We start from the raw sequence: 57,671 nt of genomic DNA, 5'->3' as shown, positions 1-57,671 counted from the left end.
TCATGGAATGTTATGCGCTGTCTGGAACGTTCGACTACATGCTGAAGATCAGGGCAAGCGATGTCGAAGCCTATGAAGCCTTCATGACTCGCCATCTGATGCGCAATCCGCATGTGCGCAACGTGGTTTCCAGCTTCGTCCTGCGCGAACTGAAGTCGACGACCGAACTGCCGATCTGAAGAGATGTCAAAAGCCCCAAATGAAAAAAAGGCGGAACCGAAGCCCCGCCTTTTGAAAGTGCAAGATCCAGAGACGATTAGCGCTTGGAGAACTGGAAGGAACGGCGAGCCTTGGCTTTGCCGTACTTCTTACGCTCGACAACGCGGCTATCGCGGGTCAGGAAGCCACCCTTCTTGAGAACCGAACGCAGGCCCGGCTCGAAATAGGTGAGAGCCTTGGAAAGGCCGTGGCGCACAGCGCCAGCCTGACCGGAGAGGCCGCCGCCGGTGACGGTCGCAATGATGTCGAACTGGCCGGTGCGGGCAGCTGCAACGATCGGCTGCTGCAGGATCATCTGCAGGACCGGACGGGCAAAATAAGCCGAGAAGTCCTTGCCGTTGACGATGATCTTGCCGGAACCAGCCTTGACCCAAACGCGGGCGACTGCGTTCTTGCGCTTGCCGGTCGCGTAGGAACGGCCAAGATTATCGACCTTGCGGACGTGAACCGGAGCCTGGCTTTCGGCCGCCGGAGCGAGATCCTTCAGAGAGGAGAGATCGGCCATGATCAGGCGCTCCTTACATTCTTCTTGTTCAGCGAGGCCACATCGAGAGCGACCGGCTGCTGGGCTTCGTGGGGATGGTTGGAACCGGCGTAAACGCGCAGGTTCTTCATCTGGCGACGACCGAGGGGGCCGCGGGGAATCATGCGCTCAACGGCCTTTTCGATGACGCGCTCCGGGAAGCGGCCTTCGATGATCTGGCGCGCAGTGCGCTCCTTGATGCCACCCGGGTAACCGGTGTGCCAGTAATAGGTCTTGTCGGAATATTTCTTGCCGGTGAGGGCAACCTTTTCCGCATTGATGACGATGACGTTGTCGCCGTCATCGACGTGAGGGGTGTAAGTGGCCTTGTGCTTGCCGCGCAGGCGGTTTGCTACGATGGTGGCGAGGCGACCGACTACGAGGCCTTCGGCGTCGATGATCACCCACTTCTTCTCCACCTCGGCGGGCTTCTGAACGAAGGTTGACATGGTTTTCTCTTTCGTCTGGACCCGTGACATCCGATATCGGATACAGGGCGTTTCTTGTTGCTTGGTTCGACGGCAGAACCGCCAAAAAGAATGCGGGCCACAGGGGTCCGCAATCTGTGGCGGCTTATACCGGTGAGATAAGGATGCGTCAAGGCAGCCGATCTTGACTTAGAAAAAATAATTATAACCATTTCAATGGTTTATCGGTAGGGTATCTATTTACCACACTCAATCTTCGCATGCAGGCCTCGTTGCGGCAGATGGTATAGGAACTGCTTTTGCAGGCTGCTTTAGGTCGGATGTGGGTTTTTGCTGAGAGATGCCGTTGCGGCAACGGAACATCTGCGGCTGGAACGAAGAACCTTCGGCTTGATGCTGCATACAACCTGTGGGCACAGATCGTCGAGGCGCCGCGGAAACCGATAGCAGGCTATCGGCAAAAGAGGTGAACATCGCATTTTCTGTCAACGCCTTGTGAATAAGTATTATTTTTGCGCATCAAGAAAATGTCGGCCAAAAAAGCAATGACTATGATTTTTCACGGGTGATGAATAGTAGGTGCGCCTAATTCAACTATAAGATGCTTCTAATATGCTTCGTACGGAAGCGGAAAATTGCGAGAACATCTATTGAACACGGCCTGTCTGCCATCCTCCGGTCAGAACCGGGTGCATCCCGGCTGCAGCGGAAAACAGTCTTCGGGACCGGGGCGCCTTTTGCAGGCGCGCACGGGGCAGCGAGGAGTGTCCATCGTCGGGACGGTGACGCGATCTGCAAATTCGTGGCCATCGCAGAAGCCGCTGTCTGCAACATAGCGGTCGTAAAGGGTCATCCCGCGTACGTTTCGGGAAGGATAACGCAGGATGACCGCGCCCTCCCGGTCGATCGCACGTTGCACTGCGGCGCAGGACATGCCTGCCGAATTATAGCGCGAGATAGAAAAGGCGGGTTCGGCCGACGCAACGGCGACGGCGCAGGCGATCGCAAGGCTTGTGAGAATTTTTTTCATGACCTGCATCCCATTTACAGAGATAGAGCCATACATAGACGGAAGCGACCGCGCCGCCAGAGGCGTTTCATCACCGGAGCTGCCGTCATGAACCACGACCATTATGATAACGGATATATTGCCGAAATCCTCAAGCACACCAGGACGATCGCTCTTCTGGGGGCTTCGCCAAATCCGGACCGGCCAAGCAATCGTGTTATGGGGTTCCTGCTCGGCAAGGGATACACGGTATATCCGGTCAATCCAGGTCAGGCAGGCAAGCAAATCCTCGGTCAGACGGTGTACAAGACCCTTGGCGACGTGCCGCAACCGGTCGACCTCGTCGACGTCTTCCGCGCCGCCGAGTATTTGGATGGCGTCGTCGACGAGGCCATCGCCCTTGAAACGAAGCCCAAGGTCATCTGGGGCCAGCTCAGCGTACGGGACGACAGGGCGGCGGCAAAGGCGGAAGCGGCCGGCATCAAGGTCGTAATGGACCGATGCCCGGCGATCGAATATCCACGGCTTATCGCCTGACGGTATCAGTCCGCCAACAGTTCCGGCCGGGCGCGCATCTCGTTGAGATGGTCGGCATTGCCGCAAAAGCTCGCGAAATCGATGGCGGCAGTTCCGTCGGCCAGTTCCCTGCGACAGCGGCTCTTTTCTCCGCAGTTCGAGCAGTTGATGTGCATTTCCCGGAGTTCCAGGGGTTCCAGGAGCCTTACCTCTTCCGGATCGATATTCAGAACCCGCATGAGGGTTAGCATTTCGTCTGCCGCATGGGGTCCGCGACGGATCAGAGAAACAAATTCGTCCTTCGACAGTGCGTTGTCACGCGCGAGCATTTCGACCATCTCGTTATCAAGGCTTGCGAGGATCTTTGCCTCCTCGACCGTGTCCCACGCCGAGGAGCACCAGCGGGCAATTCTGGAAGCGAGGCTTTCATGGCGGATAGGGGCTTGATCGGTCATGGTATTCTCCTCTCTATTGTCGAGAGGATAGGCCCACAAGAACAGCAGTCGTTGACCAAGATCAACCAGTTTGGTTTTTGGGAAGCCTGACAACAGGGCTTGGAAAAGATACGAGAGACATTGAGGGAGAGAGACTATGCCGACAAGCAATCCGGGCTTTTCAACTCTGGCAGTTCACGCGGGCGCACAGCCTGATCCGACGACGGGCGCGCGGGCGACGCCCATCTACCAGACCACATCTTTCGTGTTCAACGATGCCGATCACGCCGCGGCATTGTTTGGCCTGCAGCAGTTCGGCAATATCTATACCCGCATCATGAACCCGACCCAGTCGGTGCTGGAGGAACGGGTGGCGGCACTCGAGGGGGGCACTGCGGCGCTCGCGGTCGCGTCTGGTCATGCGGCGCAGATGCTGACTTTCCACACCATCATGCAGCCGGGCGACAATTTCGTCGCTGCGCGAAAACTTTACGGCGGGTCAATCAACCAGTTCGGCCATGCGTTCAGGAATTTCGACTGGCATGTACGCTGGGCCGATCCGGAAGATCCGGCAAGCTTCGACAGCCAGATCGACGCCCGCACCCGCGCAATCTTCATCGAGAGTCTCGCCAATCCCGCCGGCACATTCGTGGATATCGCGGCAATCGCCGAGGTGGCGCAGCGGCGCGGCATTCCGCTGATCGTCGACAACACGATGGCGACGCCCTATCTGGTCCGGCCGCTCGAACACGGCGCCGATATCGTCGTCCATTCGCTGACCAAGTTCATGGGTGGCCATGGCAACTCCATGGGCGGCGTGATCGTCGACGGAGGCACGTTCAACTGGTCGAAATCGGGCAACTATCCGATGCTTTCGGAGCCGCGGCCGGAATATGCCGGTGTCGTGCTGCATCAGACGTTCGGCAATATCGGCTTTGCCATCGCCTGCCGCGTGCTGGGCCTGCGCGATATCGGCCCCGCGATCTCGCCTTTCAACGCCTTCATGATCCTGACCGGCATCGAAACCTTGCCTTTGCGCATGCAGAAGCATTGCGACAATGCAGTCGCCGCCGCCAAATGGCTGAAGGGGCATCCGAAGGTTGCCTGGGTTCGCTATGCCGGTATGGAGGACGATCCGAACCACACCCTGCAGACGCGGTATTCGCCGAAAGGCGCCGGTTCGGTCTTCACCTTCGGCATCACAGGCGGCTACGAGGCGGGCAAGACCTTTGTCGAAAGCCTGCAGCTTTTCTCCCATCTGGCCAATATCGGCGACACCCGTTCGCTGGTCATCCACCCGGCTTCCACGACCCACCGACAACTGACCGAAGAACAGCAGATCGCCGCCGGCGCCGGTCCGGACGTGGTGAGGCTGTCGATCGGCATCGAGGATGCTGCCGACATTATCGCCGATCTCGAACAGGCTTTGTCGAAGATCTGAGGAAAAAATGGCATTCTGGCTGACTTTCGACGCTGCTGCGATCGAGGCGGAGGAGGGCGCTCCGGAGCCCGACCGGGTCATTTCCGGCAGCCCCACCCTTCGCACATGGAATCTCGAAGAGGCCGATGGCGGCCTCTATGCCGGCATATGGGAGGCAACGCCCGGCAAGTGGCGGATCTCTTACGACGAATGGGAATATTTCCACATTCGCTCAGGTCATTCGATCGTGACGGAGGATGGCGGCGAGGCCGTCCAGTTGAAAGCGGGCGACAGCATGGTACTGAGACCCGGCTTCAACGGAACCTGGGAAGTGATTGAAACGACTCGCAAGGACTATGTGATCAGGGTCTAGGAGGCGGATTTCCTTCTTTGTTGAAAGCCTTAGCGAATTCTGGCGAGGAGATGAAGGCAAGGCTGCGCCGGAACTCCTCGGACCTCTCCTTGCCAAAAGCTTCGTCAAAGTGATCCTGGGCAACCTGCCAACGGGCGGTTAGGTCCCGCTGCTTTGCTGCGCCGGCGGTCGTCAGCCGCACCCGCTTCACCCTACGGTCCTTCTGGTCGGGTGCAAGTTCGACAAACCCGTCGCGGATAAGCGGTTTCAGCGTATGTCCAAGCGCGGAAAGGTCCATGACCATGGTTTCCGCGAGGCCTTTCAGAGTTGGCTCGCCGGAGCGGGCGATCTGCGATATGAGTGAGAATTGGGTGCCCTTAAGGCCGGAATCCCCCATGGCATCTTCATAGAGTTGGCCAAGTTGTCTGGCGGCGCGGCGTACTGCGCTGTTGCTGCAGTGAAGCCAGATACCGTCCTGGAGCTGATCTTTTTTCGTCATGGGATATCTGTTTCGTCGCCGCGGATAGTGCCCGATTTTCCCGGCCTCTGCTACCGCCAATAAAAAGTCTTGGTGCCTCTTGCACAGCCGTCTGGTCGTTTTCATCTATTTAGTGGCATATGCCAGTAAAATCCATATCAGGAGATGAGCAAATGACTGAAACCTTGAAACTCGGAACCGCCTTGGTGACCGGCGCATCCTCCGGCATCGGCGCGACTTATGCCGAGCGGCTGGCCCGCCGCGGCTACGACCTCGTCCTTGTTGCCCGCGACGAAGATCGTCTGAACACTGCCGCCGCGCGTCTGTCACGCGAGACCGGTGTGAAGGCAGACGTGCTTCGCGCCGATTTGACGCAGCGCGGGGATGTCGCGGCGGTCGAGACGCGCATGCGGCGGGACGATTCGATCACACTTTTCGTCAACAATGCCGGCATCGGCCCTAAAGGCCCGCTGCTCAAGACCGAGCTCGACTATCTCGATCAGATGGTCAATCTCAATGTCACGGCGGCAAATCGGCTTGCGGTTGCCGCAGCACAGGCATTTGTCGGTCGCGGCAGGGGTGCCATCGTCATTACGGCCTCGGTGGTTGCGCTATGGCCTCAGGTCTTCAGCGGCACCTATACGGCAAGCAAGGCCTTTGTTCTGAGCCTGACGGAATCGCTGGCCACCGAGCTGGCGGGGACCGGTGTGCGTGTCCAGGCGGTTCTACCGGGGCTCACCCGGACGGAAATATTCGATCGTGTCGGCGGATCGTTCGACAACATGGATCCGAACATGGTGATGAATGTCGGCGATCTGGTCGATGCCGCGCTGGCCGGTTTTGATCAGGGCGAACTGGTCACCATCCCGTCGCTTTCGGACAAGACACTCTATGACAGCTTTGAAAAGGCCCGAGGCGAATTGCAACCGCATCTGTCACTCAGCAAGCCGGCTTCTCGTTACGGGGTCGGAGCGGAGACGGCCGCGGCCTGATCAAGGTCCCCACGAAATATCAAGTCTTTCCAACCCGTGGAAGTGGTAGACATCCTTGACCGACGGCGGCTTGGCGATATTGAGCCCCGGCAGCCGCCGGAAGAGGATCGGCAGTACGGTATTCAACTCCAGCCTTGCCAATGGCGCGCCGATGCAGAAATGGATGCCGGCGCCGAACGAAAGGTTCGGCGCCTCCTGCCGGTCTGGTTTGAAGGCCAGCGGATTTGGGAACTTTGCCGGATCGAGATTGGCGGCGGCGAGGATGAGGCTTACCTTGTCGCCACGTTTGAATGTGACGCCGTCGATTTCGACGTCCTCCAAAGCCCAACGCTGAAAGATATGCACCGGCGCGCAGATGCGCAGCGTCTCTTCGACCGTCCGTTCCGTTGCCGTCTCGTCGCGGAAGAGATCGGTCGCCGGCAGCCCGCTTTCCAGGATTACGCGAACCGAGTTGCCGATCTGGTGGACCGTCGCCTCGTGCCCGGCGTTCAGGAGCACGATGGTCGTCGATACCAGTTCGTCATCGGTGAGGTACTGGCCCTTGTGCTCGGTGTGGATCATGTGAGTCAGAAGGTCTTCTCGCGGCTGACGGCGCCGTTCGGCGATCAGTCGCCTGACGTAATCGGCGAATTCCTTAGCGGCACGGTCTGCGGCGTATTCGTCCTCGCGGCTGCGCTTGAACATGTACATGCCCACATAGGCATGCGACCACTTGAGAAGTTGCGGCCCCATCTCGTCCGGAATCCCGATCATTCGGGCGATCATGGTAACCGGAATGATGTCGGCAAAGGAGGACAGGAGTTCCGTCTCGCCCTCCTTCTCGAACCCTTCGATCAGCCGCTCCGCAAGGTCCGCGATTTCCGGCCGGAGCTTTTCGATGTGTCGGGAAACGAAGGCGCGATTGACGAGCGTGCGCAGCCGCGTGTGCTCCGGCGGTTCAAGCTCCAGCAGGGAATGACGCTCGGCCAGATCGAAATTTTTCAGATGCAGCTCTGGCTCCGGTAAGCCAAGCTCCTGGCGGCCGGCGATATGTAGGATCTGGCGACCGAATCGCCGGTCACGTAGAAGCGCGTTCACGTGGTCGTAACCGGTGAAGAACCATTGCTTCTGCTCCATCCAATAGAAGGTCGGGCAGTGGTCGTGGAGAGCCGCATAGACGCGGTTGGGATTACTGTAAAATGCCGGGTTGCGGCCGTCGAGAAAGACGCGGCGGACTTTCAGGTCGATGCGGAGGAAATCGGGCAGTGCTGTCATGCCCGATGCCTATCGCAATCTCTTCTGCCGCGAAAGCCGCTAGTGGCCGACCGCGGCTCCCTCGCGGCGAGGATCGGCACTGCCGGCCAGTCCATTTGCGGTGATCTCGATCGCATGCAGGCCGGAATTCATCTCGCCGGCCTTTACCTCGTATCCAAGCGCCTTCAGCGGCTCGGCAAGCTTCTCGGCGTCGGTCCCGGCTTCGATGTCGTAGGTGCCGAACCGGTTGATGAGATGCGGCTGCGCGACGATCTGCTCCACCGGCATGCCCCAGTCGATATAGGCAATGAGCGCTTGCGCGACGTAGCCGATGATCTGGCTGCCGCCCGGCGAGCCGATGGCGAGCAGCGGCTTGCCCTCCTTCATGACGATCGTCGGCGACATGGACGAACGAGGCCGTTTGCCGGGCTCGACGCGGTTGGCGACCGGCAGGCTGCCGTCATGGGTCTTGAAGGAGAAGTCGGTGAGTTCGTTATTGAGCAGAAAGCCGTTCGTCATCAGCCGCGAACCGAAGCCGCTTTCGATGGTCGTGGTCATGGAGACGACATTGCCTTCCTTGTCCACGATCACGAAATGGCTTGTGGAGGGCAGTTCGATCGCCCCGTCGCGGCCGAAGAGCAGGGCATGGTCCCATTCCGGCTCGCCGGCCTTCACCGCATCGGCGGCAAGCGGCTTGCCGCCGTCGAGCAGGTTGGCGCGCTTGCCGAGATAATCCTTCTTGAGGAGGCCCTTGATTGGCAGAGGTGTGAAATCGGCGTCGGCGAGATAGCGCTCCCGATCAGCGAAGGCCAGGCGTTGGGCATCGCCGATGATCCGCCAGCTTTCCACATTCTGCGGCCCGAGCGCCTTTACGTCGAAATTTTCGATGACGCCGAGCATCTGCCCGATGGCAACCGCACCGGAGGAGGGAGGCCCCATTCCGCAGACATCCAGCGCGCGATAGTTGAAGCAGACGGCCTCTCGTTCCTTGATCCGGTAATTGGCGAGATCGGTAAGCGACAGCACGCCCGGATTGCCCGTGGCCTCGCGAACGGTCTTCACGATGGCCTCTGCAATTGGCCCCTTATAGAAGGCATCGGCGCCGCCCGATGCAATCGCCTTCAGCGTATCGGCATAGTCCGGGTTCTTCAGCGTCATTCCGGCTTTTAACGGCGCTCCGGCGGCATCGTAGAAATAACCCCGGGGCCCGTCGTATTTCTTCAGTCGCTCGCCTTCGGCCGCAAGGAGTGAGGCAAGGCGGGGAGAAACGGAAAAGCCCTCCGCCGCAAGCTTTTCTGCCGGTCGGAAAAGACTGGCCCACTCCGCTTTCCCATAACGTTTGTGCACGTCTTCGAGCAGGCGCACTGTGCCGGGCGTGCCGACCGAACGCCCACCGACCACGGCGTCCATGAATTTCAGCGGCTGGCCCTGCGCATCGAGGAAGAGTTTTGGTGTCGCCTCCATCGGCGCGGTCTCGCGGCCGTCGAACGTGGTCAGCTTAGCGGATCCCGCATCGTAATAGACGAGGAAGGAGCCGCCGCCGAGGCCGGAGCTCTGCGGTTCCACGAGCCCCAGCACCGTCTGGACGGCGACCATGGCATCAATCGCATTGCCGCCGTTGGCGATGATCTCGCGGCCTGCCTCTGCGGCGAGCGGATTGGCCGCTGCGACCATGAAGCCCCTTGTTTCTACGCGTTTTGCAGCGGTGAAGCCCGTCGCCCGTTCCGGCGCCACGGTGTCGGATGCTTGCTGGGCCGGCAGCGGCGCAGCCCAAAGCACCAAGGAAAATACAACTCCACTGAAAAGTCCCGTCCGCATGATGCATCCTCCGCAACGCTTTGCCCATCACCGGAATGTGGGCGTCCGGAGGCGAAGGGCAAGAGGTCAGCGCTGGCCGAGGGCGGCCAGTTGTTTGAGCGCTACCACTTGGCGGTCGGCGCGCAGGTCGGTCGGGGATTCGACTTCGCCCTGCCGATCGACGGCGGGAACGATGAAGGCTTCTATGCCGGTATCGATCGCGGTGCGGTCGCGGCCGCACTCCTTTGCGGTATAGAGAGCCCGGTCGGCCGCGGTGAACAGGAGATCGAGATCGGCATTGTCGGCCACTGCAAGGGCGATCCCGACACTCACCGTGACCTTGATCTGGTGGTCGCCGGCGTTGATCGTCTGTCGCTTTAGCGTGAGCCGGATTGCTTCCGCGATGCTGGCTGCCTCCACCATATCGCCCACCCGCAGGATGGACGCGAATTCCTCGCCGCCCATCCGGCCGAACGAACCGCGGCCTCGCAGCGACGTCTGGCCGACCATCGAGAAAGCGACCAAAACGGCGTCGCCCGCCTGATGGCCGCAGCGGTCGTTTATCTGTTTGAAGCAGTCAAGATCGAACTGCAGCATGGCGATCAGTGGCCTGTCACTCCTCTGAACGCCGCAGAGCCCGTGGAATTCGTCGATCAGGCCGCGCCGGTTGAGCGCGCCCGTCAGCGGGTCGGTGAGCGCCAATGCCTTCAGCTTTTCCTCCGAGCGTTCCGTCAGCAGCCTTGCAGTGCCGGCGACGAAGGCGATGAAGCAGAAGGCGGCGGGAAAAAAGAGGAGCGCGGCATTCGGGGCGGACGCGAAGGACACCGGGGGACGCATGATCGCCAATACGGCGCTGATCCCGTTTGCGAGAAGCTGGATGCCGATCAAGAACGCCAGGAAGCGGCGGGTCGAGCGGGAGGGGCCGTTGTTTCGCACAAGTATGCCGATCAGGATCGCATAGCCGACTATGGCCGCGCCGTTGTAGAGGACGACGCGGTTAGGGAAGCTCTCGCGCACCGGGTCGAGAAACATGCCAGCGATCCAGATGAGTGCCGGAATGGCGACAAATCCTCCGACTGATTTGCCATCGAACTGCAGAAAACCGGCGATCCAAAAGCCGACGCCCGTGAAGACGACAGTATTGGCGATCTCGATCGATACGAAGTCGGGGATATAGCCGCGCAGGGCCAGCAGCGTCACACCCAGCCCATGGAGCGCAAAACCGCCACCCCAACTCAGGTAAAAGCGTTCTCGCTCATAGAACCAGCGTGACCAGAGAAGCACAGCAAGCGTCATCGCCTCCGCAGCCCAAATCACCAGGCCCGTCAAAATATCCACAACAAACCCCCACGCCCCAGCTTCGGGCACGGCCAGCATGACGGAAAGTCTTTAAAATGACGTTGCCGATCATGCTCGGATCCTGCCGAGGGAATCGAGCAGGGATTTTAAATACGCTCTCGATCTTCATCCCCGCTTTACTCTGATCCCTCAAAAACTTGTGCGGCTTGACAAATCCAGGTTCTGGCCGGCTGCGATCTCGGGAAAATCGCGATAGCGGTCAGTTTCGCACATCCTACGGCGATTAAGGATATCGGATGCTCCGTCTTGAAGTACCGGGCGTTGACACTCTATGTAGGGATGACCCATTCCATTTGATTCCGGAGCGCCTTTCTGCCTTCGGCCCGGGATCAAGAGAAGCTTGACAAAGGACGGACATGAGAAATCCAGTTGATACCGCAATGGCCTTGGTGCCGATGGTCGTCGAACAGACCAATCGCGGTGAGCGCTCCTACGACATCTTTTCGCGGCTTCTCAAGGAGCGCATCATCTTCCTGACCGGTCCGGTGGAAGATCAGATGGCGTCGCTCGTCTGCGCGCAGCTCCTTTTCCTCGAGGCCGAGAATCCAAAAAAGGAAATCGCCCTGTATATCAATTCGCCCGGCGGCGTCGTGACCGCCGGCATGGCGATTTACGATACGATGCAGTTCATCAAGCCTGCCGTTTCGACACTTTGCATCGGCCAGGCGGCTTCGATGGGCTCGCTGCTGCTTTGCGCCGGCGAAAAGGGCATGCGTTTTGCAACCCCGAACGCCCGCATCATGGTGCACCAACCCTCGGGCGGTTTCCAGGGCCAGGCGTCGGATATCGAGCGCCATGCCCGTGACATATTGAAGATGAAAAGACGCCTGAACGAGGTCTATGTGAAGCACACGGGCCGCACCTATGAAGAGGTCGAGAAGACGCTCGACCGCGACCACTTCATGGCGCCTGACGAGGCCCAGGACTGGGGCGTCATCGACAAGATCCTGACCTCGCGTCTGGAACTTGAGGGTGGCGCTGCAGATTGAGTGTGATGGCGGATCCTGTGCGTCTCACCCCGTTGTGAGCAAAAAAGGGTTTCAAGTCGCACGGAAAGCGCTATTAGTACCTATTAATGCTGTGTTGAACTTTTGTGACATAGCATGCGTTTCTTGAGGGTTTCGTTGCCGCCGATCTGCATGGTGTGGCCGGATCGGTAGAGTACCCTTAGGGCAGGCGGTGCGTCAGTCCGTCAGGACGCGTGCCGGCGGGCTGTAGAGTGGACCGCGCCCGTTTGACGTGAGCGCGGAGTGCTGGAAGGAAAGTGATATGAGCAAAGTCAGCGGCAGCAACGGCGGCGACTCGAAAAATACCCTGTATTGCTCTTTCTGCGGAAAGAGCCAGCACGAGGTCCGGAAGCTGATCGCCGGACCGACGGTATTCATCTGCGATGAATGCGTCGAACTGTGCATGGACATCATCCGCGAAGAGAACAAGACCTCGATGGTCAAGTCGCGCGACGGGGTTCCGACGCCGCAGGACATCATCAAGGTCCTCGACGAATATGTCATCGGCCAGAAACAGGCCAAGCGCATCCTGTCGGTTGCGGTGCATAACCATTACAAGCGCCTCGCGCACGCCTCCAAGGGCGGCGATGTCGAGCTCGCGAAGTCGAATATCATGCTGGTCGGCCCGACCGGCTGCGGCAAGACCTACCTTGCCCAGACGCTCGCCCGCATCATCGACGTTCCCTTCACGATGGCGGACGCGACGACCTTGACCGAAGCCGGTTATGTCGGCGAAGACGTCGAAAACATCATCCTGAAGCTCCTGCAGGCTGCGGATTACAACGTCGAACGCGCCCAGCGCGGCATCGTCTATATCGACGAAGTCGACAAGATCTCTCGCAAGTCGGACAATCCTTCGATCACCCGTGATGTGTCGGGCGAGGGCGTCCAGCAGGCGCTTCTGAAGATCATGGAAGGCACGGTTGCCTCGGTTCCGCCGCAGGGCGGCCGCAAGCATCCGCAGCAGGAATTCCTGCAGGTCGATACGACGAACATCCTGTTCATCTGCGGCGGTGCCTTTGCCGGTCTGGACAAGATCATCTCCGCCCGCGGAGAAAAGACCTCGATCGGCTTTGCCGCAACGGTTCGTGCCCAGGACGAGCGCCGCGTCGGCGAAGTGCTGCGCGAACTCGAGCCTGAAGATCTCGTGAAGTTCGGCCTGATTCCGGAATTCATCGGTCGTCTGCCGGTTCTGGCGACGCTCGAAGACCTCGACGAAGACGCACTGATCCAGATCCTTTCCGAACCGAAGAACGCGCTCGTCAAGCAGTACCAGCGCCTGTTCGAGATGGAGGACGTGGAGCTGACTTTCCACGAAGACGCGCTGCGCGAAATCGCCAAGAGAGCGATCGTCCGTAAAACCGGCGCTCGTGGCCTTCGGTCGATCATGGAAAAGATCCTGCTCGACACGATGTTCGAACTGCCGGCTCTGGAAGGCGTCCGTGAAGTGGTGATTTCCGAAGAGGTCGTGCGCGGCACTGCGCGTCCGCTCTACATCTACGCGGATCGCCAGGATGAGAAGGCGAACGTTTCCGCCTGATCCGAGTGACCGGACAATAACCTTGAAGAGGCCCCAATGGGGCCTCTTTGCTAAGCAGCATGACCTCCTGTTTTTTGATTATCCATGATTTTTCCATGGCGAAGAATTGCACGATATTCGCCTTGCATTAGAAGCGGCGCGGGAAGATCATCGTTGTTACGGCTGCTTCGTTTGTTTGCGATTGCAAGTGGGACTGTCGGCGATCATGTCCGTATCCTTGGCGTTCTGCGTAAGCGTTTGAGTTGAAGCACGCTTTGCAATAGCATTGTCACAATCCTCCGAGGCAGCAGGCTTGCAAGGCTTGAAATCGATTTTCAAACACTCCACTTTGAGCGGGAGTGAAATACCTGGGTGATTTGCCCAGAACGTTTCCCGGAAACGGGACGATGGAAAGGAAATGAAATGACGAATTCAACGTCTGCGGCATCTGGCGGCGAAACCTATCCGGTGCTGCCGCTGCGCGACATTGTGGTCTTTCCGCATATGATCGTGCCCCTGTTCGTCGGACGGGAAAAATCAATTCGCGCGCTTGAAGAGGTCATGGGATCCGACAAGCAGATCATGCTCGTCACCCAGATCAATGCCAGCGACGATGATCCCGAACCGTCCGCGATCTACAAGGTTGGCACAGTCGCCAATGTGCTGCAGCTCCTGAAGCTTCCCGATGGTACCGTGAAGGTGCTTGTCGAAGGGCGCGCCCGCGCCAAGATCGAAAGTTATACCGATCGGGAAGAGTTCTACGAAGCAAAGGCCGATGTGCTGGCCGAACCTGACGAAGATGCGGTCGAGGTGGAGGCGTTGTCGCGCTCCGTGGTTTCCGAATTCGAAAACTACGTCAAGCTGAACAAGAAGATCTCCCCTGAAGTGGTGGGTGCTGCAAGCCAGATCGAAGACTATTCGAAGCTTGCCGACACGGTCGCCTCGCATCTGTCGATCAAGATCACCGAAAAGCAGGAAATGCTCGAGACGGTTTCCGTCAAGCTGCGGCTCGAAAAGGCGCTCGGCTTCATGGAAGGCGAGATCTCAGTCCTGCAGGTGGAAAAGCGCATCCGCTCGCGCGTCAAGCGCCAGATGGAAAAGACCCAGCGCGAATACTACCTCAACGAACAGATGAAGGCGATCCAGAAGGAGCTCGGCGACGGCGAGGAAGGCCGCGACGAGATGGCCGAACTGGAAGAGCGCATCTCCAAGACGAAGCTGTCCAAGGAAGCCAAGGAAAAGGCCGATGCCGAGCTGAAGAAGCTCCGGCAGATGAGCCCGATGTCGGCGGAAGCCACCGTCGTGCGCAACTATCTCGACTGGCTGCTCGGCATTCCGTGGGGCAAGAAGTCGAAGATCAAGGCCGACCTCCACAATGCCGAAAAGATCCTCGAGCAGGATCACTTCGGTCTCGACAAGGTCAAGGAGCGCATTATCGAGTATCTCGCGGTGCAGGCCCGTGCCACCAAGATCAAAGGTCCTATCCTGTGCCTGGTCGGTCCTCCGGGTGTCGGCAAGACTTCGCTGGCCCAGTCGATCGCCAAGGCGACTGGCCGCGAATATGTCCGCATGGCGCTCGGTGGCGTTCGTGACGAAGCCGAAATCCGCGGCCATCGCCGTACCTATATCGGCTCGATGCCCGGCAAGGTCATCCAGTCGATGAAGAAGGCGAAGAAATCCAATCCGCTTTTCCTGCTCGACGAAATCGACAAGATGGGCATGGATTTCCGCGGCGACCCGTCGTCGGCCCTGCTCGAAGTGCTTGACCCGGCGCAGAACTCGACGTTCATGGACCACTATCTGGAGGTCGAATACGACCTATCGGATGTGATGTTCATCACCACGGCGAACACGCTGAACATTCCGGCACCGCTGATGGACCGCATGGAAATCATCCGCATCGCCGGTTACACGGAAGACGAAAAGCGCGAAATCGCCAAGCGTCACCTTCTGCCAAAGGCAATCAAGGAACATGCGCTGCAGCCGAACGAGTTCTCGGTCAGCGACGATGCCCTGATGGCGGTGATTCAGCAGTATACCCGTGAAGCGGGTGTCCGTAACTTCGAGCGCGAATTGATGAAGCTCGCCCGCAAGGCGGTCACCGAGATCATCAAGGGCAAGACGAAATCGGTCGAAATCACGGCGGCCAACATTCACGACTATCTCGGCGTGCCCCGCTTCCGCCATGGCGAAGCAGAGCGCGAGGATCAGGTCGGGGTCGTTACCGGCCTTGCCTGGACCGAGGTCGGCGGTGAACTGCTGACCATCGAAGGGGTGATGATGCCGGGCAAGGGCCGTATGACGGTCACCGGCAACCTCAAGGAGGTCATGAAGGAATCGATTTCGGCTGCGGCATCCTATGTCCGTTCGCGCGCCGTCGATTTCGGCATCGAGCCTCCCCGCTTCGACAAGTCCGACATCCACGTTCACGTGCCGGAGGGGGCGACCCCGAAGGACGGTCCGTCCGCAGGTGTCGCCATGGCAACCGCTATCGTGTCGACCATGACCGGGATTCCGGTCAACAAGAATGTGGCGATGACCGGTGAAATCACCCTTCGCGGCCGTGTGCTGCCGATCGGTGGCCTCAAGGAAAAGCTGCTCGCAGCTCTCCGGGGCGGCATCACCAAGGTTCTGATCCCGGAAGAGAATGCCAAGGATCTGGCTGAAATTCCGGACAACGTGAAGAACAGCATGGAGATCATTCCGGTTTCCCGCATGGGAGAAGTAATCCGCCATGCGCTCGTTCGCCAGCCCGAGCCCATCGAATGGGACGGCACGGTGGAAACGCCGGTCATCGCGACAGTCGAGGGCGTCGACGACGTCGGCGCCGCGATCGCGCATTGATCGACAGGGTTCCGTATATGCCAATTTGGCACTGACCACTGAAAAAGCCGGCTTAAAGCCGGCTTTTTTTGTGAAAACTTTCGTAGACCCCTTGTTTTTCAGGCGATTGCGGAGCTTTTGGGTTGCCAAGGCCGGACGGAAAACTATTGTCGGCCTCGAAATACATGAGTCGTTCCAAAACCGTTGAAAGGGGTGGAAACATGAACAAGAACGAGCTGGTATCCGCAGTGGCCGAAAAGGCTGGCCTCTCCAAGGCCGATGCCGCATCCGCTGTTGATGCCGTTTTTGAGACCGTACAGGCTGAACTGAAGAAGGGCGGCGATATCCGTCTTGCCGGTTTCGGCAGCTTCTCCGTTTCCCGTCGCGAGGCGTCCAAGGGTCGTAACCCTTCGAGCGGCGCTGAAGTCGACATTCCGGCACGCAACGTGCCGAAGTTCTCGGCCGGTAAGGGCCTGAAGGACGCAGTCAACAGCTAACGCGCTGCCTTTCAGGCACCCGTACAGTCTCGAACAAGAAAAGGCCCGGTTTCCGGGCCTTTTCCTTTTGGCGGCATTGTCATCCGCCTGTCACGCATCTGGCCCACAAGCCATCTGTTCGTTTCAAGGACAGAGGGGCTTCCCATGACATTTTCACTTCGTGCCGCCATGACCGCTGTGCTTCTGGCGTCGGTCGCAGTGCCGGCCAGCGCCGAGCAGGTGTTCAACCGCATTGCATCTTTCCCCGTTGCCAGCAATCTTCCTGCCGATAAGGACAAGAAGGCAACCACATCGGCAGAGATCATCACCGCCAGCGAAGACGGCAAGACGCTCATCTATTCTGACAGCCCGCTTGGCGCGATCGGTTTCATCGACATCACCGATCCCAAGGCTCCGAAGGCACTCGGCGCCGTGACTTTCAAGGGCGAACCGACGTCGGTTGCCGCGGTCGGCAACAAGGTTCTGGCAGCCGTCAATACCGGCGAAAGCAAGGCCAAGCCAACCGGCATGCTCGCCGTCGTCGACATCGCCACGAAGAAGGTCGATCTGACCTGCGATCTGGGTGGCCAGCCGGATTCGATCGCAATCTCCAGGGACAAGACCTTTGCGGCGATCGCCATTGAGAACGAGCGGGACGAGGATGTGAATGACGGCGCGCTCCCGCAGATGCCGGCCGGCGACCTCGTCATCGTGTCGCTCAAGGACGGCACTGCCGACTGCGCGTCGATCAAGCATGTCGATCTGAAGGGCATTGCCAAAGTCGCGCCGGAAGATCCGGAGCCCGAATTCGTCGCCATCAACGATGCCGGCGAAATCGCCGTGACGCTGCAGGAAAACAACCACATTGCCATTGTCGACGGCAAGACAGCCAAGGTCATCGGTCACTTCTCCGCCGGCAAGACCGACTTGGATGGCATCGACAACAAGACCGACGGCCAACTTGCGTTTACGGGCAAGGCCGAAGGCGTGCTCCGCGAGCCTGACGCCATCAAGTGGCTCGACCACAACCGTCTGGCCGTCGCCAACGAAGGCGACTGGAAGGGCGGTTCGCGCAGCTTCACCATCTTCGACCGGAGCGGCAAGGTTCTCTATGAATCCGGTGCCTCACTGGAGCGCGAGATCGCTCGAATCGGCCATTTTCCGGACAAGCGTGCGAAGTCGAAGGGTGTCGAATTGGAAGGCATGGAGTTCGCTTCCTTCAACGGCCGCAATTTCATTTTCGTTCTCTCCGAACGCGCTTCCGTCGTGGCCGTCTACAAGGATACCGGCGCCGAACCGCAACTTGCCCAGCTTCTGCCCTCGGGCATCTCGCCGGAAGGTGCTGTCGCCATTCCTGGCCGCAACCTGCTCGCCACCGCCAATGAAGCCGATCTCGGCGAAGACGGCGGCGCCCGCTCACATGTGATGATTTATGAGCTTGCCGAAGGCCGGCCTAGCTATCCGACGCTCGTCTCGAAGGATGTCGACGGCAATGTAGTCGGCTGGGGCGCTCTCTCCGGCCTTGTCGGCGACGCTGAAAAGGATGGCATTCTCTATGCGGTCAGCGACAGCGTCTACAACATGCAGCCGTCGATCTTCACCATCGATACGACCAGGAAGCCGGCCGAAATCACCAATGTCCTGCGGGTGACCCGCAACGGACAGCCGGCCCAAAAGCTTGATATCGAGGGCATAGCGCTCGATGGAAAGGGTGGTTTCTGGCTGGCGTCGGAAGGCGATTCGGCCAAGTTGACCGGCCACGGCCTCTACAACGTCAACGCCAAAGGCGAGATCAAGGTTGAAATCGGCCTGCCTGCCGACCTCCTTGCCGGCGAAACCCGCTTCGGTTTTGAGGGTGTGACAACCGTTGGCTCCGGCGACGACCTCACGCTCTGGATGGCAATCCAGCGCGAGTGGAAGGACGATCCGAAGGGCACAGTGAAGCTCCTCTCCTACAAGCCGAAGAGCAAGGAATGGGGCGCCATCCGTTATCCGCTGGAAAAGGCGGATGCCGGCTGGGTCGGCCTGTCGGAAATCACCGCGCACGGTGACCACGTCTATATCGTCGAGCGCGACAACCAGATCGGCGACAATGCCAAGCTGAAGAAGCTCTATCGCGTCGCGATCGCCGACCTGAAGCCGGTGAAGCTCGGCGGCGAACTGCCACTGGTAAAGAAGGAAGAAGTCCACGACTTCATTCCGGATCTAAAGGCGACCAACGGCTATGTCCTCGACAAGCTGGAAGGCTTTACCTTCGACAAGTCCGGCAAGGCCTTTGCCGTCACCGACAACGATGGCATCGACGATTCCTCGGGCGAGACGCTACTCTTCCCAGTCGAGTTGAAGGGAACGAACTGAGCATCACGAAGAGATATGGAAAGGCCGGGCGTTGTCCGGCCTTTTTTATGTTCACTCGCTCCTACCAGCGCTGGTGCACATGCGGAGCGACGAGCCGCGCATAGATCTCTCTTGCAGCGGTCATCACGTCGTCGGAAATCGCGGCAAGCTCGGCGGCTGCCGCGTTGGCCTTGGCCTGGGCAGCGTTGCGGGCGCCGGGGATCACGACAGTAACCGCTTCGTTCATGAGGATCCATTTGAGTGCGAAAGCTGCCATGGATGCGCCGGCTGGCACGAGCTTGCGAACCCCCTCGACGGCTTCCAGGCCCACCTCGAAGGGCACGCCGGCAAAGGTCTCGCCGACATCGAAAGCTTCGCCATGGCGATTGAAATTGCGGTGGTCATCCTTGGCAAAGGCGGTTTCGCGGCTGATCTTGCCGGAGAGCAGCCCGCTTGCGAGCGGCACGCGCACGATGACGGCAACGTTCTTTCGCTTGGCTTCCTTGAAGAACAGATCGGCCGGGCGCTGCCGGAAGATATTGTAGATGATCTGGATGCTGACGACATCCGGATATTCGATGGCTTTCAGCGCTTCCTCGACCTTTTCGACGCTGACCCCGTAGTTTTTGATCTTGCCGGCGTGGCGAAGGTCGTCGAGGGCGCCGAAGACTTCCGGGCGATAAAGGACTTCCGTCGGCGGGCAGTGGAGCTGCACGAGATCGAGGCAGTCGACTTCAAGATTTTTGAGGCTGCGGTCGATGAAGCTTTCGAGATTGGCCTTGGTATAGCCGTCCGCGACATGCGGGCTAAGCCGGCGGCCAGCCTTGGTCGCGACCATCGGACGGGCACCGCCCCGGGATTTAAGTACGTTTGCGATGATCTTCTCGGAGCGGCCGTCGCCATAGACGTCCGCCGTATCGATGAAGGTGACGCCGGCATCGAGCGCAGCTTCAAGTGCCGCCCTGCCGTCCGCCTCGCTGACATCACCCCAGGAACCACCGATCTGCCAAGCGCCGAAGCCGATCTCGCTGACGTTGAAGGCTGTGCGCCCGAACGAATGGTTTCTCATGATAACCTCCAAAATGGCCTATCCACAGGATATGGCGTCTCAAGCTTTCTTCGTGCCCGGCATTTGCCTAAAACACCTGTTCCTGTCGGGCAATCAAAACAAGCGATTCGATGAGTTCTTTCCGTTTCATCCATTCCGCCGACCTTCATCTTGGCAGTCCGTTTCAGGGGCTGGCGGCAAAGGATGCTGCAATTGCCGAACTTTTTATCGAGGCGAGCCGCAAGGCGTTCTCGGCGCTGGTCGACCAGGCGGTCGAGCGGAAGGTGGATTTTTTCATCGTAGCCGGGGACGTTTATGACGGCGACTGGAAGGACAACAAGATCGGGCTGTTCTTCAACCGCGAAGTGGCGCGGCTGGAGCGCGCCGGAATTCCGGTCTTCCTGCTGAAAGGCAATCATGACGCCGAAAGCGTCATCACCAGGACGATCACGCTGCCGAAGAATGTCAGCGAATTTCCGGTCAACAAGCCCGGCACGTTCCGATTGGAGCAGTTGAAGGTGGCTTTGCATGGCCAGGGTTTTGCCGAACGTTCGGCAAGCGAAAACCTCGCACTTGCCTATCCAAAGCCGGAGCCCGGCTGGTTCAACATCGGCGTATTGCATACCTCGCTCACCGGCCGCGAACCGCATGCGCCTTATGCGCCGTGCTCGGTCGAAGACCTGCGTTCGCGCGGTTACGACTATTGGGCGCTTGGCCATGTCCACGATTTCGAGGTCGTTTCGAGCGATCCGCTGGTGATTTTCCCTGGCAATCTGCAGGGCCGCTCCATCCGCGAACAAGGCGCCAAGGGAGCTGTTCTGGTGACAGTAGAGGATGGCCGCGTCACCCACGAGCGGATCATTACCGATAGCGCCCGTTTCGCTGAACTTGCCGTCGGGATAGAACCCGATGCCGATATCCCGGCAATTCTTCGCCGTATTGAAAATGCACTGGACGACGTTGTCGAGCGCATGGAGGGCAGGCCGCTCGCTCTGCGCATCCGGCTGACCGGCATGAGCCGCTTCCGTCACGAAGTCGTGGCGCGTGCCGAGGATTTCCGGGACGAGGTACAGGCGGCCTGCCACCGCTCTCACGAGGATATCTGGCTGGAAAAGCTCGATATGCGGCTTGAACCGGAAACGAATGGAACAAGGATCGCGACCGATATGCTCGGCCTCGAAGGCCTCATCCCCGTGGCCGGCTTTCCCGCGGAACTGCTCGCCGACGCGAATGCTAAGATCGCTGAGATCACCGCGCGCCTTCCCGGCGGCATCGGTGCGGGCGAATTGGCGCTCGGCGATGACGCCGAAGCGCTGCTAGCGGAGGCTCGCGATCTTCTCCTTGCACGGGCGGCGAGGGATTGATGCGTTTCGACCGCCTCGATATTCTGCGTTACGGCGTGCTGACGGACCGGGTGCTGGCGTTCCGGCCCGACGCCGGGCTTCACGTGATCTACGGGCCGAACGAAGCCGGAAAGTCGTCGGCCCTCTCGGCAATATCGGATCTGCTGTTCGGCTTTCCCAACGCGGCGGAATACAGCTTCCTCCATGATCCGGCGTCATTGCGGGTGGGGGCAAAAATAACTGCGCGCGACGGGGAGACGCTTTCTTTCCGCCGCAGGCGAGGCCGCAAGAACACCCTGCTGGCCGCGAGCGAAGGTGAAGACGCCTTGCCCGAGGATATCTTGGCACGCTTCCTCGGCACGCTCTCGCGCGAAGTCTTCGAACGTGCTTTCGGTCTTGATTCCGCTTCTCTGCGAGCTGGCGGAGAAACGATGCTGAAGAGCGGCGGGGAGATCGGCAGCCTGTTATTTTCCGCTGCCTCGGGGCTCACCGGGCTTTCGGATCTGCGCAGGCAGTTCGAGGCAGAAGCGGACGGTATTTACGCGCCGCGAAAGTCGAAGGACAGGCTCTTCTACCAGGTGCTCGACGCCCACGAAGATGCCCGCAAAGCCGAACGCGACAATGAGCTGAAGTCCGCGGACTGGAAGAAGTTGCTGGCCGAGCAGACCGAGATTGAGGCCGATCTGAAAGCGGTTCAAGCGCAACGGGAGGAAACCAAACGAGCTTTGGATCGATTGCGCAAGCTCATGCGCCTGGAGCCGGTATTACGCGAGATCGATCGTGAACGCGCGCTGCTGGCGCAGTACGAGGCGCTCGAAGGCTTGTCGGCCGACTTCGAAGCGCGGCTTGCACACGCACTCGAGGCCACCCGCAAGAATGTCGAGGCCAGGGATATTGCCGAGGCGGAAGTGGCGCGGCTCAATGATGAGATCAGAGCCATCCAAGTCGATGAAGTGTTGATCGCAGCCGCGCCGACAATAGTTGCCATGCATGCTCAAAAGGGAGCGTATCTCAACGCGAAAGAGGATATCGCCAGGGTCCGGCATGAGGTCGACGGTTTTGACATGCGCCTTTCGCAGGCCGCGCGGCGTCTCGGTTTTGCAGGGCTCGACCTTCTGCAACAGGCCCAGCCGGCCGATGCCGACCTTGCCCGCCTCAGGCGGCTTGCGGATGAAGGGATGGAACTCGATCGCAGCCTGAAGCTGCATCGCCGACAGCTCGAAGATGCGCAGGACGTATTGCGCCGGCTGGAAAGCGATGGGCCGAATGGACGGCTGATCGATCCGAAACCTTGGGCGGACCAGCTTGCGGCGCTACGTCCCGAGCTCGGTGAGCTTTCGGGCATGGACTCTTCGAAAGTGCGTGTCGCGCGGGCAGAATCCGATCTTGCAGCAGCCTGCGACCGCCTCGATCCGCCGGTCAGGGACATTGCCCGCCTTCTTTCCGCGCCACTGCCCGATATAGCGACGCTTACCAAACACCGAGGCGTTGTCGAAGCTGCGAGAGCCGAAAGCATGAAGGCAGCGCAAAAGCTTGCGACGCTGCGCGAGGAAGCGAAGTCCGTCGGTGGCCAGCTTTTGATACTGGAAGGTGAGGGGAGGATCGTCTCCCGGGAGGATATCGCCGCTGCCCGGGCGAGGCGCGACGCACTGATCGACACGTCAGGCGGAAAACCTTCCGCGGATATATTGGGCGAGGTAAAGAGCGCAATCAGGGAGGCCGATAGTCTTTCCGATGTCGCACTCTCGGATGCCGAGCGCGTTTCCCGGCACGCCCAGCTTTCCTTGAGGCGGAGAGATCTCGAAGAGGCCATCGCCTCGGCGGAAATTGCAGCAAGGGAGGCGGAAATTGCAGCATCCGACGCCGTTACGGAATTCGAAGACCTCTTTCACGCAGCCCCCGTTTTGCCCTCCAACCCCGATCGAATGATCGAATGGCGCCGTGCCGTGGATCGGATTCTTGTGCTTTCCGAAACGCTGGACGAGGCAAAGGATGAGTTGGAGACGCTGCGGATCAAGGAAGAGGGGATAAAATCCGCCCTTCTCGCGATCGCCGAGGCGATCGAGCCCGCTTCGACCGCTCTGCCGCCGATTGCTCTTGCCCGCGCGCTCGAGCGTCGGATCGGCGAAATCACCGATCGTTGGAACGAAAGCCGCTCGCGCGAGGGCAAGCGTCATTCCGCTCAGGAGGCGCTCGACAAGATGGAGGAACGAGAGGCCGAATTGCGCCGTGATATCCAGCGCTGGCGCGCCGATTTCGCCAACGCCGCCGTTCTCGCGGGGCTTTCCGAGGACGCGACGGTGGATATGGCTTCAGCAGCACTCGAGGTGTGGCGAACGGTCCCCGATCTTTTGTCGGAACGGGAAAACCGCGACCGCCGCGTGCGCGGAATGGCGCGTGATATGGAGAATTTCGAAGCCGAGGTAAGAGCAATTTGCAGTGACGTCGCGCCGGATCTGGCCGGTTTGCCTGCAGATGTCGCAGCCGGTCTGATGAACGAGCGCGCAATGGCCGCCAAGGCGGAGGAGAACCAGCGGCAGACATTGTCGGCGGCGCTGCAGCGTGCCGAACTGGCGTTTGCTCGGCTTTCCGAGGAAATGAGCGATCGTCAGTCGGAACTGGAAGAATTGGCCGCATTGGCATCGAAATCAGTTTCCGATCTCCAGACCGTGCTTGAAGACCTGCGGCAGCGCAGCCGCATCGAAGCGGATCTTCGCCAGTGTCGCGCCCGGTTTTTCGAGCAGGCGGACGGTTCCGACGAGGATGAGGTGCGCGCCGCGCTTGTTGCGTTCGACCGGATAGCGGCGGGGCTCGAAATCGAAAATCTAGACGCGGAGGACAATCGGCAGGTCGATCGCATTTCCGTCCTGCGAACTGCCGAGGCCGACAACATTCGTCGCCGCCGGGAGCTGGAAACAGGCATCGGCGCCGAGCGCGCGGTTTTCCAGAAGCTCGCCGCCGAGCAGGAGGCGAAGGAGCTCGCGCGGCGCTGGGTGGTGCTGAAGCTCGCGTCAAGCCTGCTTGCAAATTCGATGGAAGCCTATCGGGAACGGCAGGCCGATCCGGTGATGAAGCGGGCCGGTCGGATTTTCGCCGATCTGACCGGCGGGCGCTTTTCCCGCCTGGTGCAGGTTTACGATGAGAAAGACGAATTGCAGCTTGCCGTGGAGCGCAGGACGGGCGAGCAGGTGCCGCTTCCGGGGTTGAGCGAAGGGACTGGCGATCAGCTATATCTAGCGTTGCGCCTCGCATTCCTGGAGGACTATTGCGGCCGCAACGAACCGGTACCGCTGATCCTCGATGATATTTTCCAGACATTCGACGACGAGCGCACGGCAGCCGGCATTCGGGTGTTGGCGGAAGGGGGCAAGATCTTCCAGACGGTGCTCTTCACGCATCAGACGAGCCTGGTAGACATTGCCCGACGGGAAATCGGCGATCGACTGGATCTCATTCAGTTGGAAAGGCTCTAGGATGCGGGCAGGGCCTTAGACGGTCCGGTCAAGGCCAGACAACCAATCGGCATTCGATGGATCGGTCTGAACCACTTATCCGGCGAGGGAAGTGCCGGTTCGCCGCAGGCGATTTTCGGCGGCCGCGGCAGAATAAGCAGGTTGTGGCGCCGATCGTCCATCATTTCCCGGGTGAATGTCAGTCGGTAGTTTTCGAGCACCGACGTGAAGTCTTCGCGCCTTGAAATCTTGTCTTCTAGGTAACTTCGCGTTTCCGCCGTCATCGGAATGCCAAAGCGATTGATGGTGGCCATGGCTTCGTCGGCAATAGCGCGTTCCACGAGCGGATCGATCAAGCTGAGCTTCACGCGAAAGCTATGAAGCGTGTCGGGCAAGCTGCCTCTGGCCTGAACAAAAATGGAGGCAGGTTCCGTTGCCGTTCCGAAGCTCTCAAAGAACAGGCACTCCCAATCGTCCTTGGTACTTCTGAATTCGGGAGCGGCATTTCGCTCCTCGCCCAACCGATCGCAGCGCTCCTCGGAGGAAAATGACACGCTGTTTTCGAAGACGGCCTTCCGTTCCAGCCTGGCCCTCAGCAGCCAGGATGGATAGCGGCCGGCAGGCCGAACCTGCCGTTGTCGGTCGACACGCAGATCCCGCGGCGCAGGAAGAAGGTATTCTTCCAATCCGAATTCGCGAACCATGCGCTTGTAGTTTCGTCCATCGTTGACCAGGAGTACCGTTGCCGCGAGTGCCGCCAGAACCACCACCAAGAATACGCCGAAGACAATGGCGGCCGAGCGCTGCTTTCGGCGCTGATCGGCAGGTGTCACGATATTTGCCTCGGCCTCTTTCGGCATCAACCTCATTTCCGACCGATGGATATCCCTTCGATGGTCAAGGCGCATAACACATTGCCGAGCCGCCCGGAACAGTTTCTCCCGGCCCGGTCGAACTTGAGGTCATGAAGCTGTTTCGTACCAAAGATGTCGATCTTAAATGCCGGCTTCACAGGCTCTGCATTAACCAAACCACTTAAAAGGCATTTAACTCAACTTGTTTAGGTTCGAGCTCGGATATTAGGTTGTATGCGACTATGGCCTTAAAAGCGCACAGAAATTTTATTTTGGGTAACCGTTAGGAATCCTTCTTGTTGTTCGGTGCTCGCTGTGCTTTTCAGGGGCAGTCGGATTCATGGAAGATGTGTGGTGCTGAATCGTCGGCAGACGCCATCGGTGCTGACTTGGAGTGTCGGAATTTGGTTCGAGTGACTGCGATCATGATCTGTGCGGTTCTGGCTGGTTGCCAGAGCGTACCTGGCGAGGGTCCTTTGGCTTCCGCAATCAACGCCGATAGCGGCCGGTCAGGACCCGAAATTGGGCGCCCGAACGCAGCCGTGTTCGAGGTTGTTGATGTAGATGGCCGTTCGGCGCGTCTGGTATCCGACTATGTATCGACGGCTTTGAAAAGACGCTTCGGTTTTGGCGGCGGCGGGGCTGGCAGAGCTGTTATCGGCGTCGGCGACCAGCTGAAGGTGACCATCTTCGAAGCCGGCGCGGACGGTCTGTTCTCCACCAGTGAATCGAAGCAGACGAGCCTTGATGTCGTCGTGCAGCCCGATGGAACTGCGGCTATCCCCTATGTCGGTTCCGTACGTTTCGTGGGTAAGACCCTTGAGGAGGCACGCCAGGCAATCTTGGCCGCTTTGGCAAGCAAAGCTGTCGAGCCGGATGTCATCGTATCCAGCCTCAATACGCCGTCGAGAAGTGTAAGCGTATCGGGAGCTGTCGCCAAATCGGCCCAAATTCCCCTCAATCTTACCGGTGAGCAGATCACTGACGTGATCGCCAAGGCGGGCGGTCCGGTCGCCCAGCCCTACGAAAGCTATGTGACGCTCGTACGTGGCAAACGCACCGGCACCGTCTTGCTGAAGTCGGTCATCGACAACCCATCGGAGAATATCTACGTCCAGCCAGGTGACCAGGTTTTTGTCACGCGCGATCCGCGCACATTCACCTTGCTGGGCGCGATCAAGGGCAATGCCCGTGTTGAATTTGGAGCCAATGACCTCAACCTGCTTGAGGCGGTTGCGCTTGGCGGCGGCGGCAACGACAATGCCGTCGACACGGAAGGATACTTCCTTTTCCGTTACGAGGAACCCGACGTGGTCCTCGGCCTGATCGGTCGGCAGCGCTTCGACGAGCTCGTCCGCAAAGGCATGAAGCCGAACAAGGATGGGCGCTATCCGATCGTTTATCGCTTCAATATGAGAAATCCGGATAGCCTCGTCGTTGGGCAAACATTCCCGGTCAAAAGCCGCGACGTGATCTATGCCGCACGGCATATGTCTGTCGACTTCGCCAAATTCCTGGGGATCGTTGGAGCACCATTGGGAGTTGCAGCGCAAGGCGCGGGGGCGGCCTACAATATTCAGCGTATAGGCAACTAAAACCTCTCGCCGCCAGGGCGCTGTACTTGAAATCAAGCTAGATTGTCCGGGTTGGTGCGATGCTGGGCATGCATGCCGCGAAGAAGTTTGCGGCATCTTAGCTCCGTTAGGTGTCGACCGTACCAGATTTTTGAGTGACAACTTTCGATAAGTATGTTGTTAGAGGGATCCGGCGAATAAGGGTGTTAAACGGTTCGCTAGGACTAGACGTAACAAAATTCGAGTGACCATGACGATCGAAATCATCGGCAGGGCCAGTGTTGCCCCAGGCGCAAATTCTGTAGATGACTTGCAGAAGGTTCTGAGCGAAGGGCGCTGCACGATCACTCAGATACCAGCCGATCGATGGGATCGGGCTCGTTTCTGGCATCCGGGACAGGGTGTGCCCGGCAAGACCTACACCTTCGCCGCGGGTGTTCTCGACGACATCTACGCTTTCGATCCGGTAGCTTTCGGCCTGTCGCAGCGCGAAGCGATGCAGATGGACCCGCAGCAGCGTATTCTCCTCAATCTGGTCTGGCAGGCGCTTGAAGACGCCAATCTGCCGGCAAGCAAGCTCACGGACGAGCGCGTCGGCGTCTATATCGGCGCATCGAGCCTTGAAAGCGGAAACCTGCTCTCCGAAGATCCAGCCGCGGGCAGCCCGTATTTCATGACGGGCAATACGCTGTCGATCGTTTCCAATCGCATTTCGCACATCTTCGGCCTGAAGGGGCCGAGTATGACGATCGACACGGCCTGTTCTTCATCGCTGGTCGCGCTGGATCAGGCGGTGGCGGCCTTGGAAAAAGGCGATATCGATACCGCAATCGTCGGCGGCATAAATCTGCTCGTTCATCCGCTGTCGTTCGTGGGTTTTGCCCAGGCGCGCATGCTTTCTCCGGAAGGGCTTTGCCGAGCCTATGACACCAATGGCCACGGCTACGTGCGCTCTGAAGGCGGTGTTGCGATTGTCCTTCGCCGCACAGACAAGGCAAGGCGGGAGCGGGACCGGAGTTACGCTACGCTCCATGCCGTGGCGGTCAATTCCTCCGGTCGCACGAATTTCATCAGTTTGCCTTCGCGCGAAGCCCAGGCGGCGCTTTTGCAATCGATCTACGAAGACAGTGCCATCGATGTGAACCGCATCGCATTTATCGAAGGCCACGGTACGGGCACGCGCGTCGGGGATCCGGCCGAGGTCTGGGCGATTGGAACCGTCATCGGCAAGCGGCGGCGCGCGCCGGTGCCACTCGGTTCGATCAAGACGAACATTGGTCACACCGAGCCGGCTTCCGGTCTGTTCGGTCTGCTGAAGGCGATGATTGCGCTTCAGAACAATTTCCTGCCGGCTTCCCTTCATATCGAAAAGGTCAACGAAGATATCGACTTCGAGGCCTTGAATGTTCGGGTGAATACCTCCGCGGTGAAACTGTTGCCCGCTAAGGAAATCCGCTTTGCGGGCATAAATTCGTTCGGTTTTGGCGGGACGAATGCGCATGTGGTGATCAGCGATCCGGAGCGGCTGGCGCCGCTCGACCCGCCGAAGGGCGAAAGCTCCCTGTTTGTTGCGAGTGCCCACACGACGTCTGCTCTGTCGCAACTTCTTGAGGACTACCGCGAGCGCCTCGCTGCCGCGGCGCCGGATCACGCTCGCTGCGTGATTAGTGCGACGGCGGCCAACCGCGAGACGCTTCGCCATCGCTTTGCCGTGGAGGCCAAGGATACTGACGGCGTGTTGCGGGCAATCGAGGCCCACCTGGCCGGAGAAACCTCCCAGGGAGAACGCGGCGAGGCTCCGTCTCAAGCCGCGAAAATCGCTTTTGTCTTTTCCGGGAACGGCGCTCAATGGGCCGGAATGGGTGTCGAGGCCTATCAGGAAAACCAGCATTTCCGCCAATGTTTCCAGTCGTTCAGCGCCCTCTTCGAATATCATCTCGGCGAAAAGCTCACGGATTTGCTCGTTTCCCCGGACCTGGCTCTTAGGCTCGGTGACACAAAAATTGCCCAGCCCCTGCTTTTTGCAGTGCAAGCAGCACTTTCCGATTGCCTGGTCGCACTAGGCGTCAAACCGGAAGCCGTGTTTGGTCACTCGGTGGGCGAGATCGCGGCGGCCTACGCTGCAAAGGCGCTTACGGCGGCCGAGGCCGTTGCGATCGTGGCGAAGCGGTCGAGGTATCAGGATCTCTTTGCAGGCCAGGGCAAGATGGCGGCTGTCGTCTTGAACGACGAGGCTGCGCTTGCCTTTGCCAGATCGCATGGTCTTGACAATGTCTGTGTCGCTGCGATCAATGCTCCGAATTCGGTGACCATCTCCGGCCCCACGGAGGAAATCCAGGCCTTTCGCGACGCCGCCCGAAAGGCGCAGATCGTCGCGCATGTCCTGGACATCAATTATCCCTTCCATCACCCGATCATCGACAGCGCCAAGGAAGCCTTTCTTGCCGACCTGCCGCAGATCGAACCGGAGACCGGCGTCTACACCTATGTCTCGACGGTGACTGGCACGATTCAGGATGGCCGTGGATTGGATGCCGAATACTGGTGGCACAATGTTCGCGAACCAGTCCTCTTCAAAGCCGCCGTTGAGGCCGCATTGGAGATGGGCTGCAACCTGTTCATCGAGATTTCTCCCAGGTCGATCCTTTCGAATTACGTCAGCGATATCGCAAAGAGCCAATCAGCGCAGGCCGTGGTGACGGCGACACTGCAGCGCGAGACACCGATGCCGGGCAGGGACCCGGTGGCGCAGTCTTTCGCCCGTGCTGTCGCCAACGGCGCATCGCCGCTTCTGTCTCGCCATAGCGGAAAGCGCAACGCCTCCGTCGATTTGCCGACCCTGCCGTTCGAACCGATGGATCTGAGGACGCCAGCGACAAGCGACGAAATCGATCTCTTCGGCCGCAACGCCAGCCAACCCTACACTCTTCTGGGCTGGCGTAGTGATCCCAACGCCTCCCATTGGAAGAACCACATCGATTCCCGGCTCTTTCCCGATCTCGCCGAGCATGTGGTGGATTCGCGTCCGATCCTGCCCGGCAGCGGCTTCATCGAAATCGCGGTGACGGCAGCGCAACGCTATTACGGCACGGATTCAGCCGAGATTTCCAACCTTGAAATTGTTCGGCCGCTGGAATTGCGTCAAGACCGGGTCGTGGAACTGTCGACGTTGCTATCGCCGGAGACCGGCGATATCGAAATCCGGTCCCGCGAGCGGCTCAGCAATGATGACTGGACCGTGCATGCAATTGCCCGTAGCCGTCACTCAATCGGTTTTGAAGCCGACAAGCCGATGAACCGGCCTGCGGGCGAAGAGGGTAAGCTTGTAACATCGGATCTGGCCTACGGGACAGCGGAGCGTTTCGGGCTTCAATATGGTCCTCGGTTCCAGCTTCTTTCCAGCGCAGAGGCGTTTGGGCGCACGTTTATCGAGGTTAATCTGAAACAGGCCGGCAAGCCGGCTCATCCCTTCGTGGAATATAACCTCAACCCCTTTTCGGTGGACGCCGCCTTCCACGGCCTGGTGGCGCTGTTCGACCAGCTTTCGGGCAATGAAGGGGGAGCCCCCTATATCCCCGTCCGCTTCGGCTCGATCCGGGTGACGGGCAAAAAGGCTCCGATCGCCAAGGCATTGATCGAAATCGAACGCTTTAGCGGCTTCTCCATCAAGGTCCGCTTTCAGATGCTGGACGCATCCGGCAATACCGTAGCAAGCTTTGATGACTGCCGCTTCCGCCGTACGTCGCTGCGCCGTCATCATACTTTGGCTTCCGTGGCGTTCCACTATGAAACGGTACCGGCTTCGCTTCCTCTGTCGGTAAGAGAGCTGGGCCCTGGCGTTGCCGCAGCATTTGGCAATTTTCCAGCTGGCACGACCGACAACGCGACACTGCTTCTCGATGCCGCGATCTATAGAGCCTGTCATGAAATCGCGGCGACGCTGGCAGATCACCGAGGCATCGTTTCGGCAAGACGTCTGCCGGCAGATACGCTGCTTCGTTCGTTCCTGACCAACTGCTTGTTCATTCTCGAGGACGCAGGCATTGCGACGGCGGATGAAGGTGAGTGGCACATCCCGAAAGAGTTCACGCTGCCGCCGGTGAGCGAAATCCTGCAGGAGGCATGCCGGGAAAACGCGGGTCGCGTGGCAGAGGCGGTTCTCGTCAATGACGCCTACAGAGCGATAATTGAGCGTCTGTCCGTAACTGCACTGCGCGATGACGCCGAACAGGCCGGATGGATCGATGCCGTCAGTGAAGCGACGCTGGATCACGTCCTCGTTCATTCGCCTCTGGCGGAACGACGGCTCTCGACTATTCTCGAGGCTGTCGAGCGCGTTCTTGTTGCCGGCAAGGGTCGTATTCGTCACGTTCTGGAGGTTGGCACAGCGTCTGTTGCCTTCAGCCGCCGTCTGGCAGCCGTCGTCGCGCAGAACGGCGCCTCGCTGATCATCGCCGAGCCGCGCGAGAGCGTCCGCCGCACGCTGGAAATTGCCTTCGAACAGGATGTCCATATCGTCCTGCCGGAAATTGAGAAACTGGCGGGGCATCCCGTTGTCGACTTGATCGTGTCCGCAGGCACGCAAAGTCAGCCTCTCTTGTCGAGCCACGAAGGGGTGCGGGCGGCGATCCGTGCCGCCTCTGAGCGGGGTGCTGCTCTCGTTTTTGCCGATCGCGCTCCGTCTGCGTTCAACGACTTCGTATTCGGTCAGTCGGAGGGTTGGTTCGCAGGCAGCCAATCTTCGGATTTCCCTGTTGGTCAGCTTGGCACCTCGCGTCAGATAGAGGACATGATCGCCACCTTGGGCTTTGAAAAGCCGCAGGTGGAGGAGCGGACCTATCCGGAAGGGGCGCTGATCCTGGCATCGGCCGAGACGCATGGTACTGCGCAGCAGCCGGTCGCAGGTGGCCATATCGGCTCCATATTGGTGCTCAACGAATCTCTCGACCGAGCCGTTGCTGTTGGCGAGGCGAAGATCGAGGTGCTTGATATCGAGGCCGACGGAGCGGCGCTCGCTGAAGCCTTTGCGCGAGCCGACGGACAACAGCTCCGTCTGCTCTACGCTGCCGAGCGTAAGGGGACGCGTGACGTCTCTGTGCTGGAGCAGGATCGCCTGCGCCGGCTGGGCCTTCTGGCAGAGGCGTTGTCGGTCCATCTTCGGAATGCCGCTGCGACAGCCGAAAAACCACAGCTACTCATCCTGGCTCCTGGCGGATCACCTCTGGCAGCGGAGCGTACCGATGAAGCCAATGCCGGCCTTTGGGCATTCGCCCGCGTCCTGCAGAACGAATACGACACCTTCGACGTCCATCTTCTGGATGCCGAAACCGAGGGCGCCGTCACGTCTTCAGTTCTGAGCCAAGTGTTTTCCGCGTCGACGGCCAATCGCGAGTGGATGCTGGTCGATGACCGCCTCCGTGAAGTTCGCGCCGCAGTCGGTCCGTTCCCGTCTGCCGATGTAATGGTTTCCGATTATTCCGCGGCGACCATCCGACAGCTCGTCAGCGGCCGCGTGGACAGTATCGCCTGGGAAGAGTGCGATCTGCCAAGAGCGGATAAGGATGAGGTTGTGATCGCGGTTGAGGCGACCGGCCTCAACTTCCGCGATGTCATGTGGGCCATGGGCCTTCTGCCTGAGGAAGCGCTGGAGGACGGTTTTGCCGGCGCTACAATCGGCATGGAACTCGCCGGGCGCGTGATCGAAGTGGGGCCCGCTGTAACCGATCTCAAGCCCGGCGACCGGGTCATGGGCATCGCGCCGGCGGCCTTCTCCACGCATGTTCGCGTTCGCCGCGACGGCGTGACAAAATTACCCGAGCGGATGGACTTTGCCGCAGCGGCAACGGTCCCGGTTGCGTTCCTAACGGCCTATTATGCGATGGTGCATCTTGGTCATATCGAAAAGGGCGAGACAATCCTAATCCATGGCGCCGCGGGCGGGGTCGGGCTTGCGGCGCTGCAGATCGCCAAATTGAAGGGCGCAACCGTGATCGCCACTGCCGGTACGGTAGAGAAACGGCGCTTCCTGGAGGCGCTCGGAGCAGATCACATTTTCGATTCGCGGTCGCTGGATTTTGTGACCCATATCCGCAGCATTACCAACGGCGAGGGCGTCGATCTTGTCCTGAATTCGCTCTTCTCCGAGGCCATGGAGCGAAGCATCGAACTGGTGAAGCCATTCGGCCGTTTCCTCGAACTCGGCAAACGCGATTATTATTCCGATCGAAAGATCGGGCTTCGGCCGTTCCGGCGCAATATCAGTTACTTCGGGATCGACGCGGATCAACTTCTCGTCAACCTGCCGGCAGTGACCAAGAAGATCTTTGCTGAAATTGGGCGCCTGTTTGCCGATGGGAAGCTGACGCCGCTTCCCTATCGCGCCTTCGGCCACGACGAGATCGGGACCGCGTTCCGTCTGATGCAGAATGCCGGTCACATCGGCAAGATCGTTGTTCGACCGCCGGTTTCGGGCAAACACAACGTGCTTACCGCTGCAGGGAAGCCCTTACGGTTCTCGGCCGAGGGCATTTTCCTGGTTGCGGGAGGCATCGGTGGGTTCGGCTTGTCGGCGGCAGACTGGCTGGTGGCCAAGGGTGCTCGACGTATCGCGCTCTGCTCGCGCCGCGGCGTGGCGGACGAGGAGACGACGGCGGCGATTGCAGAATGGCAAAAGAAGGGTGTCCACACGACCGTTCATCCCTGCGACATCACGGACGAAGCGGCAACCGCTTCGCTGCTTGAGCTTCTACGCTCCGAAGCGCCGCTGAAGGGCGTTATTCATGCGGCCATGGTGCTGGATGACGCATTGCTCTCGAATCTGACGCCCGAACGGAACAAACCGGTCGTAGACGTGAAGGTCAGGGGTGCCGAAGTCCTGCACCGCTTGACCTCCAAGGATGCTCTGGAACTCTTCCTGCTCTTCTCCTCCGCAACGACGATGATCGGCAATCCCGGTCAGGCAAACTACGTTATTGCCAATGGCTACTTGGAGGGCCTTGCGCGCAAGCGGCGGGCTGCAGGCCTGCCGGCGCTCGCTGTCGGCTTCGGCGCAATCGCGGACACCGGCTTCCTTGCTCGCAACGCTGAAGTCAACGAGATACTTGCCAAGCGCATCGGCAAGACGGCGATGAAGGCGCGTGAGGCGCTGGAGCAGGTCGAGCGTTATATCGTGGCGGATACCGGACGTATCGACGCCGCAGCCGTCATGATCGCGGAACTCGACTGGAATGCAATCCGCATGTTGCCGATTGCTAAGGGTGCGATCTTCGAGACGATTGTCCGCCAGGCAGGCAGCGGCAATGCTGTTGCCGACGGCGATACCGTCGATCTGGAGGAACTGATCCACGGCAAATCTGCGGAAGAGGCGCAGCAGATTCTTCACAAATTCGTTGCCGGTGAGATTGCGGCGATCCTTAGGGTAACCGAAGATACGATCACACCTGACAAGGTGCTCAAGGACATCGGCCTCGACAGCTTGATGGCCATGGAACTCGGCATGGGCTTCCAACAGAAGACCGGATTCGATATTCCCTTGAGCGGCGTTGGGGACGACACGACCGTCGGTGATGTCGTCACGCGCTTGCGTGAACGTGTATCGAAACACAATGACGAGGCGGAAGATGCGGCTGAGCCTCAAAATGAGGTGGTTGACCGGCTGGTGAAGAGCCACTCCACCACCCAGCCGCAGAAAGCAGCGACGCAGTGATGAAAAAAGGTCCGGACGACGAAATCTCCGCCGGCCTCGGCGTGGAGGGAAAGCGCGGCCTGCTGGACAAGATGCGTCAGGCGAGCGAAACGTCCGGCCGCAACCGCGCGGCCCGGCTGAGCCGGCAGCCCGCGCCGCAAGTCCGCCAGGTACTACGCTTTGACGAGCTGCCGGAATATCAGCGCGTGCATGTCCAGCGGATGGCAGGCGAAATGATCGGCGTTGCCAATCCTTTCTACCGTTCGCATGACAAGGCAGCCGGCGCCACCACGGAAATCGGCGGACGCGAATTCATCAATTTCGCATCCTACGACTATCTGGCGACCAATACCGATCCGCAGACGATGGAACGGGCCAAAGCGGCCATCGACCGCTTTGGCATTTCGGCCTCGGCAAGCCGCCTGGTCGCCGGCGAGCGACCGGTGCATACCGACCTGGAGGCCGATCTTGCCTCCGTATACGGCGTTGATGCCGCCGTCTGTTTCGTGAGCGGGTATCTTACCAATGTTGCCGCGATCAGCTGTCTCATGGGGCCGTTGGACCTGGTGATCCACGACGAGTTCATTCACAACAGCGCATTGGCAGGCATCAAGCAATCCGGTGCGACGCGGCGCCTTTTCCGCCATAACGATATGGATAATCTGGAATTTGTGCTCCGGACGCTGTCCGCTGATTTCCGGCGCATCCTGGTTATCGTTGAAGGCGTCTATTCCATGGACGGCGATGTTGCCGATCTGCCGGCACTGATGGAATTGCGGTCCCGTTACGGTTTCTGGCTGATGGTGGACGAGGCCCATGCACTCGGCGTGCTGGGCAAGACAGGGCGGGGTACTTTCGAGCATTTCGGCACCGATCCCCGCGATGTCGATATCTGGATGGGAACGCTCTCCAAGACGACATCGAGCTGTGGCGGATACATTGCCGGCTCGCAGGCACTTGTCGACGTCCTAAAAGCCGAGGCAGGCGGGTTCGTCTACAGCGTCGGGCTGGCGCCCGTTCTTGCCGCGGCAGCCCGCTCTGGTCTGCACATTCTGCGCACCGAGCCGGAACGCACAGAGAGACTGCATCGAAACGGCGCGCTGTTTCTCAAATGCGCCAGGGAGGCGGGCCTCGATACCGGCCTCAGCCTAGGTTACTCCGTCGTGCCCGTCATCGTGGGTGATTCCCTTCGCGCCGTGCAGCTTTCCAATGAACTGCTGGAGCAGGGGATCAACGTGTTGCCGATTATCCATCCCGCGGTGCCGGAGGGTATGGCAAGGCTCCGGTTTTTCATCACCTGCGATCACACCGAAGACCAGATCCGCCATTCGGTGGAGGTTACGGCCCGCAGGCTCAAGGATCTGAAGGATCGCAATTTCGGTCTGGCGTCGCTTGATATGGACAAGGTGATGAAGCTTTCGCCGCTGTTTCAGGCCACTGGTGAAGCTTAGGCCGCGCTGATACTTATCCATACAATAGCGCTGGGTGTCTCGGCGGCGCCGGACGAGAGGGTTCATGCACGTCATCGTTACTGGTGGATCGAGCGGCATCGGGCTCGATGTCGCACGGCTCTATGCAGCCCGCGGCGCACGTCTGACGCTCATCGCCCGAGATCCGGCGAGACTTGAACTGGCCAGGCAGGAGCTGCTTTCAACTAACGAAATGTCGGAGACGGATGTCTACATCGCCACGGCCGATGTAGGCGTCGAGAACGAGGTCTTAAGCGCAATCAGCTCCGCCGAGGCGACGCTAGGCCCGTGCGACGTGTTGGTCGCATCGGCAGGTGTCGTTGAACCAGGACGATTCGAAGCGCTTTCCAGCGCCGCTTTTACCGAACAGGTGACGGTCAATCTCCTGGGCGTTGTCAGCGCAGTCCGTGCCGTTTATCCGGAAATGAAGCGGCGCGGACAGGGGCGCATCATGGTTGTCTCGTCCGGTGCAGCGCTCATCGGTCTTTATGGTTACACGGCCTATTGCGCCTCCAAATCCGCACTGGTTGGTTTTGTCGAAGCCCTTGCATCTGAGGCGGCGGGATCGGGCATCTGCGTCTCGATCTGCTTTCCTCCCGACACGTTCACGCCGCAGTTCGAGCGGGAATTGGCCAAACGCCCCGCCGAGGCGCAACTGCTGATGGGCAAAGCTCTGCCCTGGACCGCAAAGGCCGTTGCGGAGCGTATTGTCGATGGCATCGATCGGCGCAGGTCCAAGGTCTATTTCGGGTTCTCGATCACCGCCCTCGGCTTCTTCGGTTCTCTGATCAAGCCGTTTCTGCTGTGGTGGTATCAGCGCCGGCTGATGTGATGATTTAATCTCTCTATCGCAAGGCTGGGTACGTCTGATTCTAAAGCTGCCCGGATTTGGCTGCAAATCGGCTGCGGACGATGCCGTGGCGCTGGAGCTTATCGTAGAACGTCTTGCGTGGTATGCCGAGTTCCGCGATCGTACGGCGGACGTCGCCTCCATTGGAATCGAGCGCCTCCCGGATGATGTTGGCTTCATAGCGGTCCATCCGTTCGGGCAAGGAAAGCGTCTCGGCCGTTTCTGTCTCCAACAGAGGGAGCTTTGCCGGCAACTGCTCAACGCCAAGGATGAAACGCTCTGCAAAATGTGACAGCTCGCGCACGTTGCCGGGCCAATCATGATCCCGCAAATGGCGATGAACGGCCGACGAGATCGCCGGAACCTCTCGTTTGAAGCGAGTAGCCGCACGCTCGGCAAAATGGCCAAAGAGGAGCGGAATGTCGTCGCGGCGCTCCCTAAGCGGCGGAATGGAGATCGTCACAACGTTGAGCCGGTAATATAGATCCTCGCGAAAATCCCCACGCCGTTGCGGGTCTCCAAGATCCACCTTTGCGGCGGCGACAACGCGAAGGTCAACGGGCCGGACTTCATTGGTTCCGAGGGGCGTCACTTCCCGCATCTCCAGAACGCGCAGCATCTGTATCTGGGTCGATGGCGGCATGCTCTCGATTTCGTCCAGGAAAAGCGTGCCGCCGTTCGCATGCTCGATGCGTCCGACGCGCTTCTTCTGCGCTCCCGTAAAGGCGCCGGCTTCGTGGCCGAAGAGCTCGCTTTCCATGACCGTCTCAGGCAGAGCTCCGCAATTGAGCGCAACAAAGTTGCCGGATGCTCTACGGCTCCATCGATGCAGCAGGCTGGCGACGACTTCTTTGCCGCTGCCGGTTTCGCCCGTAACAAGCACGTCGACCTCGGTGTCGGCGATCTGCCGCAAAGTTCGACGCAGCCGCTCCATGGTCGGCGTCTGCCCGATCAGCGGCAGGTCGTCGCGTGCTTGATCGGCTGCCTGGCGCAAGACCCTGTTTTCCAAAATGAGGCGGCGCTTTTCTACCGCTCTTTTGACTGCTTGGACCAGCCTTTCGGTCGCAAACGGCTTGGTAATGAAGTCATAGGCGCCGTCCTGCATGGCCTTCACGGCCATCGGAATATCGCCGTGGCCGGTGATCAGGATCACCGGCAGGTCCTCATCTTCTTCCTGTACGCGCCTGAAGAGCTGCAACCCGTCGATGTGCGGCATGCGTATGTCGGAAACGACCGCGCCCATGAGATCGCCCTCAAGAGCAGAAAGTGCTTCACTTGCCACCGAAAAGGCCGAAACCTTGAACCCCGCAAGCTCAAGTGTTTGCCGGGTGGCCCGCAGAAGGTCCCTGTCATCATCGATAAGAAAGATTGATAACGGATCGCTCATGCTTTTGCTTTCAAAAGGTGGACGGTAAAACAGCTGCCGTTGTCGTTGCTCGTAACATCGATCCGGCCGCCATAATCGGCAACGATATCCTTCGAAATCACGAGGCCGAGGCCCAAGCCTTTTTCCTTGGATGTATGGAACGGTGTGAATAGTGTGCCGAGAATTGTCGGTGGAATGCCGGGGCCATTGTCGGAAACAGCCACCGCGACAAGTTCGGGCGTTTCTGCAACGGATATCTCCACCTTTGCGTCCGCGCGGTCGTCGAGCGCTTCAAGCGCATTCTGGAGGAGATTGATCAGGACCTGTTCCAGCCGGATCCGATTACCCAGCACCAAAAGGCCTGCCGGCGGCAATCGAACGTCAAGCGCATTTAGCTTTCCGGCAAATCTGCTCTTCAACAAGACGATGGCACCTTCGATGATAGAGCGTAGCTCAACGGGCTCAGCCGCGGTCCTTCCCTTGCGCGCAAAGGCTTTCAATTCCTCGGTGATCGTGCCGATTCTTTCGGTGAGCTCGGCAATGGCGCCAAGGTTTTCATCCGCCGGGCCTGGCTCTTTGCGCTGAAGGAAGACGCGGGCATTGTCTGCATAAGCGCGAATGGTGGCGACCGGCTGGTTGATTTCATGGGCGACGCCAGCTGCTACCTGGCCGAGGATAGCGAGCCGGTTTGCCTGAACGAGTTCTTGTTGCACAATTTGCAGCTTCGTTTCCGTATCACGATGATCGACAATTTCCGCCTGCAGGCGATCACGAGCGCGGCTTAGTTCCTCTGTCCGGGCGACAACCCGCCGTTCCAGTTCTTCGCGCATGGCCTGTTGGCTGGCTATCTTCATTAGCGAGACCTGCCGTCTTCTCAGCAAGAAAGCGGCGATTGCGAAAATGGGCAGCAAAAACGCCAATGAAAGAAGCCGCATCTCCCGCACGGCGGACGCGACCGGTAGTTCGGTCGGCACCAGGTATTCCAGCCGCCATGGCGTTGTCGGGACGACCGCGGATAGGTGGAGATACAGGGCTTCACCGCGACCAGGCAGTACGGCGGAAACGATCGATACGTCCGTATTGGTGGCTACCGCAGGCATGATGGGAAGCTGTGCCAGCGGCGCATCTCCAAACTGGAGACTGTTCCGAATGGAGGCGAGATCCTGCTGCTGTATTGGTCGTGTCGTCATGAAGCGCCAGGAAGGTATGCTCGTGATCAAAACGACTCCATGTTCGTCCGTGACGTAGACGGGCCGACTGGTGTCGCGCCAGTCATGTTCCAAGCGGTCGAATTCCATTTTGACGACCACGACGCCAAGAGGAGCCGCCGCGCTGCCAACCCTGCGGGAGATGTAAAGGCCGGGGCGTTTGCTGACGCTGCCAAGCGCGAAATGTTCGGCTGTGCCGTCCTCCATCGCGCGACGGAAATAGTCCCGGAACGCGTAGTCGTTGCCGACGAAGCTGATAGGTTCGCGCCAATTGCTTGAGGAGACTGCTATCCCATTCGGGCCAACGACATAGAGCACGGCGGCTTGCGTGCCGGCGACGAGGCGTTCCAATTTGCGGTTCAAGCGATCGGCTGCGTCGCCATTTGCCGATGAGAGCGCATCGAGAACCTGTTGGTCCTCCGAAAGCAGAAGCGGCAGCGCGCGGGGGCGCTCTAGCACCGCCGTCAACAACGCGATTTTGAGATTGGCGTCGGTGCGGCCCTGGTTTCCCAGTGTCTCGATGGCGAAACGCCGGCCGTAGTATTCCCCTCCGGCGAGTGCTGCGGCGGTAAGGGTTGCAGATACGACCAGGAAGAAGAACCAGACCCGTCGCGTCTGCGAGTTGAGGTCCTTCTGCGTTTGGAAGCTCTGCATGGTGGATCGCTGATGCATGGCGGAGAATGTGCGTAATTTCGCACACGGGTCAAATGAATTTGTGCGAAAAGACGCGCAAATCGAGTTGCTTTCTTAAGCCAATCGGAAAAGTATCAGGTAAAACAATATGTTGGCGATAAACCTCAGACTGGCACGCAGGTTGCAAAAGCTATGCAGGCAGCCGCCGAAGGCTGTTGAATCGCCAGCTTATCTGCCCCGGGAGGCCGTCGTCGGTTGGGGGCTTTATGGAGGATTACCATGAGCATAGCAATTCCAGCCGCGTCAGCGCGCGGCAAAGTTCCCGTCTATCGCCATCTCTATGTGCAGGTCATTTGCGCAATCTGCGCAGGCATCCTTTTGGGTCATTTCTATCCTGAGATCGGTACGACGCTGAAACCGCTCGGTGACGCATTTATCAAACTGGTCAAGATGATTATTGCTCCGGTCATCTTTCTGACCGTCGCAACCGGCATAGCCGGCATGTCCGATCTCCAGAAGGTCGGACGCGTCGCGGGCAAGGCGATGATCTATTTTCTCTCCTTCTCGACCCTGGCGCTTGCCGTCGGTCTTCTCGTTGCAAACGTCATCCAACCAGGTGCCGGCATGCATATCGATGCGGCGAGCCTCGATGCCCAGGCGGTCGCGACTTATACTGCGAAAGCCCATGACGCGACAATCACCGGCTTCCTGATGAACGTCATCCCGACGACCATCGTCGGCGCTTTTGCTGATGGCGACATCCTGCAGGTTCTGTTCTTCTCGGTATTGTTTGGTATTGCTCTTGCCATGGTCGGTGACCGCGGCCGTCCGGTCGTGGATTTCCTGCAGGCGTTGACGACCCCGATCTTTCGCCTTGTGGCGATCCTGATGAAAGCTGCTCCAATCGGCGCTTTCGGCGCGATGGCTTTTACGATCGGCAAATACGGCATCGGCTCAATCGCCAACCTGGCCATGCTGATCGGCACCTTCTATCTGACCTCGCTACTTTTCGTGCTGGTCGTTCTCGGAGCGGTCGCCCGCTACAACGGGTTTTCGATCCTGGCGCTGATCCGCTACATCAAGGAAGAATTGCTTCTGGTTCTTGGCACGTCGTCGTCAGAGGCTGCCCTTCCTGGCCTCATGGCCAAGATGGAACAGGCCGGCTGCAAACGTTCCGTTGTCGGTCTCGTCATTCCGACCGGCTATTCTTTCAACCTCGACGGCACCAATATCTACATGACGCTGGCTGCCCTGTTCATCGCTCAGGCAACGGATACGCCGCTCTCCTTCGCAGACCAGGTCCTGCTGTTGCTGGTCGCGATGCTGAGTTCGAAAGGTGCAGCGGGGATTACCGGCGCGGGCTTCATCACGCTTGCTGCAACGCTGTCGGTGGTTCCCTCGGTTCCCGTCGCAGGCATGGCGCTCATCCTTGGTGTCGACCGCTTCATGTCGGAATGCCGCGCTCTGACGAATTTCGTCGGAAATGCCGTTGCCACGGTTGTCGTCGCGCGCTGGGAGAACGAGTTGGATCAAACAAAGTTTGCCGCGGCACTGGCGGGAGATTCGCTGGACGCTGCCGCCCTGCCGGCACTGCAGGCAGCGGAGTAAAAGCAAATATCCAGTGGAAGACCAATAGGCAAAAGCAGTCGCGCCCTCTAAGGGCGCGGCGTTTCCGAGTGGGGCGCCCGGCATGGTGACGCACAGGCCGAGCTCTCTTCGGTTGGGCCGCCATCGGTTGAAGCTCGCCCAAGCTTTCGAAGTCTAGAGAACCGTCGCTCGTCCGCCGTCGATTTTAAGGACGGTAAGGTTGCCGGTATAATAGGCGCCGGTGTCGATGCCAATTCTTCCGGGGCCAAGGTTCAGGGACGGGTGTGGCGTATGCCCGTGTACGACGAGAACCGGGAGTTTAGGCCCTTCGCTCAGGAAAGGATCGCGAATCCACAGCATGTCTTCGTCATCCTGTTCATCGAGCGGGACGCCGGGTCTGATCCCGGCATGAACAAAGAACAAGTCGGCGATTTTTAGACAGATGGGCAGATCGGCGAGAAATTGTCTGTGGCTGTCAGGCACAGCCTCCGTCAGCAGTTCACTCAGTTTCGCATTCCGATATTTCTGACGGACGCCCAAGTGATGCAGGTCGATGCCGTAAGACATCAAGGTCTGTTCGCCGCCTAAACCTAGCCATTCGGAATAAAGCTCGGGTTCATTCAGGAATTTGAGGAAGATGTCGTCGTGATTGCCGCACAGAGGAAGTCGTTTCAGCCCAAACTCGCTCGGCCTGATGAGATATTCCAGAACTTGGCTAGAGCTTGGACCGCGGTCAACATAATCGCCAAGCAGCACGATAGGGCCGGCCCGCTCGGATGTGTTGATATCCGCTGCGATCTGCGCCTCGGCATTGTTAAGCTCTTTGAGGCATCCATGCACATCACCGATGACATAGATCGGATAGCTCGGGATGGCCCGGCCAAGATCGATCCGGCGGCGCTTGAGATTACCGACACTTGTGGCGCGACGTCCCGAAAACCAGTCTTTGAGTTTGCGCATTCTCGCTGCCGTCAGTCTTATTAAGGTCATCAACGATGACAATGGGAATTGCCGCCTAAGGGAGTCTTAAGAAGGATTTGCATGGGACTATCAGACCTATTGCAGGAAGACGATAAAGATCCTCGGAAACAGGTGATTTCTTATTCGTTATAGCACTCCTTTGAGGAGGAGCCGCAGGCGGGGCATGCCCACTCTTTGATCTGCTGTTCTTTTAGGCAGGAGTACTAATGGTCAATGTCAGCCGCATAATTATGACTAATTTAGTATGCGTATTTGATGGGTCAAATTTATCGATGTCGCGACACGAGAGCAAAAAAATTATATAAATCAGGCATTTAATATATCTGAGTGGCAATAAAAACTTGCGGCATCGCCTTCTGTGGCCTTGACGTGATAACTATATAAGTTATTCATTCTTGAATGGCGATAATCCGCCCGGCCTTCGCTATCCGCCTCAGACTGCTCGTATCTTCGCGAGGCCAAGTTGTTAAAGCCTAAGTTGCCAAGGTAGGTCATGATGGGACAGCGCGATAAGAGTACCACCGTTGCGGTCTGGATTGGACGGCATGAGTTGCAGATGATTAAGGAAGCTGCGGCTCAGGCGGGAATGACGGTTTCCAATTTCTGTAGAACGGCTGCTCTCGAATTCGGGGGGATCCAACCATTTTTCTCCGACGAGGATCGCTTGTTACTGCTCCATCTGCGTGACGAGTTGCGAGCAGAAGGTTTCAATCTTACCGGTGCATTGATTGCTCTTAACCGTGCCGAGCGCTTTTCTGACTTGCCGTTGAAGAAGGAAATTTTGTCGATGCAGCGCGTAATCGCTGCACTGTGCATTGAACTATCGGGATGCGCGAGAAAGGAAACGAGACAGCGGAGGACCACCTCATATGTGGACCAGCTTACATCACTTCGAGGAAGAGTGGCTCGCTCGGCGTCAGAGTCTTATTCTGGAACTGTCGACGAAACCACCATCTCTCGATGAGGAGTGGTGGCGACGTGGAAGAGCGGGTTCGGCTGAGCCGCCGGCTGGGTTCGGAGCGGGGCTTCGTCGATCGGCGACTGGCAGCAAGGACCGCGGTCTTGAACTTGACATGCGGCAAAGGTTCGCGCGCCTTGCGACAGGCGCACAGCCTGCCGTTGTGAAGGTTTTGAGCTTCGGAGAAAGCTCCGGTGTCAAAAAGCTCGTAAAATATGTCTCGAGGGGTGGTGAAATTGCGATCGAGAACGAACGTGGCGAGAGATATGGCGGGCAGGACGCGCCGGCTGCCATCTATTCCGATTGGCGGCCCGTTCTTGGCAATCGCCACGCGAGCCGGGACATCGGGCTGTTCACCGTCGAGATTTCGTGGCGGTCTCCTGATCTCCGACTGCCGAGCGACAGTCAGGCTATCTTGAAATCTGTTTTCACTGACAGGCCGTTCGCATTCGCCGTGAGCCAGGCCGCTCATGCGACCAAGATCGAGGGCGTGGTCGTCCTCTATTCACCAACTCAAGGCCGTCTTGTCGCCACAGGGGATGATTACGATGCCGCAAAAGAGCGGTTGAAGAACGCGCTGGCGGAAAAGGCTGATGCGGTTGAACTTCGCATTACCGGTCAGGGGCATGGTGTTCGCTTTGGCACAGCACTGCTCCGGCGGCTTGTTGAAAGCCGCACGGGTCAAGTTCGTAACGATCGCGGGGAGATTGTCGCAGACGTTAAAGCAGCCAAGTCGCTCGTCCAGCGTGAATGGCGCTCAAGCCTTCAAAGCCGGGGGCCTCGCGACACCATCCATGTCCTGGTTGCGGCTCCCCTCGGAACCGACGCGACGCGGTTCCAAGATGCAGTCCGAAATTTTCTGGCACATGAATTCAGGGGGCATCGGTATATTTTCGCCGTGCATGATCCGGAAAACGATCCGAGACCGCTACATGACGGAGGCAAAAGGCCCCACCCGCATGCTCATGCGGTGATCGCAACGCTCTCCGACTATGGGGATCGGCTTAAGGTTTGGATTTCGGATTTGGCGCGGTGGCGGACGCGGTTTGCAGAAAATGCGCGTGCCAACGGTATCGACCTGGAAATGACCGAGCGCCGCGAAACGGCTTCTTCACCCGCTTATTCTCATAAGCAAGTTCGTCCTACCAACTACGTGGGACGCACCACGTTTGAGGGTACCAGTGCCGCGGGACAGCACCGATATGAAAACAAGCGGTGGGAGGTTCCGCATCTTTCGCGTTCGGATTACGGCCGACACAGTGAACTCGCAAGGCAGAATTGGCAGATGCTTGCTATTGAAGGCCGTACAGAAGCGGTTCGCCAATTTGCAATGCGCACTCTGGCTCGTTTTGAGGAGGCAGATCGACGGAACGGCCAACAGGCAGCATTCTTGCGAACTCCATCGCTCGGAGCCGAGGGGTTTCCCAGCGCAGCCGGCAAGCAATCAGGAAACGCAAAACCGGAAATTCAACACCGCTTTGAGCAGGAAGGATCGACGGTAAACAACGGACAGCAACGGGGGAGGTCGTCACCGGTCCCAAACCAACAGGGCCACGCCGATCCCCAGAGGCGACAGGAAAAGGAGGGGACAGACGTTCAAAAAAAGCGGTCCGTTCGATCAGTTTCAAGCGCAGCGGCCTCATTGCTCGACGCGATCGGACGAGCACGTGAAGCGAGGGTTTCTTTCCATTCCGACGACTATGACGGTGATGCCGCAAGATCGGACGCTAAACGCATGATTGAGGCAGGAATCTCCAGATTCGCCGAAATCCTGGGCGAAAAACGTGACTCTCCAATTGAGGAGCCAAACGCTCCACGGCCCCCCCGCTCACCGGAGCAGGCGCGAGATGCTACTTCAATTCAAACTCGGGAGGATAGGGGCGGCGAGACAGAGCGGTCAGCTCGTGAAGGAAGTCCAGATGCGGCTGCAAGGATAACGTCTCAAACTGTTGAAAGGGGCCGCGCTCCAAGTGAGCGCAAATTAAACCGCGATGACTACGAACGGTAAGGCGACGCTTTGGCTCCCCGTGAGCGGTTGTCGATCCTGATGGGTATCTCAGTCAGGCATCCAAATACCAATCATATATCGGCGATATCAGCTGGATATACCACGGCGGAAGAGCAGATCGTGCTAATCTACCACAGCGTGTATTTGGAATCACCTTGGACGGCATTCGATCAATGGCAGCTGCATATTATGAAATCGATTTCTGGAGATCCCTCATCACCTGACAAAACAACGGACGCTTACACCCGGCTTAAAGCGGCTGTGATGAGTTATAGGTCGTTTCCCGGAACATTCTTTAACATTCGGACACTTGCCGAGAAAATGAAGGTGAGCCCGACGCCGATCCGGGAGGCGTTGATCAAGCTTGTGCATGAAGGAGTGATCGGCTTCGTTCCGGGTAGGGGCTATTACGTCAAACCGCTCGATCTCGATGATTTGCGCGCTGACTATGAATTGACATTCCTAATGCTTCGATTTGCGATCGAAAGAAGCGCCAACCCGTTCGACCCACATGATTTGCCTCTTCTTCCAGCAAATCATAGCCATATGCCGGACGAAGGTGATTTGGCCCGAGCCTGCGCCGCTTATGTGGAGAGTTTCTACGAACGGATTGCGCTCATGGGCGGCAATCTCCGTCTCGTGCATTCGGTGCGCCAATTCAATGATCGAGCTCGAGTTGTCCACCTCCTGGCGCTGAAGTCGATGCCCCGACCACTTGACGTTCCATCGGATCTCAATAGGCTCGCTCACCTTTTGCAAAGTGGCTCGCGCAAGCAAGCGCTACGCATGCTTGAGCTACGATGTCAGGAAACGATGTCGATGCTCCCCGAACTTGTGAAAACCATTCATCTGCGCGCGCAACATGTTCCGACGCCTCTCGAGGAGCTCGTCTAAGCATCGTTCACAGGGGCACGAATTCTCCTCCATTGACGTCAATCACTGCGCCGTTCACGAAGCTGGCGCTATCGGAGGTGAGGAAATCAACGACCGCTGCAACTTCATCCGGGCGGCCTAAACGTCCAAGGGGTATGCGATGACGTGCGGCGGTGTTTTCCGGACTATCTGCGGGACCCGTCATATCGGTAAGAATGCGCCCGGGCGCAACTGTGTTGATGGTGACGCCTAGTGCGCTATATTCGCCCACCAGTGATCTAGCCAGACCGGCCAAAGCGGACTTTGACACTACGTAGCTTGTTCCCGCAATGCGCGGAAGGGTACGCGCCGCGACGGATCCAATAAAGACAATTCGGCCAAAACCAGCCGCTGACATGGCTGGCGCAGCAAGCTGGCAACATGCCATCGCTCCTGTCAGGTTGACCGCTAACGTGTCGTTCCATTCCTGCTGCGAAATACAACCAAATGCGGTCCTTTTGCCATTTGATTTGGGCGACGATCCGGCGTTGAGGACAAGAACTTTCGGATGCTCCCAGAGCGACTTCACCTTGACGAAAAAACCCTCGAGAGCGTCGAGGTTGCGGATGTCGACCTCCGCAGCGATGACGCGATCAGTGCCGAACGCCTCAACGAGAAGTCTACGGGCGTGGTCGACTTTTTCCCTATTTTGACTGAACACGGCGACGCGATGCCCGCTTCGCAGGAGCCGTTGTGCGCAGGCAAGGCCTATCCCTGTCGTTCCTCCCGTGACGACAGCGACGCGCAAAGGGTTGTCATCTGTCATGCCACATCCTCCAGATGGGCGAATAGCGACAAGGGCGGGAAGGCGTGGGGGCTCGTCATGACCTCGATCAATAGAGGCCCTTCATACGCAAAGGCCTGGTCGAGCGCGTCAATTAAAGCTGAATGTTCCGCGACACGCAAAGCGGTGCAGCCGCAGGCTTCGGCGATTTTTACATGGTCGACGGCGTTAAGGTGGCAGGCGCTGGTGAAGCGTCCAAACTTCACGGTCTCCGCGTGTTTTTGAAAGCCGAGGATCCCGTTGTTCAACACGATAATGATCACCGGCAGATTGCAACGCACCAGAGTTTCCATCTCGGCCCAGCTGTGGGCGAAGCCGCCGTCACCCGCGACGACGACAACAGGCTGTTCCGGCACCGCCGCCTTCGCGCCGATGGCGAGCGGGAGGCCCCAGCCGAGCCCGGCAAGTCCCCTTGGGCTGATGAACCGCATCCCGGCTTTAAGGCTGCGCAATTGGCCAACGATCCACATGGAGGAATAACTGGCATCCGCCACAACCGTTGTTTCCGGGGTCAATCGCTTTTGCAGTTCGATCATGACAAGTTCGGGACGAAGAGGCGATTGACGGGGATCGATGAGCGATCGGCGATCGTCCTCAAAACTTGCCCAGGCTGCCGCAATCGTGTCCTCTACTGGTTTGCGGTTGGCGTGGCGGATACTAAGATCGTGAGTTTCAAGAGCCGCACAAAGCGCCGAAAGTGTCTCGCCGGCGTCGCCGACCAGCCGGATCGCTTCATAGCTGCGTCCAATCTCCTGTGGGTCAACGTCCACATGAATGACAGTTGCGGCTTGAGGGATAAGCCGCCAGCTGTCGGTGCCATTCTGATTGGTACGGGTGCCCACCAGTAACACCAGATCCGCGTCATCGATCAAAGCGCGGGAATGGCTGCCGAGGGATCTCGGACCGGTCATGGTGATGACGCCCGCCGAAAGGGGATGATTTTCGTCGACAGCGCCCTTGCCCATATTGGTGGTGAACACCGGGAGGCTGGCAAGTTCTTGAAGTCCGCCAAGCGCCGAAACGCCCTGGCCGTTGTGGATGCCACCTCCCACGATTGCGACAGGCGAGCGTGCCGTCGCGATGCGTTCGGCAGCTTCATTGATCAGGGTGTCGGCCGGTCGGGTAATATCGATCGGTGAAGATCCGAGACTGGAGCTGCGACTAAATAGTACAGGTGCTCCTGGCTCACGCAAGAGATCGGCGGGCAGGAGTAGCACGGCCGGCCCAGGGCGGCCGGAGGCGGCGGCAGTGAATGCCATGTCGATATAATCATCAATCCGCCCGGCAGTGATCACACGGCGCACCCATTTGGCGCAGGCCCGAAAGAGATCCAGGTGATCGAGTTCCTGAAATGCATTGCGATCGGCCTGATCGCGTTCGACGTCCTGGACGAGGGCAACGATTGGAACACTTGCCTTCATCGCTTCCGCAAGTGGTGGCACGAGCAGCGTTGCCGCCGGACCGTTCTGCGCCGCCACGACCGCCACCTTACCTATGCGGCGCGCGTAACCGTCGGCCATGGCACCCCCCATATTTTCCTGCCGGTAGGCGATTTGGCGGATCCCCATCGCTTCGGCCGCGAGGATAACCGCCGACGGGAGGCTCTGGGCGAAAATCGTTTCGACGCCATGTCGTTTTAGCGCAAGGGCAATACGTTCGGCCACAGTGGGATTTGGTTCGCAATTCATAGGGTCAGTTCCTCGTAAGCCAGAGCATGCTCGAAGGTCTGGATGATCAGTTCGATTTCGGTATCGCCCATGGCCGTCGAGAGGCTGGCGGCAGCGGCAAAAGGCAGGATAATCCCATGCTTTTTGAAATGCCGCCCAAGCAGGCGCATGGTTTCGGCTTCGCTTTTTGAAAGATAGGCATCTCGATATTCTCGCGGTGCATAGGGCTTTGGGTGAAGGCGAAACAGTGATGCCGAGCCGGTGACGCTGAATGGCGCTTCGTATTTTGCGATCACCTGCCGCAAACGCGCACGCAGATGATCGCCAAGTCGCTCGAGCCGGTCGAATTGCTCGATCGTCATGGCCGTCATGCTGGCAAGACCGGCGACCATGGAAATTGGATTGGCAGAAAAAGTGCCCGCTTGTGGGAGCAAAGGCGGACCGCCGCTTCCGCCGAACACGGCCATGGCAGTCTTCGTTCCGCCGACTGCACCGATCGGAAATCCCCCACCGATTATCTTACCCATGCAAATCAAATCGGGATTGAGCCCGAAGCGGGCTGATGCACCCTGATAACCTTGTCGCAAATTGAGAACTTCGTCGGCGATAACGAGAATTCCGTACTGTCTTGCTGTCTCAACGATAGCCGCAAGAAAACTGTCATCCGGTGCCAAAAGTCCAGCGCGACTTGGTACCGGATCGATCAAGATGCAGGCGAGTCGTTGGTGATTGGCCGCAATGCGGCGACGAGCCGCCGCAGCGTCGTTGAAACGAAGCAGAATAACGTCGTCCGTGACCGAGCGGGGCTGGCCGGCATAATTAGGAACCGTGATGGGCGCCTCGGGTGCCCCCCAAGTGTCGGGTGTCCCAGCTTGTCCGACCTCCGCCCAGTCATAGGCACCGTGGTAGGCGCCTTCAATCTTCGCGATCGCGGGACGACCGGTTGCCGCCCGCGCCGCCTTGATCGCAAACATCACGGCCTCAGTGCCGGTATTGACGAACCGGACCTGTTCGACAGCCGGGATTCTCTCGCACAGAAGTTCGGCGAGATTGATCTCGTGTAACGTGGGATTGGAAAAGCAGCTGCCGTCTTTGAGCACGCGGCGGGCGACCTCGATCACGGGCTCAAATGTATGGCCGTGGATGAGCGTGGTAAAGTTGTTGTTGAGATCGAGATATTTACTGCCGTCGACGTCGTAGAGATAGGCGCCTCGGCCCCAACCCACGTAGTCGGGGAAGGGGTCGCGATCGACCGTGGCGCGATTGACGCCATCGGGGATAACGATGCATGCCCGTTCGAAAAGTCCCTTAGAGATCTCCGTAAGGCTCGCTTGCTGTGGGGCTGGTGTTCGTATCGGCATAGGCTCCTCCGCGCCGGCGGTAAGCCAGCAATATGTAAAGGAAGCCAGATTTTCAATTTTGATGCAACAAAAAATTGCGAGCTTAGGTTGTTTTTGTGGTTACTGCTCGGAAATGGCCCGCCGCAACTGGCGGTAGCCGTCGCGGATATCGGCTTCGATGGCGGCGCGCACCTCGGCTGGTTCGCCGTTTTGAAGACCTTCCATCGCGGCGCGATGATTAGTCACTCCTGACCTGGAAATCGCAAAGTCTGGATAAAGATGGTGGAGGGTTGCGCCTATGCGCAGCCACAGTTGCTCAATCGTTGAGATCAGGATCGGCATGTTCGAGCAGCCGTAGAGGAGGAAGTGGAACTCCTTGTTTGCCCATAGGGCATCTGTATAGGCGTGCTTGTCCAGCGCTGAGTTGATACGGTTTTGGGCCTCTTCGAGTTGAAAAAGGATCTCCGGTGAGGCCTTTGCCGCACCCTTTTCTGCTGCCAAGCCCTCAAGTGCAAGCCGCATTTCCGTGACCTCTCGCAATTGCGAAAGTGTCAGGTTTGGAACGACCACTGTTTTGGGGCCGGCGTAGACCAGCGCGTGTTGGATCGCCAGGCGGTTTAGTGCGTCGCGGGCGGGTGTGCTGGACAAGCCAAACTCTTGGGCGATCTTCCTTACCGTGAGTTTTTCCCCAGGTCGGAACGAGCCGCGAAGCAACTTTTCCTTGAGGACTGCATAGGCCTGATCCCCTAAGGCGGCGCCTTTTCCCGATGTCTCGTCTCGCGGATCGTGGTTCTTGCTCATACTTTTCCTGCCCTTCTCGATTTGCCGAAACAATTTTGTTGCATCAAAGTCAATAACGATGTATTTTTAACAAATCATAGAGAATTAAATCTTCTACTGCCGCGATAGTTCGAGAGATCTTGTAGTAAAAAAATCAATCTGCGGAATATACTCAAATATATATCTCGCATAATTTGAAAAATGAATAAATAGTATTCTTTGGTGGTCGCTCTAAGGCATTCTGATCTTAAATTTTTCGTGAGGAGGAGGTTGAATATGAAAGGTGAAGCGGTAACGCTTGAAGAAATTGATAAGAGCTTTGCTAAGACTGCGGTCGTTCGCAACGTCTCGATTGCCGTCCAGGCAGGCGAGTTCTTGTCGCTGCTTGGTCCATCAGGTTCTGGGAAAACAACCCTGCTAATGATGATCGCAGGATTTGAGACACCCAATCGCGGGCGCATCAGTGTCGGGGCGCGGGATATCACCTTTGAAGCTCCAAACAAACGCGACGTGGGCATGGTGTTCCAAAGATATGCGCTGTTCCCACACATGACGGTAGCGCAGAACATCGCTTTTCCACTGCGAATGCGCCGCTTTGGTAAAGCGGAGGCTCGCGATCGTGTTGACGCGATGCTGGCCACGGTACAGCTAGAGGGGTTTGCCAACCGTTTGCCGCAGCAATTGTCGGGCGGACAGCAGCAGCGGGTCGCGCTCGCAAGAGCCCTGGTTGCCGAGCCGCCGGTCCTGTTGATGGACGAGCCCTTAAGCGCCCTTGACAAGAAGCTGCGTGAAACCCTGCAGATCGAGATCAAGCGGATCCAAAAACGTCTCGCCGTCACGGTCGTCTACGTCACCCATGATCAGGAGGAGGCGCTGACAATGTCGGATCGCATAGCGGTTATGGCGGAGGGTGAATTGATGCAGATCGGCGCTCCGGCCGACCTCTATCACCGGCCAACCAATGCATTCGTTGCCGGTTTCATCGGCAAGATGAATTTCCTCGACGGTGAATATCTTGGTCAAGATGGCGGTGAGGCGGTGGTCCGCCTTACCCAAACAGCGACGATAAAGGGCCCGGTTTCCATCGCACCTGCGGCTGTCGGTCAGCGTTTGACCGTTGCCATTCGTCCCGAGGATTTAAACGTCACGCCACGCGAAGGTTCATCGTCGCAGGGCTTAGCAGGCACAGTTGAAGCGGCCCTCTTTGTGGGGGCGGTCTATATCGTCTTGGTTGCGATTGAGGAACGTCCCGGCAAGGTCTTTGAGGCACGGTTGCCAGCCGCCGGCGGGGCGCAGCCATTCGTTGCGGGCGACCGAGTGAACATCACCTTTGAACCGCATGCGCTGCGGGTCTTTGTCAATCAAAAAAGGCAAGCGGCATGACGACACCAATGCGCATCGGAAAATTTGCTGGGCGGGCTGCTGCATCCATGACCAGCAGTCCATCATGGCGCCAATATCCTCTCGGCGTGTCGGTATTTTTAATCGCGCCGCTCTGCTTGCTACTCGGTTTCGGTTTTGTCTATCCGGTGGGGCGCCTGTTGGGCCAAAGCTTCTTTGCGCCGGAATTCGGGCTGGACAACTATCGCCGCCTTCTCGAAACACCACTTTATTTGCGCGTACTGGCCCGAACGGTCTTCGTTGCCTTGGCAGTAATGTCGGCAAGCCTGGTCCTCGGTTATCCGGTGGCATTGGCCATGGCAAGGCTGAGGCGCGGTCTTTCAAACCTGGTCATGGCCTGTGTATTGCTGCCGCTTTGGACCTCGGCATTAGTGCGCTCCTATGCGTGGATCGTGATCCTGCAACGGCGCGGTCTGGTCAACGACGTGCTTTTGGCATCGGGCGTGATCTCCCAACCGATCAAGCTCATATATACCGAAGGTGCCGTCATCCTGGCAATGACGCATGTGCTCGTGCCCTTCATGATCCTGCCGGTCTTCGGAGCGATCCGGGCAATCCAGCCGGAATTGGTACAGGCGGCGCGAAATCTCGGAGCGGGCAAGACGACGGTATTTGCAAAAGTCCTCCTCCCGCTCAGTCTGCCCGGCATCTTCGCCGGCTGCCTCATGACCTTCATCCTTGCCCTTGGCTTTTACGTGACGCCGGCTCTCGTCGGTGGTCCAAGCAGCCTCCTGATGGCAACCCTAATCGGCCAGCAGACAACAGAGACGCTCGATTGGGGATTTGCCGGCGCGCTTTCCACCGTCCTGCTTTGCGTTACCCTTTTGATCGTTCTCTTGTTCCGCAAAGCACTTTCTTACAATAGGGGGATTTCCAATGTCGCCTGACGCGGAGTTCGCGCTTGCAACGCGCCAAGTGGAAGAGGGTGGTGAGGGCCTTTTGCTGCTGCCTCGCCGCCGCCGGTCGCTTTCAAACTTCCTCACTTCGACGGTTGCAGGCTTTTTTCTGTTCCTCATTCTGCTCTTCCTGGTTTTGCCGATCATTGTCATTTTTCCCATGTCGTTTGGCAGCGCCAGCTATCTTGAGTTTCCTCCGCGCGGCCTGACGCTGAACTGGTATCGGCAATATCTGTCGGATCCGGACTGGCGCGCCGCCACCTTTTTCAGCGTCAAGATTGCGCTGGCGACGACCTTCTCGGCGACGATGGTCGGCACGCTTGCCGCCATCGCCTTCGCAAGGGGCAAGTTTTTGGGAAAAAGCCTGTTTCAGGCCTTGACGCTAAGCCCGATGATCATTCCCCACATCGTCATCGCGGTGGCCGTGTTTATCGCTTTTTCGCCGCTCAATCTGTCCGGTAATTTCTTCGGTTTTTTGATCGCCCATACAATGCTTGCGGTGCCCTATGTCGTGCTGACGGTGGTTGCCGCCCTTGAGCGTTTCGACACGACCCTCGAGCTTGCAGCTCTCAATTGCGGCGCCGGTCGCATCCGCGCCTTCTTCTCAGTTGTCTTGCCCAATATCCGGGTCGGCGTTGCCAGCGGAGCCGTATTTGCGTTCCTGGCTTCCTTCGACGAGGCGACGGTTGCGTTCTTCCTGTCCGGCGTCGAAGGAAAGACCATTACCCGAAAAATGTTCGAGGACATCGACTTTAATCTGACGCCAGTCATCGCTGCGGTGTCGGTGGTACTCACCGTCATATCGCTGATCGTGATGGGCGTATTGCAGGCCTTCAACCGCGCTACCGTCTCAGCACAGCGCTGAGCACAAAGATCATCAACAGCATAAACCAAAGGGGGCATTCCAATGTCTATTGTGCCTGTTCATTTGTGCAGATCGAACAACCAAGCTATCTCGGCGCCTCGAGCGCATTTGAATTTTGCCACGTGCTTGCTTGCTTTCTCCATTGCTGCGGCTAACCCCTCGTTCGCGGACCAGCAGATCGTGATTGCCACCACCGGCGGCACCTGGGAACGCCAGATGCGGGAGCATTTCTTTGACCCCTTCACCAAAGAAACCGGCATCAAGGTCGTGACGGTCTCCGGCACGGGGACGGAAAATGTCGCCCGCGTCAAGGCGATGGTGGCGACCGGCAAGATCGAATGGGATCTTTATCAGGCAGGCGAGATACAAGCCGCCTCGGACCTGCACCGGACCCTCAACGAAGACATGACGGCGTTTTGCGCCGACTATCTGGCTGACAAAGATCTGCTTCCAGATGCCTGCAACCGGTCTGGCGTGCTGTCTGGCTACGGCACGACATTGATGGTCTATAACACGGAGAGTTTTCCCAAAGGTGGACCTTCGAACTGGAGGGACTTTTTCGATGTCGAGCGATATCCAGGTCCAAGGGCCCTACCGAATTTCAACGATCCCTGGCGGGTCATGGCAGCAGCGCTACTTGCCGATGGTGTCGAGCCAAAAGTCCTCTTTCCGCTGGATGTCGATCGGGCCCTGAAGAAGCTTAATGACCTGAGGCCGCATGTCGGGCTTTGGTGGAAGACCGGCGATCAGTCGACGCAAGGGTTCAGGACCGGCGAATATGTGATCGGGCAAATCTGGCAGACCCGTGCGGCGGCTTTGAAGCAGGAAGGCCAGCCGCTCGCCTGGCGCCAAGACCAGGCGTTTTTGGTCGGGGACCGATGGGCATTGATCAAGAATGCACCCAATCGCGATAACGCGATCCGTTTTCTTCGCTATTTCCTCGATCATCCAGATGCACAAGCCAAGGTGTGTGAGGCGCTGGTCTGCACGCCTGCTCGTAATTCTGCGGCGATGGCCATGGGGGAGGCGGCACGCGCCATGGTTCCGACGTCGCCGGAAGTGTTCGACCGGCTGATCAAGCCGGATGCGGAATGGATCAATGCCAATACCCAGCTTTTGATCGAGCGCTGGAATGAATGGAACCAACAATAGTTTTCATTTGGCTACCTATGGGAGGTATATGATGACAGGTGGACCTTTTTGCATCGCTGTCGGTCGGTTCTATCACGAGTCCAATCGGCTTAACCCGCAACCGGCTGCACAAGAGCAGTTTGAGATCGAGCGGGGCGGGGCCGTTTTGAACGCTTCCGGTTCAACCTTGGCCGGAATTGTGAGCGAACTTCAGGGCGAGGCGATCGTCCAGCCGACAGTCTCCGTCGCCGCGCCGCCGAGCGGCTTGATCGACCATGAGTTTTACGAACAGGTCGCCCAGGAGTTTTTGGACGAGATCGAAAAACTGAAGCCTGATGCGGTGGTCCTCGACCTGCATGGCGCTGCTGCCACGAGTCGGCTTGCCGACCTAGAAGGGGATCTCCTTTCGAGGTTGCGGGCGTTGGTTGGGCCGGCGGTGCCAATCGGTATTGGTCTCGACCTCCATGCGCATCTTACCGATGCGATGCTACGCAGCACCGATATCTGCATTGCCTGCAAGGAAAATCCGCATTCCGATGTGGTAGAATGCGGCGCCAAGGTTGCAAAGCTTGTGCTTGAGGTTCTTCGGGGTTCGCTGTCACCCGTCACCACCAGTATTCGCGTGCCAATGATCTTGCCCGGGGCTGGCGAAACCGCCTCCGGGCCGCTTGGGGAAATCCATGCAAAAGCGAGAGCGATCCAGAAGGTCTTGCCTGAGATCATCGATCTGTCGATCTACAATGTCTTTCGTTACGCAGACGATCGCCATATCGGCCAGGTCATTACGGTGATGACGAATGGACCCCGACCCGTTGCAGCGAAGATCGCAAGCGATCTGGCCGCAGACTTTTGGCAATACCGGGAACGGTTCAAGGATGACCTATTGTCGATTGACGCTGCTTTCTTAAGGATTCGCGATCACGCGCAAGCAAGGCCTTATGTCATGGCGGATATGGGCGACCGTATTCTTGCCGGCGCTCCAGGCGATAGCGTAATTTTGCTGTCGGCTGCACTCGACCAGTTCACCGATCTCAAGGGCGCGTTGACGATCACCGATCCGGATAACGCCAGGACTGCCGTCGCTGCCGGGATGGGGGCTACGGTAACTTTGGAGGTCGGAGGGCAAATCACACCGGGCTTTGTTCCGCGCCAGGTGACGGGAAAGGTGATCCATGTCAGCGATGGCACCTTCACTCTGGCTGGTCCGTTTCATGGCGGCGAGGCCAGTTCGCTCGGTGACACGGCTGTCCTGTTGATCGAGGAACGGATATTCCTGGTTTTAACCAGCAAACCGGCCTTCAGCCATGATCCGGCAGTCTTCACCAGCCAAGGGATTGACATCGGCGCCATGGATTTTGTGGTTGTCAAATCCGGATACCATTTCACGATGAACTTTGCCGGTATCGCAACGCCGCTGCTCGTCGAAACACCGGGAGTGGGCTACTACAAGAAGGGTATCTTTTCATATGAAAAGTCTCGCTTTTGGCCCGAGCATGAAGTCGATTCATCTAAGATCACTGCGGTAGTTTACGCTGGTGTCAGGGCGATGACCGACAACAAATGCCAAGCCGTTGCTTAGCAGTATGAGCGCTCCATCCTGAGGGAGAATAGATCCTCCACGGTGATCCGCCGTATATCCTGGCGCAGACGCCAATGGCTAAGGAGATTGAAAATATGGCGCCTTGGTCCACGCAAGAGGGAAAGCCACGGCCAGCGATCGTCATCCGTCAGTGGTTGGCCACGGCTCATTTGGGCGACGATTTTCGATGAGCGCAGGCCGTCACCATCGTGATAGGACGCGCTTAGCCGCTCGGCGAGCGCAGCACCCACGACGGATTGCCCGAACCGGCGACGCCCGTGAGGACGATACGTCGCGGCAGCTCAAAGCGAAGCTGTGATGCCGCCGTCGACGTAAAGCACGTGTCCGTTCACAAAGGAGGACGCGCCGGAGGACAAGA

The 57,671-nt window shown here is 58.6% G+C and carries 43 protein-coding genes (2 of these 43 running past the window's edge); 25 read left to right on the top strand and 18 right to left on the bottom strand.

Translation table 11 applies throughout. The annotated features are described in order from the left end of the window. Positions 1–179: the end of an Lrp/AsnC family transcriptional regulator gene (locus C5L12_RS10530; RefSeq protein ID WP_105372068.1), read on the top strand. 283 nt of this gene lie to the left of the window's left edge; only the last 179 of its 462 coding nucleotides appear in the window; the start codon falls outside the window, past its left edge; it ends in the stop codon at positions 177–179. Between the two features lie 77 nt (positions 180–256). Here the strand turns inward: C5L12_RS10530 and rpsI are convergent, their stop codons facing one another. The 3 genes from rpsI to C5L12_RS10515 all read right to left on the bottom strand — a co-directional run bounded on the left by rpsI (position 257) and on the right by C5L12_RS10515 (position 2,200). Next, a complete protein-coding gene (gene rpsI / locus C5L12_RS10525; RefSeq protein ID WP_105371992.1) occupies positions 257–724 on the bottom strand; it encodes a 30S ribosomal protein S9 in 468 nt (155 codons plus the stop codon). A gap of 2 nt (positions 725–726) precedes the next feature. After that, positions 727–1,191 carry a 50S ribosomal protein L13 gene (rplM, locus tag C5L12_RS10520; RefSeq protein ID WP_105371991.1) on the bottom strand — a complete coding sequence of 155 codons (465 nt, stop codon included), beginning with the start codon at positions 1,189–1,191 and terminating at the stop codon, positions 727–729. Positions 1,192–1,849: 658 nt separating this feature from the next. Further along, a complete protein-coding gene (locus tag C5L12_RS10515; protein ID WP_105372067.1) occupies positions 1,850–2,200 on the bottom strand; it encodes a hypothetical protein in 351 nt (116 codons plus the stop codon). 87 nt (positions 2,201–2,287) lie between these two features. Between C5L12_RS10515 and C5L12_RS10510 the strand changes: the two genes are divergently transcribed. Beyond that, entirely contained in the window at positions 2,288–2,716 is a 429-nt protein-coding gene (locus tag C5L12_RS10510) for a CoA-binding protein (protein WP_105371990.1), read from the top strand. A gap of 5 nt (positions 2,717–2,721) precedes the next feature. On the opposite strand, the gene C5L12_RS10505 is transcribed toward C5L12_RS10510, so the two are convergent. Further along, positions 2,722–3,150 (bottom strand): DUF6455 family protein, encoded by a 429-nt coding sequence (locus C5L12_RS10505; protein ID WP_105371989.1) that lies wholly within the window; start codon positions 3,148–3,150, stop codon positions 2,722–2,724. A 136-nt stretch (positions 3,151–3,286) separates the two neighbouring features. Between C5L12_RS10505 and C5L12_RS10500 the strand changes: the two genes are divergently transcribed. Both C5L12_RS10500 and C5L12_RS10495 read left to right on the top strand, forming a co-directional pair. Then, the gene (locus C5L12_RS10500; protein WP_105371988.1) at positions 3,287–4,570 is read left to right on the top strand and encodes an O-acetylhomoserine aminocarboxypropyltransferase; all 1,284 of its coding nucleotides are present in this window, start codon (positions 3,287–3,289) and stop codon (positions 4,568–4,570) included. Positions 4,571–4,577: 7 nt separating this feature from the next. Beyond that, positions 4,578–4,922, top strand: coding sequence for a cupin domain-containing protein (locus tag C5L12_RS10495; protein ID WP_105371987.1), 345 nt, complete (start codon positions 4,578–4,580; stop codon positions 4,920–4,922). Here the strand turns inward: C5L12_RS10495 and C5L12_RS10490 are convergent. Beyond that, entirely contained in the window at positions 4,912–5,400 is a 489-nt protein-coding gene (locus C5L12_RS10490) for a MarR family winged helix-turn-helix transcriptional regulator (protein ID WP_105371986.1), read from the bottom strand. The genes C5L12_RS10495 and C5L12_RS10490 overlap by 11 nt on opposite strands. Before the next feature lie 152 nt (positions 5,401–5,552). Between C5L12_RS10490 and C5L12_RS10485 the strand changes: the two genes are divergently transcribed. After that, positions 5,553–6,371, top strand: a complete 819-nt coding sequence (locus C5L12_RS10485; protein WP_105371985.1) for an SDR family NAD(P)-dependent oxidoreductase — start codon at positions 5,553–5,555, stop codon at positions 6,369–6,371. On the opposite strand, the gene C5L12_RS10480 is transcribed toward C5L12_RS10485, so the two are convergent. The 3 genes from C5L12_RS10480 to C5L12_RS10470 all read right to left on the bottom strand — a co-directional run bounded on the left by C5L12_RS10480 (position 6,372) and on the right by C5L12_RS10470 (position 10,739). Further along, entirely contained in the window at positions 6,372–7,625 is a 1,254-nt protein-coding gene (locus C5L12_RS10480; RefSeq protein WP_105371984.1) for a cytochrome P450, read from the bottom strand. Between the two features lie 39 nt (positions 7,626–7,664). After that, on the bottom strand, positions 7,665–9,422 hold the full coding sequence (ggt, locus tag C5L12_RS10475) for a gamma-glutamyltransferase (protein ID WP_105371983.1): 1,758 nt from the start codon (positions 9,420–9,422) through the stop codon (positions 7,665–7,667). Between the two features lie 66 nt (positions 9,423–9,488). Next, positions 9,489–10,739 carry a GGDEF domain-containing protein gene (locus C5L12_RS10470; RefSeq protein ID WP_157949030.1) on the bottom strand — a complete coding sequence of 417 codons (1,251 nt, stop codon included), beginning with the start codon at positions 10,737–10,739 and terminating at the stop codon, positions 9,489–9,491. 377 nt (positions 10,740–11,116) lie between these two features. Here C5L12_RS10470 and clpP point away from each other — a divergent pair, with 377 nt between their 5' ends. The 5 genes from clpP (at position 11,117) to C5L12_RS10445 (ending at position 18,943) form a co-directional block, all read left to right on the top strand. Then, positions 11,117–11,749 (top strand): ATP-dependent Clp endopeptidase proteolytic subunit ClpP, encoded by a 633-nt coding sequence (gene clpP, locus C5L12_RS10465; RefSeq protein ID WP_105371981.1) that lies wholly within the window; start codon positions 11,117–11,119, stop codon positions 11,747–11,749. Between the two features lie 280 nt (positions 11,750–12,029). Beyond that, positions 12,030–13,307 (top strand): ATP-dependent Clp protease ATP-binding subunit ClpX, encoded by a 1,278-nt coding sequence (clpX, locus tag C5L12_RS10460; protein WP_105371980.1) that lies wholly within the window; start codon positions 12,030–12,032, stop codon positions 13,305–13,307. A gap of 402 nt (positions 13,308–13,709) precedes the next feature. After that, positions 13,710–16,130 (top strand): endopeptidase La, encoded by a 2,421-nt coding sequence (gene lon / locus C5L12_RS10455; RefSeq protein ID WP_105371979.1) that lies wholly within the window; start codon positions 13,710–13,712, stop codon positions 16,128–16,130. A 200-nt stretch (positions 16,131–16,330) separates the two neighbouring features. Then, positions 16,331–16,606, top strand: a complete 276-nt coding sequence (hupB, locus tag C5L12_RS10450) for a DNA-binding protein HupB (protein WP_105372066.1) — start codon at positions 16,331–16,333, stop codon at positions 16,604–16,606. 144 nt (positions 16,607–16,750) lie between these two features. Continuing rightward, the gene (locus tag C5L12_RS10445; protein WP_105371978.1) at positions 16,751–18,943 is read left to right on the top strand and encodes an esterase-like activity of phytase family protein; all 2,193 of its coding nucleotides are present in this window, start codon (positions 16,751–16,753) and stop codon (positions 18,941–18,943) included. Positions 18,944–19,004: 61 nt separating this feature from the next. Here the strand turns inward: C5L12_RS10445 and C5L12_RS10440 are convergent, their stop codons facing one another. Beyond that, positions 19,005–19,991, bottom strand: coding sequence for an aldo/keto reductase (locus C5L12_RS10440; RefSeq protein ID WP_105371977.1), 987 nt, complete (start codon positions 19,989–19,991; stop codon positions 19,005–19,007). Positions 19,992–20,101: 110 nt separating this feature from the next. Between C5L12_RS10440 and C5L12_RS10435 the strand changes: the two genes are divergently transcribed. Beyond that, positions 20,102–21,334 (top strand): metallophosphoesterase family protein, encoded by a 1,233-nt coding sequence (locus tag C5L12_RS10435; protein WP_105371976.1) that lies wholly within the window; start codon positions 20,102–20,104, stop codon positions 21,332–21,334. Next, positions 21,334–24,786 carry a YhaN family protein gene (locus tag C5L12_RS10430; RefSeq protein WP_105371975.1) on the top strand — a complete coding sequence of 1,151 codons (3,453 nt, stop codon included), beginning with the start codon at positions 21,334–21,336 and terminating at the stop codon, positions 24,784–24,786. Before C5L12_RS10435 ends, C5L12_RS10430 begins: the two co-directional genes overlap by 1 nt. Here C5L12_RS10430 and C5L12_RS10425 read toward each other — a convergent pair. Beyond that, entirely contained in the window at positions 24,783–25,625 is an 843-nt protein-coding gene (locus C5L12_RS10425; protein ID WP_157949029.1) for a DUF6030 family protein, read from the bottom strand. The genes C5L12_RS10430 and C5L12_RS10425 overlap by 4 nt on opposite strands. 419 nt (positions 25,626–26,044) lie before the next feature. Between C5L12_RS10425 and C5L12_RS10420 the strand changes: the two genes are divergently transcribed. The 4 genes from C5L12_RS10420 to C5L12_RS10405 all read left to right on the top strand — a co-directional run bounded on the left by C5L12_RS10420 (position 26,045) and on the right by C5L12_RS10405 (position 37,178). After that, on the top strand, positions 26,045–27,214 hold the full coding sequence (locus C5L12_RS10420) for a polysaccharide biosynthesis/export family protein (protein WP_425350776.1): 1,170 nt from the start codon (positions 26,045–26,047) through the stop codon (positions 27,212–27,214). 229 nt (positions 27,215–27,443) lie between these two features. Beyond that, on the top strand, positions 27,444–34,898 hold the full coding sequence (locus C5L12_RS10415; RefSeq protein WP_105371972.1) for a type I polyketide synthase: 7,455 nt from the start codon (positions 27,444–27,446) through the stop codon (positions 34,896–34,898). Beyond that, positions 34,898–36,328: an aminotransferase class I/II-fold pyridoxal phosphate-dependent enzyme gene (locus C5L12_RS10410; protein ID WP_105371971.1), complete on the top strand. Its 1,431-nt coding sequence runs from the start codon at positions 34,898–34,900 to the stop codon at positions 36,326–36,328. The genes C5L12_RS10415 and C5L12_RS10410 overlap by 1 nt, the downstream gene beginning before the upstream one ends. A gap of 64 nt (positions 36,329–36,392) precedes the next feature. Beyond that, positions 36,393–37,178 (top strand): SDR family oxidoreductase, encoded by a 786-nt coding sequence (locus tag C5L12_RS10405; protein ID WP_105371970.1) that lies wholly within the window; start codon positions 36,393–36,395, stop codon positions 37,176–37,178. Positions 37,179–37,218: 40 nt separating this feature from the next. Here C5L12_RS10405 and C5L12_RS10400 read toward each other — a convergent pair whose 3' ends face one another. Then, entirely contained in the window at positions 37,219–38,583 is a 1,365-nt protein-coding gene (locus C5L12_RS10400) for a sigma-54-dependent transcriptional regulator (protein ID WP_105371969.1), read from the bottom strand. Then, positions 38,580–40,424 carry a sensor histidine kinase gene (locus tag C5L12_RS10395; protein WP_245422833.1) on the bottom strand — a complete coding sequence of 615 codons (1,845 nt, stop codon included), beginning with the start codon at positions 40,422–40,424 and terminating at the stop codon, positions 38,580–38,582. The genes C5L12_RS10400 and C5L12_RS10395 overlap by 4 nt, the downstream gene beginning before the upstream one ends. Positions 40,425–40,682: 258 nt before the next feature. On the opposite strand from C5L12_RS10395, the gene C5L12_RS10390 reads away from it, so the two are divergent. Beyond that, entirely contained in the window at positions 40,683–42,011 is a 1,329-nt protein-coding gene (locus C5L12_RS10390) for a dicarboxylate/amino acid:cation symporter (RefSeq protein WP_105371967.1), read from the top strand. Positions 42,012–42,164: 153 nt separating this feature from the next. On the opposite strand, the gene C5L12_RS10385 is transcribed toward C5L12_RS10390, so the two are convergent. Continuing rightward, the gene (locus C5L12_RS10385) at positions 42,165–42,992 is read right to left on the bottom strand and encodes a metallophosphoesterase family protein (RefSeq protein WP_245422832.1); all 828 of its coding nucleotides are present in this window, start codon (positions 42,990–42,992) and stop codon (positions 42,165–42,167) included. Positions 42,993–43,467: 475 nt separating this feature from the next. Between C5L12_RS10385 and C5L12_RS10380 the strand changes: the two genes are divergently transcribed. From C5L12_RS10380 to C5L12_RS10370, 3 genes are all read left to right on the top strand, one after another. After that, on the top strand, positions 43,468–43,935 hold the full coding sequence (locus tag C5L12_RS10380; protein ID WP_157949028.1) for a plasmid mobilization protein: 468 nt from the start codon (positions 43,468–43,470) through the stop codon (positions 43,933–43,935). A gap of 109 nt (positions 43,936–44,044) precedes the next feature. Next, a complete protein-coding gene (locus tag C5L12_RS10375) occupies positions 44,045–45,937 on the top strand; it encodes a hypothetical protein (protein ID WP_105371964.1) in 1,893 nt (630 codons plus the stop codon). Between the two features lie 9 nt (positions 45,938–45,946). Beyond that, positions 45,947–46,831 (top strand): GntR family transcriptional regulator, encoded by an 885-nt coding sequence (locus C5L12_RS10370; RefSeq protein ID WP_157949027.1) that lies wholly within the window; start codon positions 45,947–45,949, stop codon positions 46,829–46,831. Between the two features lie 7 nt (positions 46,832–46,838). On the opposite strand, the gene C5L12_RS10365 is transcribed toward C5L12_RS10370, so the two are convergent. From C5L12_RS10365 to C5L12_RS10350, 4 genes are all read right to left on the bottom strand, one after another. Beyond that, positions 46,839–47,615, bottom strand: coding sequence for an SDR family NAD(P)-dependent oxidoreductase (locus C5L12_RS10365; RefSeq protein ID WP_105371962.1), 777 nt, complete (start codon positions 47,613–47,615; stop codon positions 46,839–46,841). Next, positions 47,612–49,321 carry an acetolactate synthase catalytic subunit gene (locus C5L12_RS10360; protein WP_105371961.1) on the bottom strand — a complete coding sequence of 570 codons (1,710 nt, stop codon included), beginning with the start codon at positions 49,319–49,321 and terminating at the stop codon, positions 47,612–47,614. The genes C5L12_RS10365 and C5L12_RS10360 overlap by 4 nt, the downstream gene beginning before the upstream one ends. After that, the gene (locus C5L12_RS10355) at positions 49,318–50,661 is read right to left on the bottom strand and encodes an aspartate aminotransferase family protein (protein WP_105371960.1); all 1,344 of its coding nucleotides are present in this window, start codon (positions 50,659–50,661) and stop codon (positions 49,318–49,320) included. Before C5L12_RS10355 ends, C5L12_RS10360 begins: the two co-directional genes overlap by 4 nt. A gap of 99 nt (positions 50,662–50,760) precedes the next feature. Next, positions 50,761–51,441, bottom strand: a complete 681-nt coding sequence (locus tag C5L12_RS10350; RefSeq protein WP_105371959.1) for a GntR family transcriptional regulator — start codon at positions 51,439–51,441, stop codon at positions 50,761–50,763. Positions 51,442–51,696: 255 nt separating this feature from the next. On the opposite strand from C5L12_RS10350, the gene C5L12_RS10345 reads away from it, so the two are divergent. From C5L12_RS10345 to C5L12_RS10325, 5 genes are all read left to right on the top strand, one after another. Continuing rightward, a complete protein-coding gene (locus tag C5L12_RS10345) occupies positions 51,697–52,803 on the top strand; it encodes an ABC transporter ATP-binding protein (RefSeq protein ID WP_105371958.1) in 1,107 nt (368 codons plus the stop codon). Beyond that, positions 52,800–53,708, top strand: a complete 909-nt coding sequence (locus C5L12_RS10340; protein WP_170109078.1) for an ABC transporter permease — start codon at positions 52,800–52,802, stop codon at positions 53,706–53,708. Before C5L12_RS10345 ends, C5L12_RS10340 begins: the two co-directional genes overlap by 4 nt. Next, positions 53,698–54,582, top strand: coding sequence for an ABC transporter permease (locus C5L12_RS10335; RefSeq protein ID WP_105371957.1), 885 nt, complete (start codon positions 53,698–53,700; stop codon positions 54,580–54,582). Before C5L12_RS10340 ends, C5L12_RS10335 begins: the two co-directional genes overlap by 11 nt. Before the next feature lie 108 nt (positions 54,583–54,690). After that, positions 54,691–55,734, top strand: a complete 1,044-nt coding sequence (locus tag C5L12_RS10330; protein ID WP_245422831.1) for an ABC transporter substrate-binding protein — start codon at positions 54,691–54,693, stop codon at positions 55,732–55,734. Continuing rightward, on the top strand, positions 55,715–57,292 hold the full coding sequence (locus C5L12_RS10325; RefSeq protein ID WP_105371955.1) for a M81 family metallopeptidase: 1,578 nt from the start codon (positions 55,715–55,717) through the stop codon (positions 57,290–57,292). Before C5L12_RS10330 ends, C5L12_RS10325 begins: the two co-directional genes overlap by 20 nt. A 302-nt stretch (positions 57,293–57,594) precedes the next feature. On the opposite strand, the gene C5L12_RS10320 is transcribed toward C5L12_RS10325, so the two are convergent. After that, positions 57,595–57,671: the 3' portion of an SDR family oxidoreductase gene (locus C5L12_RS10320; RefSeq protein ID WP_105371954.1), read on the bottom strand. 679 nt of this gene lie beyond the right edge of the window; only the last 77 of its 756 coding nucleotides appear in the window; the start codon falls outside the window, past its right edge — the gene reads right to left on this strand; the stop codon is at positions 57,595–57,597.

The sequence above is a fragment of the Neorhizobium huautlense genome (genome assembly GCF_002968575.1).
Taxonomy (GTDB): Bacteria; Pseudomonadota; Alphaproteobacteria; order Rhizobiales; family Rhizobiaceae; genus Neorhizobium; species Neorhizobium huautlense.
The sequence above is the reverse complement of the archived record's forward strand: the minus strand, read 5'-3'. Positions and strand labels throughout refer to the sequence as shown.

Bases quoted from the DNA above. Each gene is read 5' to 3' on its own strand.
- rpsI (WP_105371992.1), bottom strand. From the start codon at position 724: ATGGCCGATCTCTCCTCTCTGAAGGATCTCGCTCCGGCGGCCGAAAGC.
- rplM (WP_105371991.1), bottom strand. From the start codon at position 1,191: ATGTCAACCTTCGTTCAGAAGCCCGCCGAGGTGGAGAAGAAGTGGGTG.
- C5L12_RS10515 (WP_105372067.1), bottom strand. From the start codon at position 2,200: ATGAAAAAAATTCTCACAAGCCTTGCGATCGCCTGCGCCGTCGCCGTT.
- C5L12_RS10510 (WP_105371990.1), top strand. From the start codon at position 2,288: ATGAACCACGACCATTATGATAACGGATATATTGCCGAAATCCTCAAG.
- C5L12_RS10505 (WP_105371989.1), bottom strand. From the start codon at position 3,150: ATGACCGATCAAGCCCCTATCCGCCATGAAAGCCTCGCTTCCAGAATT.
- C5L12_RS10500 (WP_105371988.1), top strand. From the start codon at position 3,287: ATGCCGACAAGCAATCCGGGCTTTTCAACTCTGGCAGTTCACGCGGGC.
- C5L12_RS10495 (WP_105371987.1), top strand. From the start codon at position 4,578: ATGGCATTCTGGCTGACTTTCGACGCTGCTGCGATCGAGGCGGAGGAG.
- C5L12_RS10490 (WP_105371986.1), bottom strand. From the start codon at position 5,400: ATGACGAAAAAAGATCAGCTCCAGGACGGTATCTGGCTTCACTGCAGC.
- C5L12_RS10485 (WP_105371985.1), top strand. From the start codon at position 5,553: ATGACTGAAACCTTGAAACTCGGAACCGCCTTGGTGACCGGCGCATCC.
- C5L12_RS10480 (WP_105371984.1), bottom strand. From the start codon at position 7,625: ATGACAGCACTGCCCGATTTCCTCCGCATCGACCTGAAAGTCCGCCGC.
- ggt (WP_105371983.1), bottom strand. From the start codon at position 9,422: ATGCGGACGGGACTTTTCAGTGGAGTTGTATTTTCCTTGGTGCTTTGG.
- clpP (WP_105371981.1), top strand. From the start codon at position 11,117: ATGAGAAATCCAGTTGATACCGCAATGGCCTTGGTGCCGATGGTCGTC.
- clpX (WP_105371980.1), top strand. From the start codon at position 12,030: ATGAGCAAAGTCAGCGGCAGCAACGGCGGCGACTCGAAAAATACCCTG.
- lon (WP_105371979.1), top strand. From the start codon at position 13,710: ATGACGAATTCAACGTCTGCGGCATCTGGCGGCGAAACCTATCCGGTG.
- hupB (WP_105372066.1), top strand. From the start codon at position 16,331: ATGAACAAGAACGAGCTGGTATCCGCAGTGGCCGAAAAGGCTGGCCTC.
- C5L12_RS10445 (WP_105371978.1), top strand. From the start codon at position 16,751: ATGACATTTTCACTTCGTGCCGCCATGACCGCTGTGCTTCTGGCGTCG.
- C5L12_RS10440 (WP_105371977.1), bottom strand. From the start codon at position 19,991: ATGAGAAACCATTCGTTCGGGCGCACAGCCTTCAACGTCAGCGAGATC.
- C5L12_RS10435 (WP_105371976.1), top strand. From the start codon at position 20,102: ATGAGTTCTTTCCGTTTCATCCATTCCGCCGACCTTCATCTTGGCAGT.
- C5L12_RS10430 (WP_105371975.1), top strand. From the start codon at position 21,334: ATGCGTTTCGACCGCCTCGATATTCTGCGTTACGGCGTGCTGACGGAC.
- C5L12_RS10425 (WP_157949029.1), bottom strand. From the start codon at position 25,625: ATGCCGAAAGAGGCCGAGGCAAATATCGTGACACCTGCCGATCAGCGC.
- C5L12_RS10420 (WP_425350776.1), top strand. From the start codon at position 26,045: ATGATCTGTGCGGTTCTGGCTGGTTGCCAGAGCGTACCTGGCGAGGGT.
- C5L12_RS10415 (WP_105371972.1), top strand. From the start codon at position 27,444: ATGACGATCGAAATCATCGGCAGGGCCAGTGTTGCCCCAGGCGCAAAT.
- C5L12_RS10410 (WP_105371971.1), top strand. From the start codon at position 34,898: ATGAAAAAAGGTCCGGACGACGAAATCTCCGCCGGCCTCGGCGTGGAG.
- C5L12_RS10405 (WP_105371970.1), top strand. From the start codon at position 36,393: ATGCACGTCATCGTTACTGGTGGATCGAGCGGCATCGGGCTCGATGTC.
- C5L12_RS10400 (WP_105371969.1), bottom strand. From the start codon at position 38,583: ATGAGCGATCCGTTATCAATCTTTCTTATCGATGATGACAGGGACCTT.
- C5L12_RS10395 (WP_245422833.1), bottom strand. From the start codon at position 40,424: ATGCAGAGCTTCCAAACGCAGAAGGACCTCAACTCGCAGACGCGACGG.
- C5L12_RS10390 (WP_105371967.1), top strand. From the start codon at position 40,683: ATGAGCATAGCAATTCCAGCCGCGTCAGCGCGCGGCAAAGTTCCCGTC.
- C5L12_RS10380 (WP_157949028.1), top strand. From the start codon at position 43,468: ATGGGACAGCGCGATAAGAGTACCACCGTTGCGGTCTGGATTGGACGG.
- C5L12_RS10375 (WP_105371964.1), top strand. From the start codon at position 44,045: ATGCGGCAAAGGTTCGCGCGCCTTGCGACAGGCGCACAGCCTGCCGTT.
- C5L12_RS10365 (WP_105371962.1), bottom strand. From the start codon at position 47,615: ATGACAGATGACAACCCTTTGCGCGTCGCTGTCGTCACGGGAGGAACG.
- C5L12_RS10360 (WP_105371961.1), bottom strand. From the start codon at position 49,321: ATGAATTGCGAACCAAATCCCACTGTGGCCGAACGTATTGCCCTTGCG.
- C5L12_RS10355 (WP_105371960.1), bottom strand. From the start codon at position 50,661: ATGCCGATACGAACACCAGCCCCACAGCAAGCGAGCCTTACGGAGATC.
- C5L12_RS10350 (WP_105371959.1), bottom strand. From the start codon at position 51,441: ATGAGCAAGAACCACGATCCGCGAGACGAGACATCGGGAAAAGGCGCC.
- C5L12_RS10345 (WP_105371958.1), top strand. From the start codon at position 51,697: ATGAAAGGTGAAGCGGTAACGCTTGAAGAAATTGATAAGAGCTTTGCT.
- C5L12_RS10340 (WP_170109078.1), top strand. From the start codon at position 52,800: ATGACGACACCAATGCGCATCGGAAAATTTGCTGGGCGGGCTGCTGCA.
- C5L12_RS10335 (WP_105371957.1), top strand. From the start codon at position 53,698: ATGTCGCCTGACGCGGAGTTCGCGCTTGCAACGCGCCAAGTGGAAGAG.
- C5L12_RS10325 (WP_105371955.1), top strand. From the start codon at position 55,715: ATGAATGGAACCAACAATAGTTTTCATTTGGCTACCTATGGGAGGTAT.